At 55.5% G+C, this 57,671-nt stretch carries 45 protein-coding genes, 1 tRNA gene and 2 pseudogenes; 26 read left to right on the top strand and 22 right to left on the bottom strand.

Annotation, left to right across the window (positions count from 1 at the left end):
* Window positions 1-173 precede the first annotated feature (173 nt).
* Both ASB66_RS15020 and ASB66_RS15015 read left to right on the top strand, forming a co-directional pair.
* On the top strand, window positions 174-1,136 hold the full coding sequence (locus ASB66_RS15020; RefSeq protein ID WP_060718095.1) for a quinone oxidoreductase family protein: 963 nt from the start codon (window positions 174-176) through the stop codon (window positions 1,134-1,136).
* A 91-nt stretch (window positions 1,137-1,227) separates the two neighbouring features.
* Window positions 1,228-1,695, top strand: a complete 468-nt coding sequence (locus tag ASB66_RS15015) for a hypothetical protein (protein WP_060718094.1) — start codon at window positions 1,228-1,230, stop codon at window positions 1,693-1,695.
* Window positions 1,696-1,860: 165 nt separating this feature from the next.
* Here the strand turns inward: ASB66_RS15015 and ASB66_RS15010 are convergent, their stop codons facing one another.
* Complete coding sequence (locus tag ASB66_RS15010; RefSeq protein WP_060718093.1) at window positions 1,861-2,334, bottom strand: MarR family winged helix-turn-helix transcriptional regulator; 474 nt, start codon at window positions 2,332-2,334, stop codon at window positions 1,861-1,863.
* A 293-nt stretch (window positions 2,335-2,627) separates the two neighbouring features.
* Here ASB66_RS15010 and ASB66_RS15005 point away from each other — a divergent pair.
* Window positions 2,628-2,704: transfer RNA gene (locus tag ASB66_RS15005), tRNA-Arg, on the top strand.
* Here the strand turns inward: ASB66_RS15005 and ASB66_RS15000 are convergent.
* Together ASB66_RS15000 and ASB66_RS14995 are read right to left on the bottom strand one after the other, a co-directional pair.
* Complete coding sequence (locus ASB66_RS15000) at window positions 2,675-4,438, bottom strand: recombinase family protein (RefSeq protein ID WP_158544219.1); 1,764 nt, start codon at window positions 4,436-4,438, stop codon at window positions 2,675-2,677. The two genes, ASB66_RS15005 and ASB66_RS15000, sit on opposite strands and share 30 nt — an antisense overlap.
* A 61-nt stretch (window positions 4,439-4,499) precedes the next feature.
* On the bottom strand, window positions 4,500-4,775 hold the full coding sequence (locus ASB66_RS14995) for a hypothetical protein (RefSeq protein ID WP_060718092.1): 276 nt from the start codon (window positions 4,773-4,775) through the stop codon (window positions 4,500-4,502).
* Between the two features lie 892 nt (window positions 4,776-5,667).
* On the opposite strand from ASB66_RS14995, the gene ASB66_RS14990 reads away from it, so the two are divergent.
* Window positions 5,668-6,231, top strand: a complete 564-nt coding sequence (locus ASB66_RS14990; protein ID WP_147274046.1) for a hypothetical protein — start codon at window positions 5,668-5,670, stop codon at window positions 6,229-6,231.
* The gene (locus ASB66_RS14985; protein WP_060718090.1) at window positions 6,228-6,740 is read left to right on the top strand and encodes a hypothetical protein; all 513 of its coding nucleotides are present in this window, start codon (window positions 6,228-6,230) and stop codon (window positions 6,738-6,740) included. Before ASB66_RS14990 ends, ASB66_RS14985 begins: the two co-directional genes overlap by 4 nt.
* Window positions 6,741-6,849: 109 nt before the next feature.
* Here the strand turns inward: ASB66_RS14985 and ASB66_RS14980 are convergent, their stop codons facing one another.
* Both ASB66_RS14980 and ASB66_RS26250 read right to left on the bottom strand, forming a co-directional pair.
* Entirely contained in the window at window positions 6,850-9,141 is a 2,292-nt protein-coding gene (locus ASB66_RS14980) for a hypothetical protein (protein ID WP_060718089.1), read from the bottom strand.
* Window positions 9,138-9,305, bottom strand: a complete 168-nt coding sequence (locus ASB66_RS26250; RefSeq protein ID WP_156545256.1) for a hypothetical protein — start codon at window positions 9,303-9,305, stop codon at window positions 9,138-9,140. Before ASB66_RS26250 ends, ASB66_RS14980 begins: the two co-directional genes overlap by 4 nt.
* Before the next feature lie 142 nt (window positions 9,306-9,447).
* On the opposite strand from ASB66_RS26250, the gene ASB66_RS27140 reads away from it, so the two are divergent.
* Window positions 9,448-9,939, top strand: a complete 492-nt coding sequence (locus tag ASB66_RS27140; RefSeq protein ID WP_060718088.1) for a helix-turn-helix domain-containing protein — start codon at window positions 9,448-9,450, stop codon at window positions 9,937-9,939.
* Window positions 9,940-10,021: 82 nt separating this feature from the next.
* Here ASB66_RS27140 and ASB66_RS27135 read toward each other — a convergent pair whose 3' ends face one another.
* From ASB66_RS27135 to tssI, 6 genes are all read right to left on the bottom strand, one after another.
* Window positions 10,022-10,288, bottom strand: coding sequence for a helix-turn-helix domain-containing protein (locus ASB66_RS27135; RefSeq protein ID WP_081089039.1), 267 nt, complete (start codon window positions 10,286-10,288; stop codon window positions 10,022-10,024).
* 44 nt (window positions 10,289-10,332) lie between these two features.
* Complete coding sequence (locus ASB66_RS14965) at window positions 10,333-10,758, bottom strand: DUF4150 domain-containing protein (RefSeq protein WP_060718087.1); 426 nt, start codon at window positions 10,756-10,758, stop codon at window positions 10,333-10,335.
* Window positions 10,759-10,833: 75 nt separating this feature from the next.
* The gene (locus ASB66_RS14960; RefSeq protein WP_060718086.1) at window positions 10,834-11,883 is read right to left on the bottom strand and encodes a DUF2169 family type VI secretion system accessory protein; all 1,050 of its coding nucleotides are present in this window, start codon (window positions 11,881-11,883) and stop codon (window positions 10,834-10,836) included.
* Window positions 11,883-13,343, bottom strand: a complete 1,461-nt coding sequence (locus ASB66_RS14955) for a Tle-like phospholipase domain-containing protein (RefSeq protein WP_060718085.1) — start codon at window positions 13,341-13,343, stop codon at window positions 11,883-11,885. Before ASB66_RS14955 ends, ASB66_RS14960 begins: the two co-directional genes overlap by 1 nt.
* 22 nt (window positions 13,344-13,365) lie before the next feature.
* On the bottom strand, window positions 13,366-14,142 hold the full coding sequence (locus tag ASB66_RS14950) for a hypothetical protein (RefSeq protein ID WP_147274045.1): 777 nt from the start codon (window positions 14,140-14,142) through the stop codon (window positions 13,366-13,368).
* A 100-nt stretch (window positions 14,143-14,242) separates the two neighbouring features.
* Window positions 14,243-16,327: a type VI secretion system tip protein TssI/VgrG gene (gene tssI / locus ASB66_RS14945; RefSeq protein WP_060718083.1), complete on the bottom strand. Its 2,085-nt coding sequence runs from the start codon at window positions 16,325-16,327 to the stop codon at window positions 14,243-14,245.
* A 479-nt stretch (window positions 16,328-16,806) separates the two neighbouring features.
* Here tssI and ASB66_RS14940 point away from each other — a divergent pair.
* Window positions 16,807-17,934 (top strand): annotated as a pseudogene (locus ASB66_RS14940) (IS3 family transposase).
* Between the two features lie 576 nt (window positions 17,935-18,510).
* On the opposite strand, the gene ASB66_RS14935 reads toward ASB66_RS14940, so the two are convergent.
* Window positions 18,511-19,071 (bottom strand): GNAT family N-acetyltransferase, encoded by a 561-nt coding sequence (locus ASB66_RS14935; protein WP_060718081.1) that lies wholly within the window; start codon window positions 19,069-19,071, stop codon window positions 18,511-18,513.
* A 22-nt stretch (window positions 19,072-19,093) separates the two neighbouring features.
* Complete coding sequence (locus ASB66_RS14930; RefSeq protein WP_060718080.1) at window positions 19,094-21,451, bottom strand: Orn/Lys/Arg family decarboxylase; 2,358 nt, start codon at window positions 21,449-21,451, stop codon at window positions 19,094-19,096.
* 345 nt (window positions 21,452-21,796) lie between these two features.
* Between ASB66_RS14930 and ASB66_RS14925 the strand changes: the two genes are divergently transcribed.
* The gene (locus ASB66_RS14925; RefSeq protein WP_060718079.1) at window positions 21,797-22,777 is read left to right on the top strand and encodes a 3'-5' exonuclease; all 981 of its coding nucleotides are present in this window, start codon (window positions 21,797-21,799) and stop codon (window positions 22,775-22,777) included.
* A 164-nt stretch (window positions 22,778-22,941) separates the two neighbouring features.
* Window positions 22,942-23,088, top strand: coding sequence for a DUF1127 domain-containing protein (locus tag ASB66_RS14920; protein ID WP_070149052.1), 147 nt, complete (start codon window positions 22,942-22,944; stop codon window positions 23,086-23,088).
* Window positions 23,089-23,450: 362 nt separating this feature from the next.
* Here ASB66_RS14920 and dinB read toward each other — a convergent pair whose 3' ends face one another.
* The 3 genes from dinB to ASB66_RS14905 form a co-directional block, all read right to left on the bottom strand.
* Window positions 23,451-24,545, bottom strand: coding sequence for a DNA polymerase IV (gene dinB / locus ASB66_RS14915; protein ID WP_114386694.1), 1,095 nt, complete (start codon window positions 24,543-24,545; stop codon window positions 23,451-23,453).
* 589 nt (window positions 24,546-25,134) lie between these two features.
* Window positions 25,135-25,536 (bottom strand): ester cyclase, encoded by a 402-nt coding sequence (locus ASB66_RS14910; protein WP_060717770.1) that lies wholly within the window; start codon window positions 25,534-25,536, stop codon window positions 25,135-25,137.
* Between the two features lie 20 nt (window positions 25,537-25,556).
* The gene (locus ASB66_RS14905) at window positions 25,557-26,156 is read right to left on the bottom strand and encodes a nitroreductase family protein (protein WP_060717771.1); all 600 of its coding nucleotides are present in this window, start codon (window positions 26,154-26,156) and stop codon (window positions 25,557-25,559) included.
* A gap of 123 nt (window positions 26,157-26,279) precedes the next feature.
* Here ASB66_RS14905 and ASB66_RS14900 point away from each other — a divergent pair, with 123 nt between their 5' ends.
* The 3 genes from ASB66_RS14900 (at window position 26,280) to ASB66_RS14890 (ending at window position 30,661) form a co-directional block, all read left to right on the top strand.
* Window positions 26,280-26,636 (top strand): winged helix-turn-helix transcriptional regulator, encoded by a 357-nt coding sequence (locus tag ASB66_RS14900; protein ID WP_060717772.1) that lies wholly within the window; start codon window positions 26,280-26,282, stop codon window positions 26,634-26,636.
* Between the two features lie 469 nt (window positions 26,637-27,105).
* The gene (locus ASB66_RS14895; RefSeq protein WP_081089003.1) at window positions 27,106-28,281 is read left to right on the top strand and encodes an aminotransferase class V-fold PLP-dependent enzyme; all 1,176 of its coding nucleotides are present in this window, start codon (window positions 27,106-27,108) and stop codon (window positions 28,279-28,281) included.
* Between the two features lie 163 nt (window positions 28,282-28,444).
* On the top strand, window positions 28,445-30,661 hold the full coding sequence (locus ASB66_RS14890; RefSeq protein WP_060717774.1) for a GMC oxidoreductase: 2,217 nt from the start codon (window positions 28,445-28,447) through the stop codon (window positions 30,659-30,661).
* 190 nt (window positions 30,662-30,851) lie between these two features.
* On the opposite strand, the pseudogene ASB66_RS14885 reads toward ASB66_RS14890, so the two are convergent.
* Window positions 30,852-32,286: pseudogene (locus ASB66_RS14885) on the bottom strand (DEAD/DEAH box helicase); the annotation flags it as partial.
* A 310-nt stretch (window positions 32,287-32,596) separates the two neighbouring features.
* The gene (locus ASB66_RS14880; protein WP_015916828.1) at window positions 32,597-32,920 is read right to left on the bottom strand and encodes a hypothetical protein; all 324 of its coding nucleotides are present in this window, start codon (window positions 32,918-32,920) and stop codon (window positions 32,597-32,599) included.
* Between the two features lie 407 nt (window positions 32,921-33,327).
* On the opposite strand from ASB66_RS14880, the gene ASB66_RS14875 reads away from it, so the two are divergent.
* Complete coding sequence (locus tag ASB66_RS14875; RefSeq protein ID WP_158544217.1) at window positions 33,328-37,131, top strand: PAS-domain containing protein; 3,804 nt, start codon at window positions 33,328-33,330, stop codon at window positions 37,129-37,131.
* A gap of 36 nt (window positions 37,132-37,167) precedes the next feature.
* On the opposite strand, the gene mnmC2 is transcribed toward ASB66_RS14875, so the two are convergent.
* A complete protein-coding gene (mnmC2, locus tag ASB66_RS14870) occupies window positions 37,168-37,911 on the bottom strand; it encodes a tRNA (5-methylaminomethyl-2-thiouridine)(34)-methyltransferase MnmC2 (RefSeq protein ID WP_060717777.1) in 744 nt (247 codons plus the stop codon).
* Between mnmC2 and ASB66_RS14865 the strand changes: the two genes are divergently transcribed.
* From ASB66_RS14865 to puuE, 3 genes are all read left to right on the top strand, one after another.
* The gene (locus ASB66_RS14865; protein WP_171430933.1) at window positions 37,910-39,163 is read left to right on the top strand and encodes an NAD(P)/FAD-dependent oxidoreductase; all 1,254 of its coding nucleotides are present in this window, start codon (window positions 37,910-37,912) and stop codon (window positions 39,161-39,163) included. The two genes, mnmC2 and ASB66_RS14865, sit on opposite strands and share 2 nt — an antisense overlap.
* A gap of 378 nt (window positions 39,164-39,541) precedes the next feature.
* Window positions 39,542-40,249, top strand: coding sequence for a DUF1045 domain-containing protein (locus ASB66_RS14860; protein WP_060717778.1), 708 nt, complete (start codon window positions 39,542-39,544; stop codon window positions 40,247-40,249).
* 81 nt (window positions 40,250-40,330) lie between these two features.
* The gene (gene puuE / locus ASB66_RS14855; protein ID WP_060717779.1) at window positions 40,331-41,251 is read left to right on the top strand and encodes an allantoinase PuuE; all 921 of its coding nucleotides are present in this window, start codon (window positions 40,331-40,333) and stop codon (window positions 41,249-41,251) included.
* Between the two features lie 43 nt (window positions 41,252-41,294).
* Here puuE and ASB66_RS14850 read toward each other — a convergent pair whose 3' ends face one another.
* On the bottom strand, window positions 41,295-43,049 hold the full coding sequence (locus tag ASB66_RS14850) for a sensor domain-containing diguanylate cyclase (RefSeq protein WP_158544216.1): 1,755 nt from the start codon (window positions 43,047-43,049) through the stop codon (window positions 41,295-41,297).
* A 795-nt stretch (window positions 43,050-43,844) separates the two neighbouring features.
* On the opposite strand from ASB66_RS14850, the gene ASB66_RS14840 reads away from it, so the two are divergent.
* Both ASB66_RS14840 and ASB66_RS14835 read left to right on the top strand, forming a co-directional pair.
* A complete protein-coding gene (locus ASB66_RS14840; RefSeq protein ID WP_060717782.1) occupies window positions 43,845-44,012 on the top strand; it encodes a CsbD family protein in 168 nt (55 codons plus the stop codon).
* A gap of 194 nt (window positions 44,013-44,206) precedes the next feature.
* On the top strand, window positions 44,207-44,731 hold the full coding sequence (locus ASB66_RS14835; protein ID WP_060717783.1) for a DUF992 domain-containing protein: 525 nt from the start codon (window positions 44,207-44,209) through the stop codon (window positions 44,729-44,731).
* Window positions 44,732-44,801: 70 nt separating this feature from the next.
* On the opposite strand, the gene ASB66_RS14830 is transcribed toward ASB66_RS14835, so the two are convergent.
* Window positions 44,802-45,848, bottom strand: a complete 1,047-nt coding sequence (locus ASB66_RS14830; protein ID WP_060717834.1) for an NAD(P)-dependent alcohol dehydrogenase — start codon at window positions 45,846-45,848, stop codon at window positions 44,802-44,804.
* A gap of 225 nt (window positions 45,849-46,073) precedes the next feature.
* On the opposite strand from ASB66_RS14830, the gene uraD reads away from it, so the two are divergent.
* Window positions 46,074-46,583, top strand: a complete 510-nt coding sequence (gene uraD / locus ASB66_RS14825; protein ID WP_060717784.1) for a 2-oxo-4-hydroxy-4-carboxy-5-ureidoimidazoline decarboxylase — start codon at window positions 46,074-46,076, stop codon at window positions 46,581-46,583.
* Window positions 46,584-46,652: 69 nt separating this feature from the next.
* Here the strand turns inward: uraD and ASB66_RS14820 are convergent, their stop codons facing one another.
* Window positions 46,653-46,832: a DUF2735 domain-containing protein gene (locus tag ASB66_RS14820; protein WP_041698155.1), complete on the bottom strand. Its 180-nt coding sequence runs from the start codon at window positions 46,830-46,832 to the stop codon at window positions 46,653-46,655.
* Window positions 46,833-47,231: 399 nt separating this feature from the next.
* On the opposite strand from ASB66_RS14820, the gene ASB66_RS14815 reads away from it, so the two are divergent.
* The 7 genes from ASB66_RS14815 to ASB66_RS14780 form a co-directional block, all read left to right on the top strand.
* Window positions 47,232-48,266, top strand: a complete 1,035-nt coding sequence (locus ASB66_RS14815; RefSeq protein ID WP_015916816.1) for a glutamine synthetase beta-grasp domain-containing protein — start codon at window positions 47,232-47,234, stop codon at window positions 48,264-48,266.
* Between the two features lie 1,213 nt (window positions 48,267-49,479).
* Window positions 49,480-53,478, top strand: coding sequence for a non-ribosomal peptide synthetase (locus ASB66_RS14810; RefSeq protein ID WP_060717785.1), 3,999 nt, complete (start codon window positions 49,480-49,482; stop codon window positions 53,476-53,478).
* 612 nt (window positions 53,479-54,090) lie between these two features.
* Window positions 54,091-54,603, top strand: a complete 513-nt coding sequence (locus ASB66_RS14800; protein ID WP_060717787.1) for an ureidoglycolate lyase — start codon at window positions 54,091-54,093, stop codon at window positions 54,601-54,603.
* The gene (gene uraH, locus ASB66_RS14795; protein WP_060717788.1) at window positions 54,600-54,956 is read left to right on the top strand and encodes a hydroxyisourate hydrolase; all 357 of its coding nucleotides are present in this window, start codon (window positions 54,600-54,602) and stop codon (window positions 54,954-54,956) included. Before ASB66_RS14800 ends, uraH begins: the two co-directional genes overlap by 4 nt.
* A 3-nt stretch (window positions 54,957-54,959) precedes the next feature.
* Entirely contained in the window at window positions 54,960-55,706 is a 747-nt protein-coding gene (locus ASB66_RS14790; RefSeq protein ID WP_060717789.1) for a metallophosphoesterase family protein, read from the top strand.
* 99 nt (window positions 55,707-55,805) lie between these two features.
* A complete protein-coding gene (locus tag ASB66_RS14785) occupies window positions 55,806-56,471 on the top strand; it encodes a response regulator (RefSeq protein ID WP_060717790.1) in 666 nt (221 codons plus the stop codon).
* 16 nt (window positions 56,472-56,487) lie between these two features.
* The coding region (locus tag ASB66_RS14780) for a sensor histidine kinase (RefSeq protein ID WP_234823929.1) at window positions 56,488-57,671 on the top strand (1,184 nt) is incomplete at its 3' end.

The following is a 57,671-nucleotide window of genomic DNA, read 5'->3' as shown; positions in this document are numbered from 1 at the left end:
TCTCCACATCTACTGTGCGGAAATATGCACTATCGCACATGAGCCTGCCAGATGTACCAATGCAAAAAGATGCAAATGCACCTCGCCTTGAGATGTCTGAAAATGGAATACCAAAATGCTTGGCAAAAAGCCTTGGTATGACAGCGAGGCTGCGACACACAGGGAGTGAGCCGATGACTTTGGTCATGGAATTTAAATATCCTGGCGCAGCGGATGTTTTGCAGCCGGTTTCGCGTCACATAGTTGCTCTCAAGCCAGGTGAAATTCGCCTGCGGCAGACGGTGATTGGTGTCAATTATATCGACATCTATCACCGGAGCGGCGCCTATCCTTTGCCCTTGTCGGCGGTGCCGGGCGTTGAAGCCTTGGGCGTGGTTGAAGAGGTGGCCGATGACGTTGCCGATTTCCAGGTTGGCGACAGGGTGATCTATGCAGGATTGCCAGCCGGCAGCTATGCGGTTAGCAGGATCATTCCGGCCTTCATGGCGGTAAAGCCGCCTGCGGAGCTTGATGACGAGATTCTCGGTGGATCGTTTCTGCGTGGATTGACCGCGCATATGCTGCTTGAAACCGTTGGACACGTGTTGCCGGGGCAGCTGGTTCTGGTTCACGCCGCCGCAGGCGGGCTTGGCCTGATCCTGACGCAATGGGCGAAGAAGAAGGGCGCAAAAGTTATCGGCACTGTCGGGTCGCAGGCAAAGGCCGATCTCGCGACACAACACGGCCTCGACCATGCTGTCCTTTACAAACAAAGCGATTTTGTCGATGCGACATTGGGACTGACGAAGGGCCGGGGCGTTGATCTGGTCATCGATGGTGTGGGTGGCGACACCCTTGCCGGAAGCCTGCGCGCCGTGCGTGCTTTCGGACTGGTGGCATCTATCGGGCAAACTGCAGGCGCCTTGCCTCTCATCGATCCGATGAGCCTTGTCAATCGATCGCTCATTCGGGCGAGCATCATTTCTCTCCTTGCCGATCGGGATGCATACCGGCGAGCAGCCGAAGCGTGGTTCGAGATGCTGAAAACCGGCTTCAGCCTGCCGGACGGCGCGCGCTATTCCTTGGCGCAAGCGGCGCAGGCTCATGCCGACCTGGAGGAAGGACGAACCTCGGGCTCTGTCAGGCTGATCGTTTAGCTTTTAACCCTGTTGTCGCGCCGGCTTTTGGAAACTAATTCCGGTTTTGTCCGTTGTGCTGTAGAGTTCTTGGCAAATCAGGACAGGCGCGATGTTGTTTGGACAATCGATCTTTCAATCCGTCGTCGAGCGGCTTTCCAATGAAGAGGCGGAAAAGGCCGAACTTGAGGGTGAGGCCAATCACTACCGCGTCTCCGGATTGAACACCGGCTTCGTTCAGGAAAACAGCGACGTGCCACAAGCCGCCGCGGCGTGGGCGCAAGAGCAATATCTTGAGCTGATGCCCGATGAGCAACCTGTTTCCGAGGTGGATTTGGCCGAGGAAGAGGTGGCTCCCCCTGAAATGCCTGCTTACCTCGCACGTCTTGCGCCGGAGGAAGTCGCGGAGGATCTGGGTATTGCTGATAATGACAAGGCTTCAAGCTTGAAAGCCAAGCGGAGAGCGTTTGCACAGCTCAATCACCCGGATCTGGTTCATCCATTATTTGCGGAGGCTGCCCATACCCGGATGACCATTGCCAATCAATTGATAGATCAGGCGCTGAAGGCAAGATCTTGAAAATCCGGGTGTAGGAGAAAGATTTTGTTCGTCGGGCCGAACAGGCGATAGCCGCAATATTCATGCAAAAAATGAAACGGGCATTCCGAAAGATAGACGATTTCGTTGGATTTCACTGCGATAACTCAGGTCCGGATATAACTCCGGACCTGATGATGATCGATATTACTCAGAAATAGACTTCAGCAATTCAATCAGCTGATCGCGTTTTTCCGATCCGCCGAGGCGACCAACAAATTTTTCCTCGTGCTCACGCCACTTCGGCAAAAGCTCTTCGAGAAATGCCGAGCCCTTGGACGTCAGGTGAAGAAAATAGACGCGGCGGTCCGTATCCGAGCGACGGCGCTCGATAAGGCCCTTGTCTTCCAAGCCATCGACGATCGCCACGAAATTGGCCCGCTGGATTGCCAGCGTCGAGGCAACGTCGCTTTGCTTCATACCGGAATTACCGGCAATGATCGACAGAACGGAAAAATCAGCTGGCCGTATATCATGGCCGCCGAGAACATCCTGGAAGTCCTGAAGAATGGCCAGTTGCGCGCGCCTGACGCGAAAGCCGAGTGAATAGGCTAGCCCGGAATAATCGACAACCCCTTGTCGAACACCGGCGCCCTCACCAATAAAATGTTGATTGCTCATGCCCCTAGACTACAAACCTCCCGTGACCAATGCCCGATCCCACAATCCGGCATGTTCCGACTCTCAATGACAATTCATCTTTACCCTTCTTAACATATAGGTACAAGATAATTCTTCAATTGAATGATTTCCCCCTGAAACAATATAGGTATAAAACAGCTATATCCACAATCTCTTATTTTAGAGGCGCCTTTTCGGCAGGCAGGCTTCTGTGGATCGAACACAAATTCACCATTGATGCGGCCGTCAGACTAGGCTATGTACCGCTTCGCACCACAAGTGCTCATCTGAACGCACCCGTAGCTCAGCTGGATAGAGTGTTGGATTCCGATTCCAAAGGTCACAGGTTCGAATCCTGTCGGGTGCACCAATTGCGTTTATATCTGCGAACCGCGTTTTCGCTGCCTAATCCGACATTGATATTGGCTTCGCGGGTAATCTCACCTTTCAGATCAGATAGCCTGCCAGCGATGCTGATGTCGTCGCTGCCTACTTCTACGCGGGCAACTACTGCAGCAAGATAACTTTTCATGCTGGCTCGGTTCGATTTCCGCAGCCGCTTAATGATCAAATTCGAAAACCAGTTGATTTGCTGCTCGGTGATCGAGACATCGTTTCCCCCGCTCGCCATCAGCACTTTCAAACCGTTCCGGTGTCGAGTCAGGTCACGTTCTAATTCTGCCAGCTTGCTGAGCAAAATCGGTTCGCTTCCAAGGGATTCGGAACTGGCGACAGCAGCCAATAGGTTTCTATACGCGCGCTCTGAGGCTTCCAATTCAACTCGAATTTCATTCGCGCGCTCCTCACCGCGTCTCCCGGCTACCGCAATCTTTTCGTTCATCGAATCGAGAATGCCGCGCAGCCTATCTGGCACGAGCACATTCGCGATGACCGCCTCCACCACGAAGTCATCTAGTTGCTGTTCCGGCACGGTTGCCCCGTTACAAGTATTACGACCCTGTTTTGCAACGCGGGAGCAGTGATAGTATCTATAAATCGCTCCCGAGCGGCCCGTGCCTGTGCGGAGTGTCATCGTTGCCCCGCATTCACAGTGCACGAGCCCAGATAGCAAGAGCGGACTACTCACTGTCTTCGCTGCTCCCTTACGAGGATTTTTCGAGCGGAGCAGCTTCTGCAATTCGGCGAACTCATCAGGTGTGATGATTGGCGGCACCGGAATTTCTACAATCTCAGCGGCTACCGGCGTCCATCGTTTGGCCTTGGCGTTTTGGTTATATACTTTTCTTCCCATATAAATGGGGTTGGTCAGCATTGAATGTATGTTGTTGGTCGAGAATGGCGCGCCTGACCGAGTGCGGTAGCCCGCGCTATTGAGGTAGTTGACGATGGCTTTGATGCCGAGCGCAGGACCGTCGCCATTGCCATACAGAGCAAGCTGGAATATTTTCGCTGCTAGCGGCCTCTCATTCTCGTCGACTACGACGCGTTTTCGTCGCGGATTAAGCTCGTCAGCTTGCAACGTATAGCCTAGTGGCTGGACACCTCCGACGGCGTATCCTTCTTTTGCCATCGCCGTCATGGTTCTGGTTACATCGGTCGAAGTTCGCCTGGAATGATACTCGTCGAATACAGCTGTCGTTGTTTCTGCGATAAATCCACCCGTATCATTAGAAAATTGCTGCGTCAGACTGACGACTTCAACGCCATTTTCGTACAGTTGATTCGTAACGCGATTGTAGTCCTCGACGTTGCGAGCAAATCTGCTGATAGAGTGAACGATTATTTTTTGGACCGGCTTTGATGAATCCAGAGCCTCGGCAATCATCAACTGAAACTGAGGCCGATCCGCAGTTTTAGCAGAAACCCCCGCCTCGATAAACGTTTTACGAACCGTCCATCCGTTCTCAGCTGCGCGCGCTTTGGCCTGACGCTCCTGATCAGGTATGGAGAGATCGCTTTTAACACTCTTATTGTCGGAAACTCGGCAATAGATAAAAACGGCGGGATTGGTCGTGCTCTCGATAGAGGGTCGCGAGCTTGGCGCTTCGATTTGTTGTCGCCTCGCCTCTACCGAAAGGCGTTTTGAGGAACTGCTATCCGACGACGAATTTTCGCTTTGTCGAATACGTTTTTTTCTAGACATGCCAATCAACCTTTTGGTGAAGCGTGAAAACGGCGACCATCTCTGAGTGCTATTTCTGGGGTCATCCATCGCCTTTTAGACTAGGAAATATCGACCGAAGTTCATCGTGCAGGGCCGTCAGCAAGGCGGTGGTCTCCAGGTTGGAAAATGCCTCCGTGCTGGCAAAATGACAGAGTAGAGTCCGTTTGGCTTGCGGCTTAGCCTGCCGTATATTTTCTTTGCGAAATCTTTTCTTACCGGTTCTCGTCGGTGTTGAATCCCGGGCTATTGCCATATCGAGCCCAGCCGAATTGTTGCCGTCGCCACCAGCGTGGCGGTTATTTTGGTATTTTCTCATCTCAATGCTCCATCCTACCTACAGGCTACAAAGGGTAATGTGAGGCACTTTCAATTATTTGCGGTACATATCTGCATTCAATTGCGGGATGAAGGCTGTAATACTGTGCTTGTTTTGTAAATACCGTCGAGACCCATGTTTAGTTTTGATGCGAATCTTTAATGTCAACATTTCTGAATTAAATGTCGTATTTTTTATTTTTCTAGTATTATATTTTCAATGAACTTCTTCTTCAGAAGGAGTTGTTTAATACTTGATTTTCAACCTAATTCGTTGCCCGCTCCAAAACTCCTTGTGCTTTTCCGCGATCACATTTTCGTGAACGCAAGCAAGTCGTCTTTCATACAGGCTCTTGTGTGGTTCGGGCGCGGTGCAAACTGGTCGACATCGCGTCCGCTTCCTCGGCACAATGGCGCGGATCGGCGAATTCTATCGAATCTGACCCTACTCCCCACGGCTTGCCCAATTTCGAGGTCGTTCCAGCGGTTTCTGGCTGCTGTATTTGGAGTAGTAGCGGCGAGTCGCGGCGCGGAGCCATTTCGCCTGCGCAGCACCGCATCCCGTCGCAGGTCGACAGTCTGAGCTGAACATGCAGGTGTCGCCCCGCCGAGGCTCTAGAGTGGTTGGGGATGGTTGCAACCGTTGCGCCAGGTTGAAAGCGTTGATTGAGCTGTCTGCGCCGCTATGGTCGCTCTGCCACAGTGCGGGGCTGGGCCTGATTGGCATTTCTCATCCGTGACGGGAAGGCGAGAAACTTTTTGCCCTGTACTCTGACCGACGCAGAACAGCGGACATCGCCGTTCGACATTGCAGGCGTTCACGTTTCCGCATTGGCCGTTGCTCTTAATATGGCTATCTGTAGGATTGCCGTTGGTTTTGGGGGGCAAACATCGTGCGGTTACTATGCGTATTCTTTACAGCTGTCATGTTGATTGGTCATTCTGTTGATGCAGGAGCAGAAAACCCAACTCGTGAGAAATGTACCTGTAATCTTGATCCCGACGATCCACCTGCTGATGGTGCGTGGGTGAAAAACGCGACTGCTTGCTGGTCTACTGAGGTCAAGGACTTGAATTGGTGCGACATCGTCGTCGAAAGCTTACAGGGCTCTCAGGCCACGCAGACCACATCAATGGAACTTTTCGGGAATGCCTCCAACCCACCCGTGTTGGTAGATGTATTACACAGTAGGTTCGACAAATTCCTCCAAGTATCGGCCGTCGAGGGCGGCCCCGTCGACCTGAAACAAATAGCAGACATTGTGACCAGTCGATTGAAGGAGAATGCCGCGCTCATTGCCAATTGCGTGACTGCACTCGCCGACCGTAAGCGCGGGTTCGTGCAGGACGGCGATGGCGGTGTCGTTTGTCGTGTAAGTGAGGTTAGCGGATGGCTGAGGTTGGAAATCCCCGTTGAGGGGGCCCGTATTGTCTACATGGTTGCCCCAGCGGCATGAGAAGGACAACAGTTGCCGCGCTAGTGTTTATCGGCACTATTATTTTTTCCGAAGTTGTCGGATTTGGCGTCAGTACGCTCATCATGCGGGCGGTACGTGCATTTGGCGGGCCGCCCGCCGTAAAAATCGACCTGCAGTCAAAACTTGGATGCCCGAGTGGAAGCCTCGCCGACCTCAAGAGAAGGTTTTCTGATGACACTCTTAAGCTTGAGCGTGGCGCGGATTCATTGTTTATCTGCTCAGACAACTCGATCAACACGACGGTCGAAGATGCTCCGCGAGTGCTGGCACGGGAATTCCCCGGTTGCCTTAATTACATTACCGGCTCTCTCAGGATGCTTCGAGAAAGCGATGCGATTTGTGCCTTGCCGGATAACCGAGGTTACATCTGCGACGGCGTAAAAGGGACAGAGGGCCAAGGAATCGATGCCCTTGGCACTCAATCGAGCGTCGTCAGCCTTTGCACGCCTGAAACCCTCACAAAATTCGGCTTTGCGCTGGGCTTTTGATGCCTACGATCTCGCTTACCAATGTTGCGGGGGTGGTCTCAGTTGCGCAGAAATCGCAGTGACCGCAATCTCGGTAGTCGCCGGGGCAGTCAAAGGGTGTAACAGCGTATCAAGGCGCTTTTCTTCTGCGTGATTTACGAACTGGAATCGATCTCAGGGTCAGATCAATCCCAACTACCTTAACAGCTTCGATATCCAGGCGACTGGCTATCAATCCCTGCGCATACGCCTGCAGCGCCGCGCAAAGCTCGCTGAAATCCAGATTATCCCCACTAACTGGATGGCTCCATGAAGATTGTTCTCCATTACGCAACAATAAAAAAATGCCGTTCGATGATCGTTTGTCACGAAGGTAATCGTTGCACAGCTGGTTTTCCACGCGTTCAAACAGCTTGGGGCCAGACCAGCGGTCGGCAATTTTAACTTCGGTTGGCACAGGGCCATCAAAGCCGGTTGTCAAGAAACGAAGGTCCGGCCTCTTCGCATCAGCTAGTTCGTCCTCTTGTGGGACCACATAGCGGCTTTTGGCGCGGTCTCGAAGCCATCCACCTACAAAGTTGCGCAGTTGCGTTTCCTTGGTCGCGTTCACCAATATGTCGGCTATGCTTGTGTCACCATTTTCAAGGTCGTCCTTGAGATCAACAAGGCGCGAGCACGCGAGGTCGAATAATTGTCGGTGATCGGAAGGCAGGACTTCGGCTTCGCGCGAAAAATCTTTCACATCATTTGGCTGCCATGCGGACAAATCTGAGTCCTGGATAGCTCGTCCTACGGCATGGGTCATCATCCAAGCCCGAGTCTCGATTTCTGGATAGTTCTCCGCGATTTCTTTGAGTGCAAGGTAGGTCTCCTTACCTGGAATCTCACTCAGCAACTTGAAAACGGTATTCCTCGCGTCTTGGGCGTCGTCTCGGAGGCCTGGAGAATATACGCCTTTCCCTGCGCGCTCGATGTCATCCTTCCGTTTGATGTTCTCATGCAGGACAAAATAGAGCTGTCGCAAGTGCTGAGCATTTTTGTAATTTTCCCGAAACTTACCACCAGACCGTCTGCCACCCAAAAGCTGCACGGCAAAATTCATACAAAACTCCGTTCGCAATTCCTCATCGTCGAGATCGCGAAGGACGCCGTGAAGTCGCTCAATGCCTTGGTCAGGATTAACCGAGACCAAGAGCGCAACAAGGAAGGATTTGGTTTTGAAATCTGACGTCTTCTCCATCACGTCGGAAGCAAATATAGATATTTCGTTGTCCGTGATCATCTCATCACGAACAACAATAAGAAGAGCATTTTCTAGGCTACGGTAGTTCTTAGGCAGTCGACGTTGAAGTATGTCGATAATCGTCCGAGGGAGGCCGATTTGAAGGTCATGGCCATGCCATAGCAAATCCGACAACAGGTAATTGGGGTCTACCTCGTTGCTAGATGTAGTAATTTCCCATTCGATCTCCCCTGCAAATCGGTCATGAACGATCTCAGGAAACGCTTTGCTCAAACTCACCAGCCATGCCGGAAATCCATTCATTTCCCACAATGCGTACCGCACTGCTCGGTCTGCTTCCGCTTTCGTCAGCCCGGACGGCCAATCGATGGTTTCGCTGCTTTCAATGGCGATTCCACTGAGCCCCAGCACGATGGCATGCGGAACGCTGTTCGGATTTTCCAAGCCCTCAGACCGAAGTGTCGGCTGATACTCGCGCCAATAAGCCACCATGCTATCTCGAAACGATTGGGCTACAGCAGAACCGTAGGTCACTTCCAGGTCACGCCAATTGGAATAGGCCCATTTGTTCCTGTCCGGCGCAGACTTGCGCATTTCTGAATGAAGGTTCACCTGGCAACGCCAAACCGACCCTTTCGCCGCTTCTCGATTGTCTAGCATCTGGGTGTGGTTCTCGATGAGCCACTGCCGATTTTGCTCGTAGATTTCCGCATCCCTCTTTTCTCGGTCGCGGCGTCGGCGCTTGTATTCACTCTCCTGCTTTTTCCATTTCCGCTCCGCCTCGGAAAGTTTGGGAGGCCGAAGGCGTTCCTTCATCACAGCTTCCAGCTCCGAATATCCTTTGACCTTTCGGCGAAGGGCTCTCAATTCTACGGCTGGCCTTCCTGCCTGCACATAAAGGTGTAAGGCCATGGTCAATGCGACGAGCTTGTCATCCTGATCTTCACGCTCTTCTATCTGCTCGATGAAATATGGGAGGTCTTCAGCTCTGAATTCCCAGTAGTCCCTGAAAATCCGGGCATGCCACCAATCGGTCAGTCGCTCACCATTTTCAGCTAGTTTAAGCTTTCGGGCAGGACCGACGGAACTCAATTCATCTAGCGCGAAGGCCAGGTCTCGCAGCTTGTTGGCGAGATCAGTCAATTCGGTTTGAGTAGCCGCGTTGTCAGGTGGTGTCATTGCATTTCTCCCCCAGAAAGCGACAGCCGGGAAATTCTAGGTCGAACCTGGTCTATAGAGTCAGCCCAGTGGAACGCGAAAGCCAAATCAGATTGCTTGCTTTCACCATCCAGCGGAGCCTTCGAAGGAGTTCTGCGTTCAAACTTGAAAAGAATTTCGGTCATCGAATGTCCTCATGATTCGCTTGCCACGCGACCAAGAACACCGATTCAGGATCGAAATGCAAAGAAAAAGATCGAAAACTCACATGAAGGATCGAAAAACAGTCTATGTTGACATTTCAGCCTCCAGCGATTTTCTGAAGGAATGCAATCACTTCCGGCCCTTTTGCGAGCTGCTCGCTTTCTGCTTGGTTACAGCCAAAGCCACGTGGAGACGTCGTGCAAGCTAACTGGCCGATTTCTGATCACTTTGGAGAACGGTACGCGGCAACGCCTGCCAGGCGCGGCTTTGGCAGTGAAAGACTTTTACGAATTGCACGGAGTTGAATTTGTTGATCCGAGAGACGGACACGGTGCTGGAATTCGATGGAGGTCATCAGTCACGACAGACCCGTTTGAAGGGCAAGCCTTTCGCGCTGCGCGGGGGTTGGCCGACCTTTCCCAAGACAAATTGGCCGAGCAAGCTCAGGTCGGCCGAAAATTTATCGCGTTACTTGAACGGGGAGAATTGAAATCGATAAACTTGGAGACTTTGAAAAAAATCGAGCTTTGTCTTCGCGATCTAAATATCGAAGTCACGAGGGCAACGTCGTCTCACGGAGCAGGGACGCGCTGGATCAATAACCCGCTTCCGTAGCAGCTAAGTTACAGACAGACACAAGATTAAAGGCCTCAATGCTGTATTTAGGCTCCAATAGCAGAAGCCACCGACATCATCACTACGATCCTCCGCCCGTTCTGATGTACCGTTTCACGGTCGATAAAGACACATCTAGGGCCTCAGCTATCGACGCATGTGTGTGCCCGGCAGCCTTGAGCGCAACTGCTTTTCGTATTCGTGTGTCTTCGCTAAGTGATTGTTTATCAAAAGAAAAACTCCAGAATTGCTCGGGGTTCGCTTTTATGTCATTCTCGGTGCGCCAAAAAATCTCATTTTGAACGATTGTTCCGGAAATTTTACCGAAACAGCAAGTAGGAGTCAGCATTATCCGCTGAAGTTGAGATGGTTACTTTCAACTGGGCCTTCGTATCAGCCATCTCTCCCACGACCGTCCGTATCAACAAACATCAGCTTACCCAGGGTATTTGACGATCCATCCGGCCCCGAACAGTTCATCTCATAAAGACAATTGTCTTGAATCACCTGATGTCCGTTGACGAAAAAGCTTGTTTTGTTCGATTGCGGCCGGCACCAACCAGTATTGACGCCAGATTGAACACCGCCGCTCGTTCCGGCCTCGTTCCCTGTGACTGTTGAGGTTCTGCTGTTCATCGTAAAGGCTTCATCGCCGCCGAAAGAGACATTTTTGACGGTCCGCTCACTCGCTTCCAGCTTCGATAGGATCATATAAGGAACCGCCACATCCTTTGATCCACGCGGCGTCAGGCACACATCTGGAGAAAGGCAGACAATCGCGTTATTTTTATCCGTGTAACGGGCAGCACTGTGGCTCATGGTCGCTACTCCTTCAAAATTTTATCTTCACACACTTGCTGACGAGCAATTGTATCCACGATGTTTCGGGAACGGTTATGGCCTGCGTGCGAACAGTTCAATATCCCTGATGTCATCCGGTTCAGCCAATGTCAGACGCCAGGTCATACTAAGGGTATGTCGTTCCTGCACGCCGTCAGCGATATCGCAGTGAACCGTATCCAGATTCAACATGTGCTCGGTAATATCCTGAAGGCCTTCGCGTCTAATCTTGATGCCAAGTGCCATTCCCGGTAGCTGAAACACATAAGGCCTTGCATCATGCCGAAACCCTGTGAGCCTGATGGTTTCATCGCCAATCAGATAAGGGGCTGCCTGCATCGGCAGCGGTGCTGCATTCCAATAGGCGAAATCATAATCGAGAGGCATGCGCGGATGGCGCTCTCGAGCCCAGGCATCATCGAATGTGCCGGCGAGAGATAGCCGCGGCAACCAGGATTTTTGAATTGGCCCACAACCGCAGACCGTCATAGATTCAGTTGGGCGCTCAGCGGCAAATTCGCCGACAAGCGCAATCTGCGGGGCGGCAACCTCCCGGTTCATCTCCAGTAGATAATCGGAAACCAGGCCGCGTCCTATGGGATTATAAGCGTGCGTAGTATGCTCTTCATCCGACATAGGTGCGACGCCACCATAAGCTCGTTCATAGGTCAAAGGTATGGACGTTGTCGGCTTTACCGGCGAGAGTTGCCACTTTCGCTTCGCCGCTCGAATCTGCGGTTCCCAAAACCGCTCCCCAAAAACGTGGAAGCCGTGGGACAACCGTCCATCGACAGCAATCGACACGGGCCAACTATCGATTTCCTTCTCTTCAGGCGAGCGAGCAACGGCATTGAATGTCAGGTCTGTCCTAGGCTTGAATGGAGCCAGATCGCTCTCCTGCCGAAGCGCTGAACGGTTCACCTCTCCATGAAACAAATCGCTGAGCAGAATGTCGGGTTGAGGAGACAGTAGGTTTTCTGCGATGCCGCCATCTGAAATGCGCAACCCAGCCTTTACAATCAGAACGGCCATTTCGCGATCATCGCGGCCCCAATGGCGAAAATAGAGATGCTGGAAAGGGAGTTTTGTTTTGAGATGCATCATCAAGGCTTACCGAATGTCTTGTCATATGTCGCGATCACATAATCCATTCCGTGATAGCTTGCAGAAGCCTCGAAGATCTTCATCAAAGCATCGATCTCGGGTTGGAGATCAGCTACGTAACGCTTTCCCATTTCGACATATAAGCTATCAATTCTATAAACGCCCAAGCCCATCCATGAATTTTCTGTGAGTGTCTTGTCGGCACCTGAACGGTAGGTTTCATTCAAATATTTTGCAGCTTCCGTAGCAAAAAGAGATACAGAGGGAGATGCATTCAGCATCGTGTCAAGCTTGTTTATTGCTGGAAACCCTCCTTTCTTTGGGAACGGAACCAGTGTCTGCTGATTGATTGGAAACAAAACAGGCAGATGGCTACCCTTCGGTGGGACCGACCAAGTTTCATCGTATTTCCCTGGACTTGTTCCGGGCATTTGCATCATGATTCCAAGATGATCGGGCATGCCGTCCTGTTTGATCGTGCGTTTAGCAAGACGAAAAACTGAACCAATCACGGGAAGCAGGTTGCGGTGGCTCTGAACCGTTGTCAGAAATTCATCCTTAACGGAGAAAACATTAATCTTGCCATCTGCTGCCGTTGCCGGTCTGATCGTATTAGGGTGAACCCCAGATGGGTTGAAAACAATGGCATGAATATAAATACTAGGAAACAAACGGTTTAATACACAGCAAACTGCGCTAGCCAATCCACCACCCAAAGAATGTCCTGTAATTTCTAGTCTTTTGTCGTTGGAAGGACGTATTTTTTCGACTATTTGCCTTGTGCCATATGTAGTTGCATTTCTGTATTGAGCACTTCCCTTTCCTAATCCTTGTTGAATGTTATTTGACCAATCACCATTTTCTTTTGAGAAAATCTCCAGGCTCACAGAACAAGGAAGACTCAAATAACTTCCGCTTGTTGCACCTTCGACGACAGGCCAACCATCCTCTGTATATATAAGTGTTGACTTCCAACCAAGGGCAACGAGCTGTTCCTTTGTCGTGTTGCTGTCGATTGTCTTGTCCAAAATGGTGGGTTTGTTATAAAAGGTATGGCCTAACACCTTAACAGTCGGAACAACGGCGAGGTTACGCATATCATCGAAATCTGTCCCACGAAAAACGAGACACGGAGGGCAGACATCGGTCTTCGAGTTAGGATCATACCCCTTGACCTTGAAGAGACGGGCAACAAGGCCAGACGCGCCTTGCTGAACCAATTCATCCCATTTCTCCCAGTAGCGTTCAACTTCAGCTATCTTTTCGGGAAACTGTGTGTGGAAGCCTCCCGCAGGTGCCGGATCTTTATAGATGTATTTTGCGAGATAGCAGGCATGGCGCCAGCAAGTTTTCCATTTTGCATCACCACGCACCTCTGTTGCGTTGCTAGAATTTTCTGCAATTTTAGGTGCCGTAACAGTTATCGTTTCCAGCACAGTCGCGCCGTTTTCTAACGCCATCGTCGCTCATCCCCTAAGCGTTTCAACGTGACTGCTTGACTTTTTCCCAAGGAATTGAGCCTTGGAATAGCAGATTAGTAGCATCGTCAGGCGGATAGTTGGGATTACGTTTAAGGACACGAAGCGCAATTTCTTGATTGGCTTTACTGATCTCATCACCACGTTGCTCATAGGCTGATAAGAACTTCATGAATTCTTGAAGTTTCTCGAGAGGGACGTTATCGAAATACCCTCTGTCAATTAATTTCTCGAGCTCAGCTTGAGAAACGGCATCCGCGGCGAGACGAACCATTGCACTGTCGTTTCGAACATCCGCAGCCCAAGGGTCGGCCTTAGCATCTAGAAGTATTTCCATTCCCGCGTAATTTTGGATCAAGGCGACATCCGAAATAAGAGGTACTCGGTTTGCGTCTTGAGTTCGATGGTTAGGGTCTCCTCCATGTTTCAAATAAAGTTTGATCAACTGATTGATGAAGGGAAAGCCGAGATTTGGATCAGTTGGGTGCCCGGGCAGCGTCAAATAATAAGCGAAGTCCCTTGTCGAGCCTTGCGATGGCCGATCGATCATATATGGATCAGCGCCTGCCCCTAGCAGCGTATCGATCGCCTCGATATTGCGCGATCCCACTGCGAGGAACAGCAGAGTGATTTCGTCACCGTATCGCGTATTGACCCCACCTGGTACGTCCTTCACCTCACTTTCGGTGATAGACTGTCCTCGTTCAATTTTCTGCGCGAGATGATAAGCAGCGCTGTTGTAGGGCTTGAACAGCCGGTCCGCCTGGTAGGTAGGCTCCATAAAATACTCCGATATTGCACGATAGGCCCACCCGCCAACGGCAACAATGCAAACGGCGAGGATGAGAAATATAACTTGCCTGCGTCGCATGGGCAGAAACTCAATTAACTTTAACAATATCTGAGACCATGCTGATCAAATCACTGACGCTGTGATTCAACTGCTTTCCGTTTATTTGAATAGATCCATCTGAGTTCAGCAGGATAACACTTTGACCGCATTTGATGACGATGCGCTTTCCGGCTGTAATGATGAATTCATCCCCAACATCGACATAATAGTTCTCGTGAACACTAACGCTTTTGCTTTTTTGAATTAGCTGTGAGTGATTATTGCCGATACTCTCAATTTTATTTTTCTCGACGCTGATCTGCATCGTACCCGCCCCCTTGGCGGCTTGGCCATCTTTGCCAAGGCCGTAGGCGACGCCGCCAATGCCCTCTTTGAGGTCTGATGCGTTTTGCGGGGTGAACTTTCCTTTTTGGGTCGGGCCAACAGAAATTTCCATATCACCGCCGACCACCTCATAGTGGTTGTTGGTGACCTCAATGGCCTTGTTATGTCCCACGCTCTCCACTTTATTAGTGTTGATGCGCTTCGAATAATTGTTCTCGACCTTTATATTTTGGTCCTTTTGCGCATGGACATATACCTCCTCGCGGTCTTTCTCGTCCTCGAAGGTCAGTTCGTTGTAGCCTTTGCCCTTATGCGTGTTCGTCCGAAACACGCTCTTCGTCTTATTCGTTGGCAGATCATAAGGCACAGCGTTTTTGGGGTTGGGCACGACGCCGGTCACCAGCGGCCGATCCGGGTCGCCGTCGATAAAGGCGACCATCACCTCCATGCCGATGCGCGGGATGATCTGGCCACCCCATTGCCCGCCAGCCCAGTTCTGGGCAACCCGCACCCAGCAGGTATCACTGCCGTCCTTCTGCGCCTTGCGATCCCAGGGATACCAGAGCTTGATGCGTCCATACTTGTCGGTGTGGATTTCTTCACCCGATGGCCCGGCAACAATCGCCACCTGCGCACCCTCGATGCGCGGGCGCTTGGTCTCGCGGTGCGGCGTTAGCGGAACGCGTGATGGGATCGCCTCAAACGCGTTGGAATATTCCATCTCGTTGCTGGCCGTCTCATAGGAGCGGTCCACCACCCGATGCATGATGCGGCTAATCACATGCTCTTCGTATTTATGCTCCGGATGCGGCTCCTCATAGGGCGTGAACCGTCGCCCGGCTTCCAGGAAGCGGACATTGGACTGGTCCGTCACCCGCTCATGATCGGCTTCCGTCGCTTGCGTTCGAAACGTTTCCGCCTGTTCGGCTTCTTTGATATCGGAGATGCGGGCCGGATATTCGTAAAGCTCGCGCTGCTTGGCGCCTGGCATCTGGATCAGTGACGGCGTGACGTTCAGTGGCACAGTGCTCGGCGTCTCAAAATTCCAGTCCGCACCGGCACGCTGGCCAGAGACATAGGAGAATTGCCGCATCCATTCGTTGATATGGTTGCGGTCCGATGAGCCCTGCGCTAATCTGACTTTGTCGACGCCTTCTGCCGCAGCCGATGGCTTGCTCCAGGCCACCTTGCTGTCGCTGACCTTCAGGCGGTGAACGCCGGTCTCATGTTCGAACCAATAGAACAACCCGTCCTGCTCGAAGCGACGCAGCAGGTAATCGAGATCCGTTTCATTCCATTGGACAGAATATTCACGCGATGGCGGTGTTTTGTGCAGAGGGGCAGATGCGGCGGCTGGAATGCCATGCTCGGAAAACAGCGTTTCCATCACCTGCATCGAGGTCATATTCTGCCAGATCCGGCAATCGGAACGGCGCGACAACAGCCACAGTTGCGGACGGATGGTCAGAGTATAGGAGCGAAGCTCACGGGTCACCGGCGGTCCCTCGGACAGATTGGTCACCAGCCCGTTGAACGGCCGGCGTACGCCCTCTCCATCCAATTCGCCCTGACGGATTTCCAGGGAGACATCGACCAGTTTGCCGATCAGCTCTTCAGGCTTGACTGCCTCGCGCTTGGCGCGCACCGACACAGTGATCTCGAACAGCCGATTGACGCCTTCATCCACCATCATGCTTTCCGGCAGCAACTGGTCTTCACCCAAGGGCGACGAGACCTTCAGCACACGGCTCGCTTGAATGAAATCGGTGGATGACAAAACGTCGTCCATGGAAAGCCCCCCATATAACGTCATCAAAAATCGTCAAAACAGCCCAGTGGCGCGAGCCCAATGTTTCAATCACGCCATACATGACGAGAATAGGCCAGCCTTCCAAAAGGTCAATGTCTCGAGAGTGGTTTTTGTTGATGCAGCGCGTATGGGTTGAATATCTACCGATAGGTGTGGGTCAGACTGGAGACCGGATTCCGGATAATTTCCCAAGGATCAATCCGCCTGGCTCGATCTGTCGGCTCCGGAAGTGTTATTAATACGGTTCTCGAAATGGCAAGTGGCGTCGGCTTAGGCGCCCGAGGAGGCAGAGTGGTTTATGTTGCATGTGTCAAATGCGAAGCGCCTGTTCCTGTCTGCGTTATATGCCCGCGGTGCGGTGCAAAGCAGTCGGAACCTGCTCTGATCCCCAAAAACTGGACCAGTTCATAACTGGAGTTTTCCGCGGTAATTTCCCGGCTGGGAAAAGGAGCGGAAGTATGAAGGCATCGAAGTTCTCGGACGCCCAGAAGGCGTTTATTTTGAAGCAGGCCGATGACGGTGTTCCGGTGGCAGAGATCTGCCGGAAGGCGGAGATCAGCCAGGCGACATATTTCAATTGGCGCAAGAAGTACGCGGGTCTGCTGCCCGACGAGATGCGCCGACTAAAGGCTCTGGAGGATGAGAATTCCAGGCTGAAGAAGATCGTCGCCGATCTGACGCTGGACCGCGAGATGTTGCAGGACGTCATCCGCCGAAAGCTCTGAGGCCTGTCCGGCAGCGCAAGCTGATCGACGGGATGCTGGTGGATTGGGGCATATCGATCCGACGGGCCTGCAAGGTCCTGAGGTTCGATACATCGACCTACCACTACAAGTCCCGCCGCACCGGACAGGCCCCACTCGAAAGACGCATCAAGGAGATTTGCGAGACACGTGTGCGGTATGGCTACCGACGTGTCCATGTTCACTTGCGCCGTGATGGATGGAAGATCAACATGAAGAAGACACGCAGGATTTACAGCGAGTTAGGCCTTCAGCTGCGCAACAAGCATCCGAAGCGCCGGGTGAAGGCAAAGCTCAGAGAAGATCGCCAGGAGGCTGTCGGGCCGACCGACGTCTGGGCGATGGACTTCGTTCACGACCAGCTCGCGACAGGCAAGACGCTGCGCATCCTCGCGACAAACGCTTTGCGTTTGCGCTGACGTGGTCGACACGCACTCGCGCTTCTGCCCGGCCGCCGACGCACGCTTCACCTGCAGAGGCGAGGATGTCGTCCAGACACTGGAGGGCATCTGCCGTAAGACCGGCTATCCGAAGACGATCAGGGTGGACAATGGTAGCGAGTTCATCTCCCGAGACCTCGACCTGTGGGCCTATGCCAACAATGTCACTCTGGACTTCTCGCGGCCCGGCAAGCCGACCGATAACGGCTTCATCGAGGCGTTCAACAGCAAGCTCAGATCGGAATGCCTGAACGCCCACTGGTTCCTGACCCTTGCGGATTCGCGCGAAAAGTTGGAGACTTGGCGTCGATACTACAATGAGGAACGCCCTCACTCGGCGATCGGATATAACGTCCCGATCGCTCTGCATAATCCCGGTGGCGCAACCAGCCAGCCATCGTGATCAGAGCCGGAAAACTCTAATTCCCGGCGGTCCAAGGTTTGGTCCCAGAGCACCCTCCTCGACAGTGTCGGAAAATCGGACTGAGCTAAAGCTCTGGGGAAATCTGGCGCAGTTCCAGCGCAGTCTAAAATCGATGCTATAAATACCATATAGTTAGAACGAACATCTTCCAATTCCGAAAGGAAAGGTCGCAGGTTCGAATTCCATCAAGGCGAACGACGTCGATAAGACCTTCGTCAAGGTGTTCTTATCAAGGTGTTTGGAAACCTTGAACCTGCACACTTGAGCTGCAAACGCTGCATCTCTGCTCCTTCAAATAACAGGAAGCCAGGCGGATGATCTGACAAATTGCCCGACCCCGTAAGCCCCGGATCTACTATTGGTCTTCCAACAGGCTGCATGGCGGTGTCGAGCTCCACCAGGCAGCCTGTTGCAGTGGTCGCGCTGCTCTGAGTTTTGTTTACGCATCGGATTTATCCGAAAACCGGTTCCCACTTTTCGGTCCGATGCGCTTTGAATGCGTGCGCAGGTCAGCAGGTCTGTGGTCCTACCACCGCATAAAGCCGCAGTGGAGCGTCAGCGTGTGGATAACGGCGGCGGGGGAGGTGGCGTGGTTGCGCCCGTCCCCAGCGAACGTTGCACCATGACGCTATCGGCCCAGCGGCCGTAGCGGTATGCGACGGCCGGCAACAGGCCGACGCGCACGAAATTGAAACGATCGTGCAGGGCAAGCGAAGCCGCATTGTCGGCGTCGATGTAGCCGATGATTTGCCGGAATCCCGCTGCAGCACAGGCGTCGATCAGACCGCGCAGCAACTGGCTTCCGACCCGCTTGCCGATATGGTCGTGATGCACATAGATCGAGTGTTTGACCGTGTAGCGATAGGCCGGTCGCTTCCGAAACAGAACCACATAGGCGTAGCCCACGACCGTGCCGTCGATGGTTGCGACGAGATGGGGAAAGCGTTTGCTCTTGAGGTTCTTGCGCCGCTCCCGCAGGTCGTCCGGCTCGGGCGTGTCGCCTTCGTCCACGCCCTCATCGAGGCCTCGGCGGATATGCCGGCGATAAATCGCCAGCATCGCCTCCACGTCTGCGTCGCGTGACGGCCGGATGACGATCCGGTTTTCCTGCTCCATCATTTGTTCCGACATGTCCAGGCTACTCCGCAACGACGTAGGTGTAGAGCCGCACGCGCCCGGAGGCATCCGTTTCGCGATAGACGCCCTGGATTTCCACTTCGAACCCGGGGAAGGTGTTGAAGCAGGATTCGAACATCTTGAGATAGTCGATCATTGGCTGCGCCCGATCGGTGAGGCGCTCACCCGGAACGATGGTGGCGATACCAGGCGGATAGACCACGAAAGGTGTCGTCGCGATGCGTCCAGTGATCTCGTCGATCGGCAGGTAATCGACGTCGTTGCGCACCAGGCTGCGTGCCGCGTCATGCGGAGACATGGCCATTGGTGGTAGGTGCGCAGCAGAAAACTGCTTTGCCTGCAACGCGCTGACGTTGGCATCCCGAAAGAAGCGGTGCAGATCGCCGCAGAGATCGCGCAGGCGCACGCCAGCATAGCGGCCCGGGCGCCGACGGTAGAATTCCGGGATCACGTCTTCCAGCAATGCATTGTCGTCATGCAGCTTTTTGAAGGCCACGAGGCCGCTTATCAGGGTGCCGGCCTTGCTTGCCTCGACCCCGGGCGTCAGCAGGAAGAGCAAGGAGTTGAGATCGTTCTTCTCGGCAACAATGCGGTTTTCGCGAAGATATTGCGCTACGATCGGGGCAGGAATGCCATGTTCGGCATAGAGACCGGTCTTGCGGTCGAAGCCTGGCGTCAGCACCGTCAACTTGTTGGGGTCCGTCATGGCGAACCCCTGTTCCATGCCGCTAAAACCATGCCAGGATGCATCGGGGGTGAGGTGCCAGAAAGCCGGGTTTGTCGCCAGCTGGTCGGTGGCAATACTCTCCCATGGCACGTCGTGCGAGGCGCCGGGGCTGGCAACATCAGGGATCAAGACGCGATCCGGCACGAAGGGCTCGAAGAACCAACGGCGCTCTGCACGTGGCTCCTTGTCCTCGAATTCCCTGCGCACGGCGCGCATCTTTTTTCTGAGCTCGATGCCGAGGCGGATCGTATCGTCCCACAGCACCTCGCCGGAACGACCCTTCATCATCTGCGCGCCGACGTCGAGCGAGGCGAAGAGGGGATAAAAGGGCGACGTGGAGGCATGTTGCATGAAGCTTTCATTGAAGCGCCGGTGCTCCACGCGCCGCTTCTGGCCGGTAATATGGCGATCCTTCATATGGATCTGTGACGCCTGCGAAAAGCTGGCGAGCTGCTTGTGCGTGGACTGGGTGGCGATGATGCCGGGAGAGTCAGGACCGAGATCGGCAAGCCCCATGGCGAACCGCCCCGCATAGAGCGGATGAAACTTCATGAACCCGGCCCAGGCCTCGTCGAAGAGGATATAGTCACAGAGATGACCGATCGATTTCAGGATCATCTCGGCATTGTGGATCGTGCCGTCATAGGTGCACTGCTCGACGACGGCAACACGGAATGGCCGCGGTTTCTGCCAGGCGTCAGGATCCTTCACCAGGGGATTGGCGCGAATGCGGGCGCGCAGGGCGGTCTCGTCCAGCGATGCGTAGTCGATCGGACCGATGAGACCATACGCGTTGCGCGTGGTCGGGAGGTAGATGGGAATGCCACCCGATATCATCAGGGCTCCGTGGTGCGCAGCCTTGTGATTGTTGCGGTCGAACAGCACGAGGTCGCCATCTGTGACAAGGGCGGAAAGCGCGACCTTGTTGGAGGTCGATGTTCCGTTCAACACGAAGTAGGTCTTCTCGGCTCCGAAGATCTTTGCCGCTTCCTTCTGTGCCGCAAGCGCCGGTCCCTCATGGGTCAGGAGGTCGCCGAGGTCGAGCACGGAATTGTCGAGGTCGTCGCGGAAGACCGCTTCGCCGAGGTGTTCCATGAACACGCGGCCGATCGGGCTGCGGCTGTAGAAGACGCCGCCATTGTGCCCGGGGCAAGTCCAGAGATGGTTACCTTCCTCTGCGTAATCCACGAGCGCGCCGAAGAACGGCGTTTTCAGCGTTTCGGCATATTGCTTCAGACGGCTAATCAGATTCTTCGCGATGAAGGCGGGCGTTTCCTCCGACAGGAAAACATAACCGTCGATGAAGTCGAGCACCTCGACCGGCACGTCCTCGAAACGCTTTCCACGGATCAGGAGGATGATGGGAAAATCCAGCCCACGGCGGCGCATCAGGTTTATGAGGTGAGAGGTCTTGCCTTCGAGCCCCTTTTTGCCCCAATCGACCATCATACAGCCTATGGCGGCATCGGTCTGAACAACGATCTCTGCGTCGTCCAGATTGCGGGCACGCACCACTTCAAAACCGGAACGCTCGATCTCCTGGATGATCTGTTTGTAACGAACACCCTCCAAGTCCTCGCTGTCGAACGAGGGTGTTGCGAACAAGAAGTTGAAGCGTCTAAAATAATCCATGCCAGCATCCAAAGTTGATCGAGCGAAAGCTGTCGCTTTATTTTATGACGAGGCTGTGACAACGGCGATGCGCACCCATTGGCGTTCGTCCAAAAGGTCAATGGAGAGCAAAAGCCTGAACGCGGGAATGCATGAATAATCTGCCGAGAGGGCTGCTGGATCTCACCAAGACCGGAGACTGATCAGGCCGTCGTAGCAGGGAAGGGAGGACTCTGCCGCGATCGGCATGGAGTTGAACGTTAGGCACTCTTAATTTAACGACCCAAAATGCTCCATTATGATTGAACTGCCGGTCCCACCGTGTTTGAAAGACGGCAACGGGCGGCAGAATGATGGCGACAGACAATGGCAGAACAGTTTGACATGTTTTCGGGAGAGGTTTCGCGCGATCGGCTCGTTGTTCGTGCCAAATCAAAACCCGTGAAGCCGGAGCAACTGGTCGCTTCTATGAGTGAAGAGGAGATGGTTCGCCATCTGTCGGAGACGGGTCGATATCGTATCCTCACAAAACTCGTGCCGCGGGAAGTCGTGCCGTTCCCGCGCCCGGAATTCCCGCTCAAAGGCATCATTCTTGACACCGAGACCACGGGCTTGAATTGGCGCAAGGATCAGATCATCGAGATTGGTTTGATCGCGTTTACCTTCGATGCCACAGGAAACATCGGCGACGTGACCGGGATCTACGGCGGACTTCAGCAGCCAAGCGTGTCCATTCCCGCTGACATCACGAGGCTCACCGGCATCACCGATGAGATGGTCGCCGGTCAATCGATCGACATGGAAGCCGTCCGGGCGCTGATCGAACCTGCCGATTTGGTGATTGCCCACAATGCCGGTTTCGACCGTCCATTCTGCGAGATGTTGTCTCCGATGTTTGCGGGCAAGGCCTGGGCCTGCTCGAATGCTGAGGTCGATTGGTCGTCACGGGGATATGAAGGCACCAAGCTTGGCTATCTGATCGGGCAGGCGGGCTTCTTCCACGAGGGTCACCGCGCCGTCGACGACTGTTTCGCGCTCCTGGAGGTTCTCGCAAGGGACAATGATGGAACGGCCTCCACCGCGTTTGCTGAACTCTATCAAGCAAGCCTAGGATCGCGTGTCCGGATCCTTGCCGAGAATAGCCCTTTTGACATGAAGGACCACCTGAAAGCGAGAGGCTATCGCTGGTCTGACGGAAGCGACGGCCGTCCGAAATCCTGGTGGATCGAAGTCGATGAGCAGGCGCTAGACGAGGAGCTCTCTTACCTCCGTTCCGAAATCTACCGCTATCCGGATGCCGACCCTCCGATCAAGCGGTTGACGGCCTTCGATCGGTTCCGAGGCTGAAGGCTGGTCGCCCACTTGCATTACCCATGCTCTGAGTGCATGGCAGGCGTCATGCCTTGTGTCTTATCGATCGGGTGCCAAGAGCCTATATTCCAATCATTGAAACGACGTTGGAACCGAAGCAAGGTTGCTGGCGTCAAGAGACCTCACGAAAGGGGATCATCATGAACGTAGCACGCTCTTTCAACAATTGGCGCAAGTATCGTCAGACCGTTACCGAACTGGGTCGCATGAGCACACGTGAGCTGCAGGATCTGGGCATCAATCGCGCTGACATCCACAGCGTTGCCCGCCAGTCGGTCGCCCGCTAATACGCTTTCTTCATAACACCCCTAAACCATTTACGCCCGCTGATGACGCGGGCGTTTCTGTGTCTGGAGCACAAGAGGCTGTTTTGCAGGATCTATTTCTTCTAACGCTGAGGAATTGCATTTTTCGCATAGCTGCACTGCAGCAATGTCTGTTTCGTGTGCAGCGGAAACTGGTATCTTAATTTTCATCGAAGCGATGCACCTCCTCCCGCAGAGCTTCGAATTCAGGCGGCCCACTCCTCCTCCCAGGGCACGTCTGTCGGAACAGCAGCATTCCTCCTCCCAGCCGTTGTTCGGTTCTTTTCGGAAAGCCTGCCGCACCTCCTCCCGCGGCAGGCTTTTTCGTTTTCAGGGCCGTCGTATCAGAGTTCGAGCGCGAGCTGCGGTGTCTGCTCGCTTTCTTCGGTGTTCAGCGATGACAGGGTGATCCCAAGCAGCCGCACCGGATGTTTGAACGGGAATACTGAAGTGAGCAGGGGCTCCGCTATCCCCAGGATCATGTCCATGTCCGACACGTATGCTGCCACGGTCCTGCTGCGTGTCGCCTGGCTGAAATCTGAATATTTTATTTTGACGGTTACCGTCTTTCCTTTGATGTCGTGCGCCTCGCAATAGCGCCAGACTTTTTCGGCCAGGGGCCGCAACTCGGCCTTGGCCTGATCGAGATCATCGATGTCCTCAACAAACGTATCCTCGGCGCCGACAGATTTCCGGATGCGATCTGCTCTGACCTGCCGGTCGTCGATGCCTCGCGCGATGCCATAGAAGTAAGATCCGGACTTGCCAAAATGCGTCTGAAGAAACTGAAGCGACTTCGATTTCAGATCGAGCCCGGTTTCGATGCCATGGCGTTGCATGCGCTCAGCGGTGGCGGGTCCCACGCCATGGAATTTCTTGACGGGGAGGGCCTCGACAAACCCCGGTCCGTTTTTGGGGGTGATCACAGCCTGGCCATTCGGCTTATTCAGGTCGCTCGCCATCTTTGCCAGAAACTTGTTGTAGGAAATGCCGGCTGAGGCGTTGAGACCCGTGGCTGCCTTAATCTTTGCCCGGATTTCCAGCGCGATCTCAGTGGCGACCTCCATACCCTTCAGATTTTCTGTGACATCGAGATAGGCTTCGTCCAATGACAACGGCTCGATCAGCGGCGTGTATTCAGCGAAGATTTCGCGGATCTGGTGGGAGACCTGCCGGTAGACGTCGAAGCGGGGTGGTACGAAGATTAAATCCGGGCACTTGCGCTTGGCGGTCACGGAGGGCATCGCCGAGTGAACACCAAAGGCCCGCGCCTCATAACTTGCAGCCGCCACAACGCCACGGGCCGCGGACCCGCCAACGGCGATGGGTTTACCGCGCAGCTGCGGATTGTCGCGCTGTTCAACAGAGGCATAAAAGGCGTCCATGTCGACATGGATGATCTTGCGCACAGAGACGATGGCCGAACGATCGAGGCTCATGGCCGTCTCAGGCCCATCCGAACTCGTCATGGCGTGATCCCTAGGATGTGTTTTATCGCGCATGAATAAAACTGCCTGACATCCAGACTGCCGCATAAAAGCGCCTGGAACAAATAATGAACATAACATCAGCGAAGAGAGCTGCAAAGCCCTGAAAGGAGTAGTTCATGAACCGCCCGAGATTGCCGTGAATCCCGTCATGCGGGAAAGCTTGTTGTCGTCGGCCAACGCCATGAAAGAAACAAGGAAGAACGCCGCGTTTTGTTCTCTACATATGGTTTCTGGAAACGCCTTAGCGTGCACGCGTGCCCGGCGGCGCGCGGCTAATATTTATCCCTGTTATTCAATAGATTTCAGTCGTAAGGAGTCCATTTTCTGTTAAATCTGCGAATCCCTTGGGCGATTTAAAGACTTATATTTGCTGAATAACTCCTTGAGTCGATTTTGGTTTGAGGAATTATGCGGAAAGGTGGCGACAAAGATTTGGAACATTCCGGTTTCGATAACATGGTACTGACGATGTCTTCAGCCTCCTCGACCCAACAGGTGCAGACGCGCAGATAATCCCGCGCGCCAGCTATTTCTTGGGTCAGCTTATCTGCGCGACGATCTTCATGAGGTTCAGAATGCCCCAATGCGCGGTAATGAACTCGCCTTCGACCTTCAGCACATCGATAACGTCGAATGTTATGCGCCGTCCGGTTGGCGAGAGGCCGTTAAAGGAGCCGGAATGGGTAACGGAATAGACCTTGCGGGTGGTGACGAGGTCGCCTTCGGCGGTCTGGAAATCGATTTCGCAGACCGGTTCGGAGAAGGAGGTGCGGAAAGCACGGTAGAATGACCGCACGCTGTCGCGATCCGGTGCGAAGCCGGGCGTGGGCGTGTGGTCGATGAAATCTGGATGTATCAGGGCATCGAAGACGGCGTAATTGCCGCCGACCTGAACCTCCTCAATGAGTTTTCTGACAATCGCCTTTTTATGGTCGTTCATAATTTTTGTCTCTGTTCAGTTCAAAGGGGAAATGTGCCGTGGAAAGCGGAGGCGTCGACAGGGCGGCGCGGGCTTGGTGTTTCGCGTCCGCGTAGCGCCTCAGAAAGCTGGTCGGCGCTTGCGCGTCGTCCGATCGCGATGACCACCTGCATGGCATATCCCTCGGGCATATTGACCGCTTCGGCGGTCTTTACCGGGTCGATGCCGCCCATGGCATGGGTGGACCAGCCCTTCAGATGGGCCTGGAGAGCCAGATAGCCCCAGGCTGTTCCCGCGTCGAAGCTGTGGCCGGGATTGGGTACCTCCGCATCGCTACCCGGCGGAATGAGAGTTGTCTTTGTGGTGATGACGATCAGCGCTGCCGCATGTTGCGCCCAGACCCGGTTTCCTTCCCAGAGCGCCGTGATGACCTCATCAAATTGCGATTCTCCGCGAAAGCTGTAAATAAAGCGCCAGGGCTGGGCGTTCAGGCCGGAGGGTGCCCAGCGCGCCGCCTCCAGCACGCCAAGCAGATCCTGTTCGGAAATCGTCTCTTCGGTGAAGGCGCGGGGAGACCAGCGATCCACGAAGAAATCTTCGATTGGGTGATCCGCTGTGCGGGAGACTGTCTTTACATCCATTATTGAACCTGCTCTCATCTAGTTACCAGTCGCGTCAGGCTATGGCGCGGCGGTAGGCGGCGCAAGAAAGGGAGCGAGAAATTACCTGGTAACCCTGAGGTAACCAGGCAATCGTTTAACGTGATGGAAACTCTGGAAAACAACCTGGAAAATTGCCCCATACGCGATGTGCTTCATCGCGTCTCCGACCGCTGGAGCATGCTGATCGCTCTGCACCTCGAAGGGGGAACGCTGCGGTTTTCAGAGCTGAAGCGATGCATTCCCGATATTTCGCAGCGGATGTTGTCGCAGACGCTTCGGCGGCTGGAGCTGGATGGCCTTGTTGAGCGCCGGGTCTATCCGGTTGTCCCGCAGCGGGTTGAATATGACCTCACTCCGCTTGGGCGTTCCTTGTTGGTACCGTTTCACCTGATGAAAAGTTGGGCCGAGGCCAATCATGCAACGATCCGCAAATCCAGATCCTTGGGGCGTGATCGTTAAAAAGCATCGGCTTTTGGCGAATAGATCGACTAAGCGATGGGTTGCCGTTCTCTAGGATTCATGCGCCTTATGACATATTGAAAATGCCGCTAAAAGCTTGGGACCATCGCTCATCAAAGGCTGCTCGGTATGGGCGCGTTTGGAGCGGAAGCCAATTGCGAAAACGGGTCGATTGCGGTGCGGAGCCTCGTGCTGCCTTGCCGCCTGCTGTAGCCGCTTCTTCTAAGAAATCACATAACATATTGTTCTTGCTTATGTATCACCAAGGCTAACTCTTGGAGATCATGAAGCTGGCTCCGCGTGCGTCGGCAAGATCCTGTCGTCTCCGTCCTTACGGCCCCGAATGACTTTTTTTGGGTTGAAAAAAACAATCAAAAATTACAGTTACAATTTAGGGTAGTTTTAAAATTTACTGACTGCTAATTCTCGCACGCAGTCCTTAAACCTCCCAGGATTAACGAGGCGAATTATGAATGAAATTGTAAAACTTATTAGCAAGCATAATGATGTGAGAACGGGTGCTATTAACCTGATCGTCAGTGAAAACCGTATGTCTCCGGCGGCTTTGGCCGCTCTGAGTTCCGACCTTGCGTCCCGCTATGCGGCGCCATTTTATGCCGGTACCGATATTTCGCAGGAAATCGTCTCGATCACCGAGCAGAAGGCCAAAAAGCTTTTCAACGCCGAGTATGTGAATATTTCTCCGATTTCCGGTAGTGCGAGCCTGATGGCGGTTGTGTTCGCGCTGACCTCGCCGGGCGACAAGGTGGGGCGCGTGCCGCCTTTCTTTCCAGGTGGCGGCTATCCCTTCAATTATGAGGTGTTTGACCGCGTCTCCTTGCCGCTTCCTTTCGATGATGAGGAGTGGCAGCTCGATCTCGAAGCTACTCTTGAGCTGCTGGAACGGGAAAAGCCGAAGCTGGTCATTCTTGGTGCGTCGATCTTCACCGTTCCCATGCCGGTGCGCGAAGTGGCCGATCTTGTGCATAGCTATGGCGGCATCGTTGCCTATGATGGTTCGCACAGCCTCGGTCTGATTGTTGGCAAGCAGTATCAGGACCCGCTCAACGAGGGCGCGGATATTCTGTTTGGTTCGACCCACAAAACATTCCCCGGTCCGCAGGGCGGCATTATCGTCACCAACAGCAAAGAATTGAACGATCGCATCGACATCGTCTCCAATTTCACGCCGTTGAACGGGCCGACGATGATTTGCAATCCGCATCTGGCGCGCATCGCTTCGCTGGGCATCGTCATCGATGAAGTGCCGTGGGAGCGTTATGCCGAGCAGGTGGTGAAGAATTCGCGCGCCTTCGCCAACACGCTGCAAGCCAAGGGCTATGAGATGCGGGGCCAGTCCACCAAGAAATTCTCGGAATTATCCTATTGCCACCAGGTGCTGCCGAAGCTCGACCGGCAGATGGGCCAGGGATATCGCGATAAGCTGAAGCAGCATAACATTCATGTGGATGGCTTCATGCGGGTCGGCACGGCGGAAATCACCCGTCTTGGCTATGTCGAAGCCGATTGCACGCGCATTTCTGAAATCATGGCAGAGATTGTCTCCAGCAATCAGGATGTCATTCCATCGCTTCGCCGTGAAGTCGTCGAGATGAATGCCAACCACCAGCACATTGTCATGTGAGTTCGATTTTCCCCTCCTGTTGAACGGAGGGGAAGCCAACTTCCCAAAAAGACAAGCAAAACCAGGAGAATGAACAGGCCTGTCCGGTGCGATCCGGACCGGACAGGCCTGCTTTGAACCTCGTATTCCTTTCGAACCCAATATTTCCTAGGGGGTCTTTATCGTGTCTTCGAAAAACATTTCGGCGCCAGCCGAGAAAATCGTCAATCCCGGAAGCGTCAGCCAGACTGTTTATGATACGATCATCATTGGCTCAGGCTTCGGCGGCAGCGTCGCCGCGCTCAGGCTATGCGAGGCCTTTCAGAAGGTTGATCGTCCCAAGGATGCCGGCAAGCCCGTGCTGCTTTTGGAGCGCGGCAAGGACTGGTGGGGCAATCTGACAGGCCAGCCCACCACTGCGCCGCCGTTTAGTAACTATCGCCAGCCGGATGGCCGCGCTGGCTGGATGATGAAATTCGAGCCGTTCGGCACGCCGCAATCCCCACCGGATACCTATGGCCAGCCTGAGAATTTGGGTAATGCGACCGCTAACTTCAATACGGTCACCACGTATGCGCAGCGTCCGATTCCGATCTATCCCGGGCTGGTGGAAATGATCGTTGCCTATCCGCCGCCGCCGCCGGTACCACTGCTGGACGCCCCCGACCCGACACCAAGCATGACCACTATTGTCGGTGCTGCCCTCGGCGGCACCTCGCATGTCTACAATACTTTCTTCCAGAAGCCTTCGCAACTGGCCTTCACCCTTGCCTTCCGCGATCCAGAGCATCTGGATTCCTATCAGCATGTGCTTCTGTCCTATGGCGAACTGGCGAAACATTACGACACCGTCGAGAAAATGATGGGGCCGAAAACCATCGATGCCGAGGAAAACAAGGTCACCGTAACGGTTCCGGTGAGCGATAGCTCGAACCTGACCGTCTCCTACCCGCTCAAGGACAGCCCACCCTATCTCTCCACCCGCAGCTTCAGGCAACAGGTCGAGAAGATCGACGCGGTCGTCAAGTCCGGCAAGGCGAAGGACATACCGATCCAGCAGGTGCAGCTTGAATATACCAAGCTCGCCCTCGACTGGGACGTGGTGTGCAAGGAAGTCGATGCGGAAATGCTGCCCTCCGCCATCATCGGCGAGATGTGGTATGGCATGAACAGCTATTCCGTCTCGACCAAGCCCTCGGGTGAAGACGAATTGCTCGGCGTCAAGAAGGCGCTGGATCAGAACTATCTCAAAAAGGCCAAGCACACCGGCCAGCTTGATATCCAATGCCTCAGCAATGTCACCAATGTTTATCAGGTTCCGAACGCCAGTGGCGTCGGCACGATCTATGCCGTTACGGTCGATCAGATTTCGCTAACCAAGGTCGACAAGCTGACATCGGTGACCTATTTTGCAAAGAACGTGATCTTCTCGGCCGGCTCCATGCACACGGCACCTATGTTGCTGGAATATTCCAACAATCCCCCTCCGGCCGTGACTGGCGCCACCAGCTTGCCGAAGCTTAGTCCCTATGTCGGCAAATTCTGGGGCCAGAACGGCGATGTCACCGGCACCCAGGACCTGAGCATCAAGACACGGCCTTCGGATGGCGGCCCCGGCTCGATCGATGCCTCCTTCTATTTTGTCAAGGACGACACCTTGAATGGCATCGCCCTTCCTGACAGTGAGCTGGAGACGGCCTTCAACGAGTCCATAGCGTTCATGAAGGCCAAGAATTCGGCGTCCTTCATCCGCCTCATGCTCTATCCGGCCTGGTATGACGAAGCCGACAATCTGCAGAACACTTACAATATGTCGGTCTGCTACCAGCCAGCCCCTGGCTTCTTTGACAAGAATTCGGCCTCGACCAGTGCTTCTGGTCGCACGGTCTACAGTCTCTATTATCCGATGACGCCGGATGCGGGCTCGGCCCCGTCCACGGATGGCGATACCAATGTCGGCGTGCTCGATTCGATCAACGCATTGACCAAAGTGTTGACCACCTGGGGTAAAATCAACGCCAGCAAGAAGGGCGAGAGCCTGATCCGGCGCAATGGACCGCTGACCTATCGCGGCCCGCTGCCAGCGCTGCAATCGACCAAGGTGATTCACGCCAAGAGCTTGAAAGCTTGGGAAGCCAACCGCACGCCCGAGCAATTTGTGGCGGCCTATGGCGTCACGGCGCATCCGCTCGGCGGCTGCGTGCTGGGCAAGGCCTGCAACAAACACGGCCAGGTCTTGGCGGCCGACGAGAAAACGGTGGTACCAGGCCTCTATGTGGTTGATGGTTCTCTGATTCCCGGCTCCACCGGTGCCGCTACCCCGGCCTGGACCATTGCCGCCGTGGCCGAATATTGCATGACGAAAATCACCGAGGAAATCGTTGGACCCACGCAGCATTGAGCTGCTCCGTCACCATTGAAAGCTGACGGGTAAGCAATCCTGATACATGATAAAGGGCCGTGTGTTTCATCAAACACACGGCCCTTTTCCATTTTCGGCCGTGTTTCATTTCTTCTGGCCAAAGAAAAAGGCCGGAAAAACCGGCCTTTCGCAAAATCATAGTTGAAGCTTAACGCTCGCGGCGCTGGCCGCCTGCACCGGCGCGGGCCGGGCCGTCCTGACGCGGACGGTCTGGGCGGCGGGCCGGGCGACCGTTGGCTGGCTTGTTGCGGTTGGCCGGGCGGGCCGAACGCTGTTCGCCACCATCGCCTTCTTCGCGCGGGCCACGGCCCTGCGGACGACCATCCTTGCGGGCCGGGTTGCCATGGTTGCGGTTTCCGGCACCTGCGCCTGCACCACCGCCACCAGCACGACGAGTCGGACGGGCAGGGCGGCCACGGTCAGCCGGAGCTTCCCCGCTGGCGACAGAGATTTCAATACCCATCAGCCGCTCGATGTCGCGCAGCAGACGAGCTTCGTCGGGACCGCAGAAGGCGATGGCAATGCCGTCGCGGCCAGCACGGGCGGTACGACCGATGCGGTGGACATAGGCATCCGGCACTTCCGGCAGGTCATAGTTGAACACATGGCTGACAGCCGGGATGTCGATGCCGCGGGCGGCAACGTCGGTGGCGATCAGCGTGCGGATCGAGCCATCGCGGAAACCCTTCAAGGCGCGCTCGCGCTGGCCCTGGCTCTTGTTGCCGTGAATGGAGGCAACCGAGAAGCCGGTGATTTCCAGATGCTTCATCAGCTTTTCCGCGCCATGCTTGGTGCGCAGGAAAACGATGGAGCGGCCATCGGGATGATCGGCAAGGGTCTTCTTCAGCAGCTCGGTCTTGTGGTTCTGGCCGTTGACGAAGTGAACATACTGTTCGACCTTGTCGGCGGCCTTGCCCGGAGGCGACACTTCGACGGTGACCGGGTTGTTGAGGAAGCTACCGGCCAGATCGGCAATTGCCTTCGGCATGGTGGCCGAAAACAGCAGGGTCTGGCGCTTGGCCGGAACCATCTTGGCAATCTTGCGCAGATCGTGGATGAAGCCCAGGTCGAGCATCTGGTCGGCTTCGTCCAGCACCAGATGGGTGACGGCACGCAGCGAAATCGCATTGCGGGAAATCAGGTCCAGCAACCGGCCCGGCGTGGCGACGAGAATGTCGGTGCCGCGTTCCAGCTGAAGCTGCTGCTTGTTGATCGATGCGCCACCAACCACCTGGTTGATCTTGATCGGGGTCTTGCGAATGAAGGACCGCAGATTGTCGCCGATCTGGTTGACGAGTTCGCGGGTCGGGGCAAGAATCAGCGTGCGGGTGGTGCGATTGTCGGGACGGCGTTCGTCCTTCATCAGCAACTCAATGATCGGCAGGCCAAAGGCCGCGGTCTTGCCGGTGCCGGTCTGGGCAAGGCCGATCAGGTCGCGACCTGCCATGACAACGGGAATGCCCTGTGCCTGGATGGGGGTAGGGGTCTCGAAGCCAAGCTGGGTCAGCGTGGCGACAACAGTCGGCGAGAGGCCAAGTTCGTTAAAACTGGTCAATTCATAAACCTTTCGGGGCGCCAAGACGAGCGAGCCACGATCGCCTCATTGCGATCATAGCGGTCTTTGGCGTCAAGAACCCCGCGTGAATTGGGAACTTGTAAGTTGGAAACGACTTTCGGTGCGTTTGACCGCTGATGCGGTCATATATGAAGCACCCATACCTTTTTTGCATGACAGTGCCGAAATAGGCAAAGCCGGAATGCAGTGGCGCGCTCACGCGGCGGCCGGAAGGCTGAAAGCTTGCGCCGCTTTTGCGCGTTTTGCGGCTAAATGTCAAGCGCCCGCCCATCATGAGACGGGCGGGCGCTTGAATATTTATAGGACACCCCGCGTTTGGGTAACGGGTGGTAGATCAGTTACCGAGGGCAGACCTGAACGCGGTAGCTGTCACCCCATTCATCGTAGCGCCGCTCGAAGTGGCAGGGCGCTGCATAGACCGGACGATAATAGGTCCGATAAACCGGTGGGGGCGGTGGTGGTGGGTCGTAGGAGCGGTAATAGCGCGGTCCCCCATCCATTCCGTTGACGATGGCGCTGCCGACGATGCCACCGACGGCACCGGCTGCGACGCCACCCCAGAACGGGTCATGGGCCTCTGCGGCAGGGGCCGTCGCCATCAGCGAGGCACCTACGAGAGTGGCGACAAGGCCCGCAGACATACTCATGCGAAATACGGACATGGTTTGATCCTTTCAGAACTTTTTCTCCGAAGAGAATGGTATGAAGATGATCCTGAAAACGGGCAGATTGATGATGGAATTGTGGAGCCAAGATTAAATTATCGTCATTTAAAGCGACGGACGCCACAAGAGTAAATGCCATAAGATATTGAAATTAAAAAATAATTTATAAGATTGCCGGTTGGTGTGCCGCGCCTCCGCCACAAAGACTGGGCGTTCGGCCCTGTCTTGCGCAGGGTGCTGCCCCTGCTGGTAAAAAGCTTTGTTAAACAGGAGATTGACAGGTTTTTTTCAGTCAGGCGCTTTGTTTTGTGTTTTGCCTGATGATAGGGTCGTTTCAACGGCGGAAAAGGGCACAGAGAGGTTCATCCGTGATGCAGGCGGCTCGGGCAATAAAGGGGATACCATTGCCGATAGAAGGCGGATTGCTCACCATAGCGTGCGAGAAAATCGCCAGGCTTGATGTGCCCGCTTTCATCAAGGATAGCGAGCTTCGTTTCGTTGCCGTCAATCCCGCTTTTGTCGCATTTTTCGGAGCGGATCTCGAAGACCTTCTCGGACATCGCGCAGGAGAACTGACGGACCGCCCGGAAGATCTGGCCTGGGAGGATGTCGAGCGCCGGGCGCTGGTGTTTGCCGAAGAACATCTGGCCCTGTGCTTCGATCATAGCGGTCGCCAGCATTGCCGGGTGCAGATCGAGCGCTTCATCACCGAAGATGAAATGCCCTATGTGTTCGGGGTGTTTCGCGAGCGGCCTGGCCGGGTCAAGAGCCGGGGCTGGAAGAAAGAGCCACCGCCGTCAGGCACGCAGATGCCTTCTGCCATGGCTGAAATCTCCAGAGAGGTCACTTCTCAAGGTGGGAGCGCTGGCATTGGTAATGGCGCGTCTGGTGCCTGCCTGCCCGCCGATTATGCCATGCTTCTCGATCTCATTCCGCTTGGCGTGCTGCTTCTCGATTCGCAGCTCGATATTGTCTATTTCAACACCAGTTTCTCCAGGATGTTCGGAGAGACAACGGTTGAGCTGAAGACCGGCATGAATTTTCAGGCGGTTCTCGATGTTATCGGACGTGCGGGCGGCGATGGGAGCGGTGAGGATTTATCCGGGCCATTTCTTGCTGCATCGATAGACGAACCAGAGCCATGCCAGATCGCCATGCCGAACGGACGGGTGATTTCGGCTCGGGGCAATCGGTTGGAAAATGGCCAGTTTCTGCTGCTGTATACCGATGTTACCGAGGCGCAGACCTATGAGCGCGAAGGCACTCTTTACCGTGCAGCGCTGGAAAATGTGCCGGAGCCGGTTTTTCTACGTGATGGCGACCGGCGGCTGGTGTTTGCCAATGCCGCCTATGAACAAATGCTGGGTGGCGACCGGACCCGCTTCTATGGCTTGCGCGAAGACGAGATGTTTCCGGCCGAAGGCGATGCCCTGCGCCAGGAGAATATCGAGATCCTGGAAACGGGCTGCGCGACCGAGCGCGAACAGCTGATCATCATGCCCAACGGCGATACCGTGCCCTTGCTGACCAGCCTGAAGCGGATCGAGACGAAGGATGGCGCGCCTTATATCGTCGGAACCTTGGCGGATGTTTCGCTGCTGAAGATTGGCGAGCGACAATTGCGCGAAGCCAAGGCCCATGCCGAAAAGCTCTATGACGATATAGAGGCGATCCTGCGCACCATGCCGGTCGGAGTGATCATCCTCGATGCGGATCAAACCTTGAGTTTTTCCAACCTCATGGCGCGCAATATGGTGAGCTGGCCTGAGGACAGGGCGATGACCGGCACAAGTTTAGCGGATTATCTGCGCCACGCCCATGCCAATGGATGGCCACTCAAGATCGGTGATGACGGCGACAACGATACGGAAAGCCGAATTGCCGCCTATAGTCTCGAATTGCAAGCCTTGACGGAAGCACGGCAAATCGAACTGACGCTGGCGGATCGCCGGCATATCGTGGTGACGATATCGCCGCTGGACGATGGTCAGGTGATGCTGACTTTTTCTGACTATACCGAGCAGCGCTTGCGCGAGCGCGAGATAGACGAGGCCCGTGCCCGGTTGCAGGATGTCGGCAAGCTGCTGGAAGAGGCGACCCAACACATGGCTCAGGGGCTCTGTGTTATCCAGAAGGACCATATCCTTTACCGCAACGATAAATTGGCGGAATTATTGAACGTGTCGCCGGACCTGGTGCGCACGGGGGCGGATTGGCGCCAGCTTTTCGATTACTGCGCCGAACGGGGCGATTTCGGCGACAACCCAAAGGGGTTCCTCGACCGGATGCGATCAAGGATGTCCGCTGACACCTCCGCCAGCGTCGTGGTGCAACGGCGCGATGGTGCCTGGCGCAGTATTGAGGCGATTGTCAGCGCCGAGGACCGCTGGCTGTTCGTGATCAGCGATGCCAGCGAGGCCAAGCAGCGTGAGGCGGAACTGACCACGCTTGCGGCGCAGGCCGAGGCGGCGGATAAGGCCAAATCTCGGTTCCTGGCCAATATGAGCCATGAAATCCGCACGCCGATGAGCGGCGTGCTGGGTATGACGGAATTGCTGCTGTCGTCCAATCTCGATGCCCGGCAAAAGACCTTCGTCGATGTGATCGTCAAATCCGGGCGCTCGCTGCTGACCATTATCAATGACATCATCGATTTCTCGAAGATCGATGACGGGAGCCTGTCCTTGCGGTCGGCCCCTTTCGATCCACTGGCGGCGGTGGAGGATGTAGTGACCTTGATGGCCGGGCGTGCTGCGGAAAAGGATGTGGACATCCTGGTGCGCGGTCAGGGCAGGCTGACCCATATGCTGGCGGGCGATGCGGGTCGGTTCCGCCAGATTCTCACCAATCTGTTGGGGGAGGCAATCCGCGCCACCGACAGAGGCCATGTGCTGGTCGATCTCGGGTTGCGTCAGGAAGAGCCGGATCTGGACATCACGGTTCAGGGCTCCCGAGACCCCAGGAGCGGAGATCCCATTACGGAGGCGAGTACCGGCGGACGTGCATGGTTGGTTCTGCGGATCGAGGATACCGGCCATGGCATGACGCCGGAGCAATGCCTGTTGGCCTTTACCAAGTTTTCGCAGATGAATGACGGAGCCTTGCATCATCGGGATGGGGCGGGGCTCGGGTTTTCGATTGCCGGTGGGCTTGTCGATCTGTTCGGCGGCACGATCGGGGTGGAGAGCGTACCCGGCCACGGTGCGACTGTGACCGTCAATCTGCCGTTTGCAATGGCGGCTGAAAAACTACCGAGCCTTGCCGGCTTTCATCTGCGCGGTGCCCGGGTCTTGGGTTTTGAAAGCAATGATATTAGCTGCGGTATTCTCAACGATCAGCTTTGCCGCTGGGGCTTCGATGGCGTGGCGGTCAACGATCCGGTGTTGGCGCTGGCTGTGCTGGAGCAGGCCGAGAGCCAGAATAGCCCTATTGAGGTTGTGGTGATCGATTGCTGCCGGCGTAGCGGCGGCGGGCTGGATCTGGTGCGCAAGATCCGCAGTGACCGGCGGTTCGATCCGCTGTCGATCATCCTTTTGGCGGCGGATGCGCCCTTCAATCTCGACAAAATGGCCGATGGGTTGAATATTCAGGCGCAGCTTACCAAGCCGGTGGGCGAAAACCTGCTGCGCAATGTTGTCATCGACGTGTTGCGCGGCACGCGGCGCGGCGCTGCCTCCGGGTTCAGGGCGGAACCGGAGGCTGAGGCGCCCCTGATCTCGGATGGAGAGCAACCGGATCTGATGCTGTCGGGCGTGATTGAGCAAGAGCAGATCGATCTGCTGGTGCTGGATGCCGGTGAAGCGGAGCGTCATTTTTTCCATCAGGCCTTGCAGGCGCTGGGGGTCGGCCATGCCTGCGTAGAGGGGGGAAACGAGGCGCTTACCCTCTGGCGCCAATGGCAGCCGGGCATGATGCTGATCGATCTCGTTGAGGATCGGGCGCGGGTGCTCGATATGGTCAGGCAGATCCGTGCCGAGGAAAGCCAACAGCCACAGACCGCGCCGACCGTACTGATCGGTCTTGCGGGCGATCTTTCCACCTATGACAAGGCGGCCTGCCATAAAGCCGGTCTCGATGATCTCGTGCTCAAGCCTGTCAGCCCCGACCGCCTTCAGGACTGCATTGCCTATTGGTTAGGGGGTGCCGCAGCGGTGACGCAGCCACAGGCCCTGGCAGAGGACCTCGGGGCGAGGCAGACGGCACTGTGACCGTGGGGCCGATCCGGTCGATGACAACGTATCTGATCACGACGGCTCGATTCTCGACCCGCAGAGCATTTCTCGTTTGCCGGCAAAGCCCGGGCGACGTTCCACGGTAAAGCCTGCGGCGGTAAGGTTGCGGCGTACGAAACCGGCGGCGGCATAGGTGGCGAAGCGGCCACCGGGTGTTGTCAGCTCATAGAGCCGCGTCATCAGATCCAGCGACCACATGGCACTGTTGCGGGACGGGGCGAAACCATCGAGATACCAGGCGTCGAAGGGGTCGTCCCAGGCTTGCAGCGAGGCCAGCGCGTCACCGCAAACCACGATCAACCGGGTCTGGGCGTCGAGGTCGAGGCGGACTTGACCTTGCGGATCATCCGGCCACAGCGCCAGCAAGCCTTGCCGCTCTGCATCGATTTGCGGCCAGCGCGACAGGGCGCGGTCGATATCGGGACGCGCCATTGGATAAAGCTCGAAGGATATGAAGGTCAGATGTCCGCTCGCCGTGCGCGTCGCCTGCCACTGGCGCCAGGTTTCCATGGCGTTCAGCCCGGTGCCGAAACCCAGTTCGCCGATGCGGAAAGAAGAAGTGTCGGTCCAGCGCTGCGGTAACCCATTGCCTGCGAGGAAAACATGACCGCATTCCAGGCGGCCATCGGTCTGGCAGTAAAAATGGTCGCCAAAGGCGGTGGAATAGGGCATATCGCCGTCCTGCCAGCTGAGCGGCTGGGTGTGTGCCGTTTCGGCGTCAGGCATCGGATCGGGATTGGAAGTGGAGTGGGTCATGAAGACAGGCGATAGGACGGCTTCGGTCTCCGGTCAACTCTTGTCCCTCAAAGGCGCGTCCCATAGCCTCGCGGCAGATCTGCTGGTGGTCGGCGGCGGCATCATGGGCCTGTGGGCGGCGCGCTTTGCGGTTCTGGCCGGGCTGGATGTGATTCTGGTTGATGGCGGTCGGGTGGCGGGTGGTGCCAGTGGCGGGCTGCTGGGCGCGCTCATGCCCTATATGCCGGATAAATGGGATCGCAAGAAGCAGTTTCAGTTCGATGCGCTGCTGGCACTGGAAACGGAAGCGGCACAGCTTGAGGCAGAGACCGGGATTGGTGTGGGCTACCGCCGGTCCGGACGGCTGATGCCCTTGCCCAAACCGCATTTGCGGGTGATTGCCCAGCGGCACGAAAAAGACGCCGAAACCGCCTGGAAAACCGCAGATCGGCAATTTGCCTGGAAGGTTATCGACAACTCCCCGGCTGGTGATGGCTGGCCGGATAGTTCTGTCACGCAAGCCGGTCTGGTGCATGACACGCTGGCGGCGCGGGTGTCGCCGCGCGGCTTGACGGCGGCGCTGAAGGCGGCCCTTGCTGCATCGCCGCGCTGCCGGATCATCGAGGGTTCGGCCGTCAGGGCCATTGATCCCACCCAACAATGGGCAGAGTTGGCGGACGCAAGCCGGATTGCCTTCGGCCATGTGATTGTTTCAGCCGGTGTGGGCAGTTTTCCACTGCTGGATGGTTTCAGCCCGACTGAAACACTGCCGCTCGGCATGGCGGTCAAAGGGCAGGCGGCATTGCTGAAGGCCGATGTCGATCCTGCCTTGCCGCTGGTCTATCTGGACGGCATTTATGCCGTGCCGCATGAAGGTGGGCATGTGGCGATTGGCAGCACCAGCGAAAACCGTTGGGATGCACCCTTGACCACCGACGACCAGTTGGAAACCCTGATTGCCAAGGCCCGCCGGCTGGTGCCGATGCTGGGTGACGCCCCGGTGGTGGAGCGCTGGGCCGGGCTGCGGCCCAAGTCGATAGACCGTGATCCCATGGTTGGACCGCATCCCGACCATCCCAGGCTGATTGCACTGACCGGCGGTTTCAAGATCAGTTTCGGGCTGGCGCATAGCCTGGCGCAGCAGGCATTACGGCCGATTTTCGGTGGAGAGCTTGATATGCCGGATGGTTTTACGCTTGCCCATCATCTGCAGATCGCCTCCCGTATCCCTGATAAGGCCGTGGAACCGTCGTTGGAAAACCCGGTCGGTTGATAACCGGCCTTAATAGTCGAGCCTTGCGTATTGCGAGGCCGTTTCCCATCACCCTCCTGTGATCTCGCGTAAAAAGTGAACCTGATGCTCGGTCACTTTCGTCATAGTGTCATGCAAATCCCCTATCTGACTGCGCATGCGGGCTGTCGATCATGGTCGATTCGATTGGTTTGCATGACAGCGCCATGCGTTTGGCAGAATGCAGGCAAGGCGTTGTATCGATTTGAATGTGTTGCATAAATCCATAAATCCGTTGGGGTTAAGGGCGCGTGCGACAGGATCAGTTTGGTCCAGCATGCCGTAATGCAGAACTTAAGAAGATTTGCAGCGTTCCTGGCGCGTCTTTGCAGACGCCCGTCGCTGCCGGAGGCCACCCGCATGCGATATTCGATTTGCTATACACCGTCTGCGCGTGACCCTCTGTCGCTTGCAGCCGCCAGCTGGCTGGGACGCAATGTCTATTCCGATGAGCCGGTCGAACATCCGGGGTTGGCAGGGCTTGGCCTGCACGAAATTGCCTTTCATACGGCCTTGCCGCGCCGAAATGGGTTCAATGGCTGCCTGAAAGCGCCGTTTGCGCTGCATCCGGAGGTCAGTGAAGCCCAGTTGTTGCGTGAGTTGATGCATTTTGCCGGTATTGTCGAGCCTTTCACGCTGCCGGGATTGGAAGTGGCAAAGCTCGGTGATTTCTGTGGCCTGACTTTGACCTATCCGTCCAACCAGTTGGACCGCGTGGCCGCGCTGGTGGTGCAGAATTTCGACCGGTTCCGCGCCCCACTCAGCGACGCCGAAATCGAACGGATGGCACCTGAGCGCCTCAGCGCGCCGCAATTTGCCAATCTTTACCGCTGGGGCGATCCGCATGTGCTGGACGAATACCGTTTCTACATGCCGCTGACCGGGCCTTTGCCACTCAGCCACCGGGACCGTATTCACCAGGCGGCGACGCAGTATTTCGCACCTCTGCTGCAAAACCCTGTCGTGTTTGCCAATCTGGCGCTGTTTATCGAGCGTGAGCCCGGAGCACCGCTGGTGGTGCATTCGCTGCATCCGATGGGGCGGGTCTCGGCACGCAAGATCGCCTGATCTCACGATGCTGTATGCCCTCTCGACAAAAAGGGCAGGTTTGCTTACCGTTTCTCGTCACAAGACCAGAAGGTAACGGCTATGCAGAGTGAACCCTATCCCCGCGATCTCATCGGTTATGGTCGCCGCACCCCCGATCCCCGCTGGCCGGGAGAGGCGCGTGTCGCGGTGCAGTTCGTCATCAATTATGAGGAGGGGGGCGAAAGCTGTATTCTCGACGGTGACCCGGCCTCCGAAAACCTGCTGTCGGAAATCGTTGGTGCGGCGGCCTGGCCTGGTCAGCGCAACCTGAACATGGAATCCATCTATGAATACGGGTCGCGTGCTGGCTTCTGGCGTCTGCACCGGATGTTCACGGCCCTCAATATACCGGTGACGGTGTATGGCGTCACGCTGGCCATGGCCCGCAACCCGGAGGCCGTGGCGGCGATGAAAGAGGCGGGCTGGGAAATCGCCAGCCATGGCTATCGCTGGCTGGAATATAAGGATTTCCCTGAGGAGATTGAACGCCAGCACATTCTCGAAGCGGTGCGCCTGCATACCGAGGTGGCGGGGGAGCGGCCCTATGGCATGTATCAGGGCAAGCCTTCCGACAACACGCTACGGCTGGTGATGGAGGAGGGCGGCTTTCTCTATTCCTCCGACAATTATTCCGATGACCTGCCTTTCTGGGTGCCGGATCTGAACGGCAAACCGTTTCTGATCATTCCCTATACGCTAGAAACCAATGACATGCGGTTTGCCACGCCGCAGGGCTTCAACTCCGGCGACCAGTTTTTTACCTATCTGAAGGATGCCTTCGACACGCTCTACCAGGAAGGCGCAGAGGGTGCGCCGAAAATGATGTCCGTTGGTCTGCATTGCCGGTTGGTTGGCCGTCCGGGTCGGGCAGCGGCGCTGAAGCGCTTTCTGGATTACGTGCTATCCCATGACAAGGTCTGGACGCCGACCCGCCTTGATATTGCCAAGCACTGGCACGCCCATCACAAACCAGCATGGTAATAGGAAGAGTCTTTGAAAAAGACTTTCCGTCGTCGCGACGGTCTCAAGCCGCCGCGGCTGACATAGTCTCATCAAAAGAGACGACTTTATTGCGACCGGAGTTTTTGGCCGTGTAGAGGCATTGATCGGCTTTCACAAACAGTGCTTCATCTGTTTTATCATGCTCGGGTGATTGCTGCGCAACGCCGATGCTGACGGTCACATGCCCCCAAGGCAGGTTTTTCTGGTGGATTATTCCGAGCGCGGCAATCCGTTGGCGGATCTCCTCGCCCACTTGGTGTGCCTGGCCTGCGGTTTTGCCCGGCAGCAGGATGACGATTTCCTCTCCGCCGTAGCGCGCGGCAAGATCCGTTCCGGGACGGATTGCGGCGGCGATTTCGGTCGAAATTTTCCGCAGACAATCATCGCCTGGCAGATGGCCATAGGTATCGTTGAACAGCTTGAATTTATCGACATCAACGACAAGCAGTGAAAGGGGAGTGCCCACCATCCGTGCCTCGACGGAAAGACTTTTCAGCTGCCTGTTGAAGTGACGTTTGTTGGAAAGCTGTGTCAATTCATCTGTGTTGGCAAGCCGATCCAGCTCTTCCTGCAAAAGCCTTTGACTTGTAACGTCCCTGGTTACGGCAACCATGCCGCTGCTGACATCGAAGCTGCGAACCCGGGTTATCACGGTTTCCAGCCAGGCGATCTCACCGGTTTTTTTAATCCTCGGGAATACAAGCCGTTCGATTGATGAACCGGCGGCAATGTTGGCCAGCGCCTCTGACCAGTATTGCCGGGCCTCGGCATCGTATTCGTCCAACACGCTGCGTCCGACGATCGTGTCGGCCTCCACGCCGAGAACAGATTGGGCGGCTGCGGAAACATATTCGCGGATACCGTTGTCATCCAGTTTTTCGATCAAGTCGGATGAGGCATTTGCAATCAGGCGAAATTCCGCTTCCCGTGCGGCAATAATCATCTCGTCGCGGCGCTTCAATGCCCATTGCCGTCTCAAGCGGATGCCCAACGCGCATGCGACCATCAATGCGACGATAAAGCAGATCCATCTGGGTTTGCTGATGTCTATCCAATACCAAAGAATAGCTTTTTTGGAGACAGCCACAAGCACGGTGATCTGTGTATTGCTGCTTCTATAATATCCAGAGGTTCTCAATATGCCGTCAAATCGCGATGTATATTGAAAATTTCCAATGTTGCTTGTCGAAATAGCGTTTCGGTACAAAGCCGAATTGGCGATGCTGGTGCCCATGGCCGTCGCATCCAGGGGCGCACGGACCAGAACCCGCCCGGTGCCATCCATCATCGCGAAGGCACCGTTGTCCAGCATGTTGAAGCTGCGGAAAAACCGGACGAAGCTTTCGACATCAATGGTCGCCACCATGACGCCCGCAAATTGTCCCCGATCATCATTCATTCGCTGGGACAGGGTGATGAACCAGTCGTTGGCCAACGGACTTTGATAGGGTCCATCGACAAGCGGTTGCAGTTCATCGGAGGTTTGATGAATTTTGAAATACGTGCGACTGGAAAGATCGAGACCCGATGAAAACGGATCGGAGGTCGACTCAATCAGCCGACCATCCGGACCGATATAAGCCAAGCTGCGCAAATAGGATGACGTCTTGATAAGCTCACGCATCCTGCGAACCAGGTCCAGGCTCTGCAAAACGCTTTTGCTGTTGTTTTCCTGCACTTCGAAGACCAGCCCGGCCAAAGGCTGCTTGGCGACCTCAATGACGTCGTCCGTATGCTGGGCAATCGCTCTTGCTGTTTGCGCAAGATAGGAATTCATCCGAGACACCTGGGCCGTCCAGTTTGCAACCTCGGACCAGATCGTCAATGCCAAAAATATTGCAAGTCCCCCCGCGATAACCAGATGTTGGGCGGGACTTTTCGATGCGATATGCATGACATTCATGGTCTAGTTTTCTCTTGCGATAGATCAGTATTATATTAGATGAGCAATCATTAAAAAAATATTCGCATTTTATTGAGTGTATAAAAGGAGATAATAAAAAAATTACACTTGGAAAACTTTCTGCAAACGCAGATTTTAAAACAAGCGCAATCAATTCATGCCGGGTGTGACTTTCTGCGCGCACAGCGCCTTGAGGTTTGGAAAACACCAAAAGGAGCTTTTCGAAGTCTCGATTTATACCAAAGTAGCGAAGATGCTAACGCATCCTCGCTTTGAATAGATTCCGAATATCTCAAATGTATCAATGGCTTGAGGTATTCCCGGATGGTTTTAAAGATCGGTCCATTCTGGCATAACAGATTATGCAGGTAGCAAGCGCTTTGGACATGATGATGAATTCACCCCTTGGGATTTGATCGGTAATCCTTCTGTCGTTATTCAAGATAAAATCCGAAAAGGATTGTAATTTCCCTATGTTTATCTCTAGCTCATCTTTCATAAGACGTGGTGAAACTGCATCCAGTGGTAGGATCTGCAATATTTTCTCGCCTTTAACGCGCCAAGCCATGACAATTTCTTTTCATGACTGCTGAACAATTTTTCCGAACGAACGTTTCCTTGCTGGAACACCAAAACGGTCTTCCTTAATTAAGAGAAGGACGAAACCCAATGGATAAGAATCGCATCGAAGGTGCCGCCAAGGAAGCCAAGGGCAGCATCAAGGAAGTTGCTGGCAAAGTGACCGGCAACAAGAACCTGGAAGCCGAAGGCAAGATGGATAAGGCAGCTGGCAAAGTCCAGTCGACCGTCGGCAAGGTGAAAGACGCCTTCAAGTAACTCAGATATCGTTTTCGCTAAGGTCCTTGAGGCTTGAAAATGCACTGCATTTTCGCCTCGATCTCGAAACAGTATGACCCTATACCACCAGCCCCGACATGGGGCTGGTGGTTGAAACCATTCGGTCGAGGCAGATGAATGCCTCGCGAACGGGGACCGGTAACGGTCTTGTAACAGCGGAAAAGGAATGTTCGATGAGAACAGTTTTTGCTTTGGTTGCCGTAGCGGCAATGGGCGCAGCATCTGCTGCCAATGCGGCAAACACCCATCACAATAGCACGCGCCACCCTGCCTCCCAGATGACGGCGACACAGCCGAAGGAGCGTCTGGGCACCTTGTCCTGCGAGGTTGCAGGCGGCATCGGCATGTTGATTGGCTCCAGCCGAACCGTGACCTGTGATTTCCAGCAGCGGTCAGGCAAGGTTGAGCGCTACAGCGGCTCTATCGGCAAGCTGGGTCTGGATGTCGGTATTACCGGCAAGAGCTACATCCGCTGGATCGTTTACAACATCAATCCGACCACGACACGCCAGGGCGCGCTGGCAGGCACCTATGTTGGCGCATCGGCAAGGGCCTCAGTCGGTATTGGCCTTGGCGCCAATGCTCTGGTTGGCGGTAGCAACAAGAATTTTGGTTTGCAGCCGCTCAGCGCGGAAGCCGGAACAGGCCTGAACGTCGCAGCAGGGATTTCCCGCCTGCAACTGAAGCCGGCTCGGTGATCTGATATTTCATTTGATGTAAGGTTTTATGCATCCCCCGGTCTTGGCCGGGGGATGTTTTTTGGAAGTTTTAAGCGGTCAGCGTCGCCATATCGATGACGAAGCGGTAGCGCACGTCGCTTTTCAACACCCGCTCATAGGCCGTGTTAATGTCCTTGATGTCGATCAGCTCGATATCGGAGGTGATGCCATGCTTGCCGCAGAAATCCAGCATGTCCTGGGTTTCCTTGATCGACCCAATCATCGAGCCGGCCAGATTTCGGCGGGCTGGGATGAGCGAGAAGGCATGGACCGGAACCGGCTTTTCTGGCACGCCGAGCAGAACCATGGTGCCATCGACCTTCAGCAGGTTAAGATAGGCGTTCCAATCGATATCGGCGCTGACGGTGCAGATGATCAGGTCAAAGGAGCCGGCCAGCGTCTCGAAGGTCTTGGCGTCGCTGGTCGCATAATAATGGTTGGCGCCGAGGCGCAGGCCATCCTCTTTCTTCGACAGGGTCTGGCTGAGCACGGTGATCTCTGCGCCCATGGCCGCGCCGATCTTGACGCCCATATGGCCGAGACCGCCCATGCCGACGATCGCCACCTTCTTGCCCGGGCCAGCCTTCCAGTGGGCCAGCGGCGAATAGAGCGTGATACCGGCGCACAGTAGCGGGGCAGCCTTGTCGAGTGGCAGATTGTCCGGGATCGACAGGACATAGCCTTCCTTAACGACGATCGTGTCGGAATAGCCGCCCTGGGTTGGCGTCTTACCGTCGCGGTCTACGCCGTTATAGGTCTGGACGAGGCCGGGCAGATATTGCTCGATATCCTCATCGCGTTCCTGGCAATGGACGCAGGAATCGACGAAACAGCCAACGCCGACATGATCGCCGACCTTGAATTTGGATACGTTTGCGCCGACAGCGGTGACAACACCGGCAATCTCGTGACCGGGCACCATGGGGAATGCGGAATTGCCCCATTCATTGCGAGCCTGGTGGATGTCGGAATGGCAGACACCACAATATTTGATGGAGATTACCACGTCGTCGTCATTGGGTTCGCGACGTTCAAACGTGAAGGGTTCCAGCGGCTTGCTGGCGTCGGTTGCGGCATAACCTCTTGCGATTGGCATGCGGCGCTCCTTTTTTGTCATGGGGAGGAATGTGTACAGAACAGGTTTTGTAATTGGGAAGGGCATGGAAACGCCGTTGGGAGCGGCAGCCCGCCCTTTAGATAGGTCTCTGGCGGGTGTGTTCAACATCTACCGTGAATATTCGGCAGGGCCTTCCGAAAATCCGGCTCTTTCCAACCCGGTGCATATTGTCTATCGATTGCAAATCAAACCAGGGGTGAGCCGATGCAGCGACAGGATTTCATTGAGCAATTCGGCGGGATATTCGAGCATTCGCCGTTCATTGCCGAGCGCGCTTTCGATGCCGGTTTTATTGACGAGCCCCTGACCGCCCTTGGCGTTCATGATGGAATGAGCGCGATGTTTCGCACAGCAAGCCAAGCCGAGCGGCTCGGCGTGCTGCGGGCGCATCCGGATCTGGCAGGCAAATTGGCCATTGCAGGCGAATTGACAGAGGAAAGCCGCAGCGAACAGGCTGGTGCCGGGCTCGATCGCCTGTCGGAGGCTGAACACCAGCGTTTTACAGCGCTCAATAGTGCTTATATGGAAAAATTCGGCTTTCCGTTCATCATTGCCGTGAAAGGCCTGACGAAAGACGACATCCTGGCCGCATTCGAGGCCCGGATCGACAATAGTGTCGAGACGGAGTTCGCAACGGCCTGCCTTCAAGTCGAAAAAATCGCCCGCCTCAGGCTCGAAGCACTGCTGCCAGATGGGCGTAGCAATCAGGAATAGTTAGGCCGCGCGTCAAGGCGCGCAGCCGAAACAGGGCCATGTGTAGCCATGATCCTGTTATTGTCAGCGCTATTGCTTGAGCGCGTCTTCCGCCTCGCGGATCGCTGCCTCGTGATACCAGCTGGCGGCTCCGCTTTCGAGGATCACCTGCTTGTGGAGATTGCGCTCACGCATTTCACGTAGTCTCTGCGTATTATGTACTGGGAATTCGTAGATTTTTGCCGATTCCCGACCAAGGCCCGTTGTCATCGCTACTGCCCTTCGTTGTTCCTCGAGCTCCTCCGCCCGGATGAATTTCATAGCATTTTTTCAGCTAAAATGCACATAGAAAGTGCAATTTGCCCAAAAATAAATCATTTCAGGCTGCTTTTTCACGTCATTGCTGCTATCCACCGGGCATTGCTGCCTTTTATTTTGCAAATGCGCATTGAGAAGGCGGTGGCATGCCGGCCAATCTGACACAAAACCGTTAAAAACCCGTGGCTTTTAAGGTGTTTTGAATATGGCTCGCGCTTTTTCTGCCGGTCGTAAGGTGGTTTTTACGGGTTTGGCATGGTTCCTGCTTGTTATTTATCGACTCCCGGACCGCCGGAGAATCACCCCCAGGGTGCGCCCGATGCGAGGCGCTGGACTTATGAGAGATCGACAATGACCAAGTACAAGCTCGAGTATATCTGGTTGGACGGCTATACGCCGGTCCCGAACCTGCGTGGCAAGACGCAGATCAAGGAATTTGCTGAATTTCCGACCCTCGAACAGCTCCCCCTCTGGGGCTTCGACGGTAGCTCCACCCAGCAGGCCGAAGGCCATAGCTCGGATTGCGTGCTGAAGCCGGTTGCTGTTTACCCCGATCCAGCCCGCACCAATGGTGCATTGGTGATGTGCGAAGTGATGATGCCCGATGGCGTCACCCCGCATAGCTCCAACAGCCGCGCTACCATTCTGGAAGACGAAGGCACATGGTTCGGCTTCGAGCAGGAATATTTCCTCTATCAGGACGGTCGTCCGCTTGGCTTCCCGGAAAATGGCTATCCTGCGCCGCAGGGTCCTTACTACACCGGCGTCGGCTTCAAGAATGTCGGCGATGTCGCGCGTGAAATCGTTGAAGAGCATCTGGATCTCTGCCTGGCTGCTGGCATCAACCACGAAGGCATCAACGCTGAAGTGGCCAAGGGTCAGTGGGAATTCCAGGTTTTCGGTAAGGGCTCCAAGAAAGCCGCCGACGAAATCTGGCTGGCTCGCTACCTGCTGCTGCGTCTGTGCGAAAAATACGGCGTCGATGTCGAGTTTCATTGCAAGCCGCTCGGCGATACCGACTGGAACGGTTCGGGCATGCACTGCAACTTCTCGACCAAGTTCATGCGCGAAGTGGGTGGCAAGGACTATTTCGAAGCGCTTATGGCTGCTTTCGCCAAGAACTGGAAAGAGCATATCGACGTTTACGGTCCCGACAACCACCTGCGTTTGACCGGCAAGCACGAAACAGCTCCGTGGAACAAGTTCTCCTACGGCGTTGCTGACCGTGGTGCATCGATCCGCGTTCCGCACTCCTTCGTCAACAATGGCTATCGTGGCTATCTGGAAGACCGTCGCCCCAATTCGCAGGGCTGCCCTTACCAGATCGCTTCCCAGGTCTTGAAGACGATTGCCGAAGTTCCGGCTGCGAAGTCTGAAGCCGCCTGATCCTCTCTGCTTGCGCCCAGACTTAATCCGGGTTGATCCATCGGATCTTACCCTTGGATCTGGGCGCAAGCGCTCTTGATATCGTGTACCAGGGCATCGAAGGCACCGATGCTTCCTTGTCTTGAAGATGGTGTGAATATTTCAAGCCATTGATGTTTTTGAATTTTTCTGAAGGGAAGGATGCGGCAGCGTCTTCGAACCTTCGCAGCGCTGAAGATCGGCTGTGGTCTTCTATGGCCCTTGATCATTCAGTCAAAACGTCGTGATATGCTGTAAGCAGTATTCAAGAGTGAAGTGAATACGGTCGGGTGATTTTAAAATGAAGACTGCTTCAGTCCCCGTTCCCGAGCAGATTTAAGCCCATTTGTACCCACTGTACACTATAGCGTCGTCGTGGAATGGGGCGTTTACCCTGCATTTTTAAGGCTTCGGCCTCTGTCGATGCATTGATAATATCAATCCTGTCTATGTTATTTGCGTATCGATCCAATTCTCCAGATTTTTTCTATTTTAAAATATTGTAATTTGATATATGTTAATAACACGCCATGTCGATTTTATAAAAATTTGGACAATGCAATTGTTTTACTCTTTAATATGAGGGGTTTTTGCGTATAAAAACGACCTCGCGTCAAAAAAAATATATACTCACTCATTTTAATTTTCGCTATGTTTATTTGTGTATAGTTTTTATTATTTATCCCTGTTTGGGGCAATATATCTATCCGTAAGGGTGTCAAAATTGTTTCATCTTCGGTCTGTATACTTAATTGGATAGAAATAGAAATTTAAACGCGCATTTTGGAAATTTTCTACTTTTAGGCGATTAATCCGGTATTAAGTGCAAAGTTCATCCCCGTTCTGTTTCGTTGATTTTTACGGGTTATTGCAAGTCGGACACTTTACAAACGTGCCGTGTGCTGTTTTCATTGTCTCACGTTTTCAGGCTTGTGCGTCTGATTTGTATATAGTTTGTGAAATTTATAGCAAAGTCTGTGTTCTTTTTATTCGTGATTGTATCGTTTCGCGACAAATAGGTTTTTTATTTTCTATTTAATTACTTCTAATTTTTACTGAGCAGTTGAATTCATGACATGCTGATGCGTTTTATTTTGAGTGGTAGTTTTTGCGTTTCTTAGTGGTGCAATTGTTTGATTGCGCTTGCTTTTAGATTGTTTTCTGGTTTTGGCCGATATTTCAGTGAGGTATTTCAATGTCTTTTGTAGGCAGACATGAGCAGGTTTTTCCGGTTTCTCTTGCGCAGGCTGGCTTGTGGGTCAAACAAAAGGTAGCTCCAGCCGATCTGAGTTTTGTTCTTGCTGAATCCATCGAAATTCACGGTCCCGTTCATCCAGGACTGTTCTGCCAGGCGCTGCGCCGCTTGTCAGATGATTTTGCTGTTACACGGTCTCGGATCAAGGAGATCGAAGGACAGCCGCATCAGGTTGTCATGGCGGCCTATTGCGGCGTCTTTGACGTGATTGATTTCAGTACTGCTGAAAATCCTGGCGCAAGTGCCACGGAGTGGATGCAAAAGCACATGTGCAAGCCTCTCGATCTTGCCAATGACAATCTCTGGGGCTCCTCGCTTCTGAAGCTCGGAACCACGGAATGGGTCTGGTACCATTGGGCCCATCATATCATCATGGATGGGTTCTCCGGTGGCCTGCTGGCGCGGCGGCTGGCCGATATTTATTCGGCACTGGCCCAGGGCAACCAGCCGGAGCCCTATGATTGCGGTTCTCCGCAGGAATTGCTGGAGCTTGAGCGTACCTACCGCGATTCGGTGCATTTCCAGCGTGACAAGGCCTATTGGTCGGAGCAGATGAAGGGTCTGCCGGAGCCGGTGACCCTGATGAAGAAGAAAGGCGAGCCATCCGGTGGCCTGCTGCGCCATACGACGGTCATCGACCGCCAGACGGTCAAGGGGCTTGCAGAGATTAGCCGCGGCTTTGGCGCCAGCGTGCCGCAGGCGTTGATTGCCTTGGTTGCGGCCTATTATGCCAAGGCGACCAATTGTGAAGAGCTGACCATGGTTACCATGGTCACGGCCCGGATCAGCCAGACGATGCGCCGCATTCCAGGCATGACCGCCAATGCGGTTCCGCTGCGGTTTTCAATGACGCCGGATCTGTCCTGGCGTGAGTTGACCGGTCAGGTTTCCCAGCAGATGAGCCGGGCGCTGCGCTATCAGCGCTATCGCTATGAGGATATTCGCCGCGATCTCGGCATGGTCCGGCAGGATGCTCAGATTGCCTGGCTGGGCGTCAATATCGAGCCTTTCGATTACGACCTGCGCTTTGATGGCCATCCGACCACCGTACACAATATGTCAAACGGCACGATGACGGATTTCACCATCTTTGCTTATGACCGAGGCGACAATGGCGACCTGCGCATCGATTTCGATGCCAATCCGGCGCTCTATACGCTGGAGGAGCTGGCCGATCACGAGGCACGGTTTACCCGGATGCTGAGAGAGATCCTGGCCATGCCGGAAAAGCCGTTACGTGACGTCAGCCTGCTGTCAACGTGGGAGCGTCAGGAAATCCTGACCGACTGGAATGACACGGCCCACAAATTGCCCGACCAGACCTGGCCGGAATTGTTCCGGGCGCAGGCAGCCCGCACGCCGGATACGGTAGCGCTATCCTTTGGCGGACGTCAGATGACCTATGGCGAGCTGGATGCAGCTTCCGATCACTTGGCTGGTTATCTGATGGAAAAGGGTGCAGTGCCCGGCGCCCTGGTGGCTGTTGCCGTGCCGCGTTCTGAAAACATGGTTGTGGCATTGCTGGCTGTGCTCAAAAGCGGTGCCGCCTATCTGCCTCTTGATCCTGCTGATCCCGCCTCGCGGGTGGCGATGATCCTGGAGGATGCGCAGCCAGCCTGCGTTATCACCACTGAGGAAGTGGCGGGTAACCTGCCGGATGCCACAGACAACCTGATCTTCCTCGACAAGCCCCTGGAGCGGCAGGGACGCGACTTGCCGAAGGGGCCATCGCTGACCGACACGGCCTATATCATCTTTACGTCCGGCTCGACCGGTCGGCCCAAGGGTGTGGAAATTCCGCATCTCGGCCTGATGAACTTCCTGCTGTCGATGCAGGACCTGCTGAAACTGGACAGCGAAGACCGCTTGCTGGCCGTGACGACGATTTCCTTCGATATTGCAGCCCTTGAGCTTTATCTGCCGTTGCTGGCAGGCGCGCGCACGGTGATCGCGCTGCGCTCCGAAGTACGCGACCCGGCGGTGCTGCATGGGTTGATCCGCAGTGCGGGCATTACCATCATGCAGGCGACGCCGTCCTTGTGGCGGGCCCTGCTGGCCGATCATCATGAGGGACTGACGGGCTTGCGCAGTCTGGTGGGTGGCGAGGCGCTTCCTGCCGACCTCGCCCATAAAATGGCGCGGCTCGGTCATCCCGTTCTCAATGTCTACGGACCGACGGAAACCACGATCTGGTCCACCAACATGCCGCTTTTGGGTAGCGATCTCGACAGCGCGCCGATTGGCCGGCCAATCTGGAACACCCGCGTTTATGTCCTCGACCGGCATCTTCAGCCAGTCCCGCCAGGCTTCATCGGTGAACTGTATATCGGTGGTGCAGGCGTGGCGAAGGGTTACCTGAACCGCCCGGACCTGACTGCAGAAAAATTCATGGCCGATCCTTTCGCAGGCGAAGGCGAGCGGATCTACCGGACCGGCGACCTGGTGCGTTGGCGGCGCGATGGTGTGCTGGACTATCTCGGCCGCAATGACCACCAGATCAAGATTCGTGGTTTCCGGGTGGAGCCGGGCGAAATCGAGGCGGCGCTTTCCGCCCTGCCGCAGGTGCGCGAAGCCGTGGTTATTCTGCGCGATGATCCGGGCCGCGAAAAGCGGTTGGTTGCCTATGTGGTTCCCAGGGAGGGTGCTGTAGGCGAGGGTGCCTCGTTGGATGCGGCGGATCTTTCGGAGCGGCTGGGCAAGGTTCTGCCCGTCCATATGATCCCGGCGGCCTATGTGGTGCTGGAGGCAATTCCGCTGAACTCGAATGGCAAGACCGACCGCCATGCGCTGCCGGTGCCGCAATGGACGGTGACGGAAGGCATAGCCCTGCCGGGGACCGATGCCGAAAAGCGGCTTGCTGCCTTGTGGTGTGAGATTCTCGGTCTGGAGCAGATCGGCATTCACGACAGTTTCTTCGTGCTTGGCGGCGATTCGTTGGCTGCTGCCGGGATGATTTCCGCCGTTCGTAGCCGATTGAAGGGCGAAATTCCCCTCGGTGCCGTGTTCGAAACGCCAACCATTGCCGCCTTGGCCGTGCATCTGGATGAGGCCAGTGCGGGTTCACCGCTGATCGAGCCTGTCCTGGCCATCCGCGCCAAGGGTGAGCGTCCGCCGCTGTTCTGCATCCATCCGGTGCTGGGTCTGGGCTGGAGCTTCTTCTCGCTCGCGCAGCATTTGAGTGAAGATGTGCCGGTTTATGCCCTGCAATCGGATGGCTTGCATGATCTCGCTGCCCTGCCGCGCTCTATCGAGGACATGGCTGCGCTCTATGTGCAGAGGATTCGCAAGATCCAGCCGCAGGGTCCCTATCATCTGCTGGGCTGGTCGCTGGGTGGGTTGATTGCCCATGAAATGACCCGGCAATTGCAGGCGGAAGGTCAGACTATTGCCTTCCTGGGCATGATGGACAGCTACCATTTCAAGCCTGCTGCCCAATTGCAGGACGATGCGACGCTGGCGCGGGCAGCCCTCGGCTTCCTCGGCTTTGACGAGAAGGCGGCTGGCGACAAGCCATCGCTGGCTGAACTTGGCGATTTCGTGTTGAAAATGTTCGATACGGACAACCATGTCCTGTTGGAACAGGTTCACCAGTTCGATCCGGAGTTCGTCGAACGCGCTAAAGCGACCATCTTGCACAATCTGGAGATTGCCCAGCGATTTACACCGGGCAAGATCGATGCCGACGTGCATTTCTTCCGCGCCGAACCAAGCGCTGGCAGCGAGGCGCTGAACACCATCCTCAACTATGACGCGGAAACCTGGTTGCCGCATGTGGAGGGCAGGGTTTACCTGCGCGACATGACCTGCAACCACCACGACATGCTGAATATGGAACCGGCATCCCATATCAGCGCGGTCGTTCAGGCCGAGCTGCTACGTGAATTTCTGGTTCTGCGCCGGCCGAAACCGGTCAAGGAGCTTGAGATGAAGGTGGGCTGAGGCTTGGAATACACCTGATCCGTCTACGTTGGATGTTCGAAAATTTGAACGACAGAAGCGCCGCGTATCGGATACGATATGCGGCGCTTCTGATTTTGATGGGGGAACGCAGAGTGGCTGGATCTTTCGGCAGCCTTGTCAGGCTAACGGAATATGGGCTTTGTTTATCTTTGAGGAGGAATACGTGAAACGAAGAACATCTCTTATCTGCCTAGGAGGTTTTTGTGCTTCGCTCTCAGTTTTGATGCTAGCCTCTATCTTTTACAGATTTGAACATTATGAGGTTCTGAAGTATATTTACGCTGTCACCGTTGTATTATCGTTCTTATTCTTCTTATCCGGCGTAGTGACATGCATGATGACGGCCGGATATCTAGTTTTCAAGACGATGTATAACGAGAAGGAGATGGCTGTTATCAGGCTACTCGTCTGGGACGAGTGTAAGTGATCTCGCCGGGGTGAGGCCGAGTGGGCGCCGGATCCCGCATTTTGTGAGATAGTGCGAGCCTGACAGCAAAGGTGACCTTAAAGAGGCGGCCTTCAGTGCTCTTCCGCTCCTCTCAGATTTTGCCTATGCAGGAGAGGCGTTTAAACTCCAAGCCGGACCCTGTCATGACCTCATCTTCCGCCCTTATCCTTCCTGTGCGTCCGCTGACCGCAGAAGCCTTCGCTCCCTTCGGAGATGTCATCGAGGCTGATCCCGCCCGGATGCGGTTGATCAATGGCGGCACGACTGAGCGGTTTCATGCTTTGGCGAGCCCCGATGTGGCGGGTGAGGGCGCGCGCGTGGTCCTCAATATCTTTCGCGGTCAGCCACGCCGTTTTCCCTATGGGATTGGCATGATGGAACGGCATCCGCTTGGCAGTCAGAGCTTTACGCCACTATCCGGACGCCCGTTCCTGCTGGCAGTCTCGCTGGACGAGGGAGATCGCCCGGGCGTGCCGCAGGTCTTTCTGGCCGCGCCGCATCAGGGTGTGAACTACCACCGCAATGTCTGGCACCATCCTTTGATGGCAATCGGTGAGGTCAGCGATTTTCTGGTTGCGGATCGCGACGGGCCGGGAAACAATCTGGAGGAGTTCTTCTTCGACCAGCCCTACTTGATTCTGGAGCCACGCCCATGACCGGCCTGACCACCCATGTTCTCGATACCGCCTTGGGCCGCCCAGCGTCCGGCCTGCGCATCCAACTGATGCGGATGAAGGGTGAGGAGGCGGAGCTGATCAAGACCGTGTTCACCAATGCCGATGGCCGGGTGGATGGCGGGCCAATCCTGGCTGGCGAGGACTTTCGCATCGGCCAATATGAATTGCTGTTTCATGCTGGTGACTATCTCAAAAGCCAAGCGGCGGAACTGACCGATCCGCCATTTCTGGATGTCATCCCCATTCGCTTCGGCATTGCCGATCCGCAGGCGCATTACCATGTGCCGTTGCTGCTTTCGCCTTACGGCTATTCCACCTATCGCGGGAGCTGACCCATGCGTTTTGCTGCCATCGCCGATATTCACGGCAATTGTCTGGCTCTGGAAGCGGTGCTGGCCGATATTGCCGCTCAGGGCATTGGCTATGACCATGTGGTCAATCTCGGCGATTGTTTTTCCGGGCCGCTGGAGGCGGGGCGCACCGGCGATCTGCTGCTGTTGCTGGATCTCGTCACCGTCAGGGGCAATCACGACCGCTATTTGATTGAGCAGGACAGGGCAGCGATGCATTCCTCCGATGCGGTTGCTTATGACCAGCTTTCGCCCCGGCATTTGCAATGGCTGCAACGCCTGCCCGTCACCACGGTCTGGCGCGAAGAGGTGTTTCTCTGCCACGCCACGCCTGACATTGACGATCTCTACTGGCTGGAAAGCGTCAGCCCCGAAGGCCTGGTGCATCTGAAAGCCCGCGCCGAGATTGAAGCACTGGCCGAGGGCGTCGGGCAGGAGCTGATCCTCTGCGCCCATTCGCATCTGCCGCGTGCGGTGCGGCTTACCGATGGGCGGCTGATCGTCAATCCCGGCAGCGTCGGCTGCCCGGCCTATGATGATGACGTGCCGTTTTATCATCGGGTGGAAGCCGGAACGCCGCTCGCCTCCTATGCCATTCTGGAAAAGGGTGAGACAGGCTGGACGGTGACGTTCCGGCAGGTGCCTTACCGTCATCTCGAAATGGCCAGGTTGGCGGCGGACCGGGGCCGTGACGATTGGGCAAGCGGGCTGGAAAGCGGCTGGCTCGCCTGACGGTCAATGCCAAAATTAATCTGTTGCAACACTCTTTCCGCGACCTTTTTGATCGGCGGCGCTGTATGATAGGTACGGGAAGAGGATGAATGAACCATCATGCGATTGCTGATCGTTGAAGACAATCATGAATTGGCCGATTGGCTGGCGAAGGCGCTGACCCAGGCGCATTACACCGTGGATGCCGCCCATGATGGTGAGGAGGCCGAGGATTTTTTGAACCTCGCCGATTATGCCGCTGTGATCCTCGATCTGTCCCTGCCGAAAATCGATGGAATGACCCTGCTGAAGCGCATTCGCCGCAGTGGCCGTAAGGTTCCGGTGATTATCCTGACTGCCAATGCCTCGCTGGACGGACGGGTGGCGGGGCTGGATTCCGGTGCCGACGACTATCTCGCCAAGCCTTTCGAAATGGCCGAGCTGGAAGCCCGGCTGCGGGCGCTGATCCGGCGCGGGCATGATCTGGCCAGCCCTGAGATTGCCGTGGCAGATCTGGTGTTGAATAGCGCGACCCGGCAATTTTCCCTGAAGGGCGAGGTGTTGTCGCTGACGCCACGCGAACATTCGGTGCTGGAATATCTGATACTGAAGGCAGGCAGCACCGTGACCAAGGCGGCGCTGTCGCAAAGCGTGTTCGGCTTCGATGCCGAGACCGATCCGAGTGCCATTGAGATTTACGTGCATCGGGTCCGCAAAAAGCTGGAAGGCGGGGCGGTGCAGATCGCCACCCTGCGTGGCCTTGGCTATATGCTGCGGGCCGCGTGATATGGGCGGGCGCGGCATGAATTTTGGTCGTGTCCGGCCCTTGCTGCGGCTGCGCCACAGCCTGAGGGCGCAGCTTCTGGCCTGGGTGATGGTGACGCTGGTCGGCGTGATCGGCTTTAATCTGTATTTCGGGCTGGTCATGGCCCGCAGCACCGCCAATCTGGTGACGGATAATATGCTGCTCGGCTCGGCGCGGATGATTGCCGAGGCGGTGCGGGTCGATCAGGGCGGCAATGTCGAGGTGGATATTCCACCCGCGGCACTCGAAATCTTCGATACCGGCTTCGGCGACCGGGTCTATTACCGGGTCACGACCGCCTGGGGCAATCTGGTGTCCGGCTATGCCGACCTGCAAACCCCGGCCCGCGAGCGCCAGGGGGAGGACATGGTGTTTCGCAATCTCAATGTCCGTGCCTTGATGCTGAACCATCCGGTGGTCGGTTTTGATTCTGGCGCAGGGACGGATGGCGCTGGCGTCACCGTGACGGTGGCGGTGACACGCTATAGCCAACAGGCGATGCGCACCCATTTGTGGTTTTCGAATTTTAACGGGCAAGTTCTGCTGGTTCTGGTCGCTGGCCTGGTCACAGTGCTGGGGCTCCAGCGCGGCCTTGCCCCCGTCTTGCGGCTGCGCGATGCGGTGCGCGCCCGCCGCCGTGACCAGTTGGAACCTTTTGATGAGACAATTGTCCATACCGAGCTTCGTCCGCTGGTGCGGGCGCTGAATGATTACATGAACCGCGTGCAGCGCCAGATGGCGGCGCAAAAACGCTTCGTTGCCAATGCCGCTCATCAATTGCGCACGCCGCTGACGCTGATTTCCACGCAGGCCAGCTTTGCCGCCCGCGAAACAGACCCGGTCCGGCGCGAAGAAGCGCTGCACGCGCTGATCCGCAGCACACGGCAAGTCACCCGGCTGGCCGAACAGTTGTTGACCCTGACCCGCGCCGAACCCGGCAGTCGCGCCCCCCGTGCTGACCGCGTCGATATGGCCGACATCGCCAGACAGGTGCTGGAAGCCCAGGCCGAAGACGCCTTGCGGCGCGGCATCGATCTCGGTCTGGAGGCGGAAGGGGCGGCCCCCGTTACCGGCGACGCCACCATGCTGCGCGAAATGACCGTCAACCTGGTCGATAACGCTCTGCGCTACACACCGTCCCCCGGCGTTGTGACGGTAACCGTGGAGACGCTTGCAGACAT

The sequence above is a fragment of the Gillisella vitis genome (assembly GCF_001541345.2).
GTDB lineage: Bacteria > Pseudomonadota > Alphaproteobacteria > Rhizobiales > Rhizobiaceae > Allorhizobium > Allorhizobium vitis.
The sequence above is the reverse complement of the archived record's forward strand: the minus strand, read 5'-3'. Positions and strand labels throughout refer to the sequence as shown.

Bases quoted from the DNA above. Each gene is read 5' to 3' on its own strand.
- ASB66_RS14900 (WP_060717772.1), top strand. From the start codon at position 26,280: ATGGAAACTCTGGAAAACAACCTGGAAAATTGCCCCATACGCGATGTG.
- ASB66_RS14995 (WP_060718092.1), bottom strand. From the start codon at position 4,775: ATGAGAAAATACCAAAATAACCGCCACGCTGGTGGCGACGGCAACAAT.
- ASB66_RS14895 (WP_081089003.1), top strand. From the start codon at position 27,106: ATGAATGAAATTGTAAAACTTATTAGCAAGCATAATGATGTGAGAACG.
- ASB66_RS26250 (WP_156545256.1), bottom strand. From the start codon at position 9,305: ATGACCGAAATTCTTTTCAAGTTTGAACGCAGAACTCCTTCGAAGGCT.
- ASB66_RS14850 (WP_158544216.1), bottom strand. From the start codon at position 43,049: ATGAATTCCTATCTTGCGCAAACAGCAAGAGCGATTGCCCAGCATACG.
- ASB66_RS14920 (WP_070149052.1), top strand. From the start codon at position 22,942: ATGAACGTAGCACGCTCTTTCAACAATTGGCGCAAGTATCGTCAGACC.
- ASB66_RS14860 (WP_060717778.1), top strand. From the start codon at position 39,542: ATGCGATATTCGATTTGCTATACACCGTCTGCGCGTGACCCTCTGTCG.
- ASB66_RS14785 (WP_060717790.1), top strand. From the start codon at position 55,806: ATGCGATTGCTGATCGTTGAAGACAATCATGAATTGGCCGATTGGCTG.
- puuE (WP_060717779.1), top strand. From the start codon at position 40,331: ATGCAGAGTGAACCCTATCCCCGCGATCTCATCGGTTATGGTCGCCGC.
- ASB66_RS14960 (WP_060718086.1), bottom strand. From the start codon at position 11,883: ATGATGCATCTCAAAACAAAACTCCCTTTCCAGCATCTCTATTTTCGC.
- uraH (WP_060717788.1), top strand. From the start codon at position 54,600: ATGACCGGCCTGACCACCCATGTTCTCGATACCGCCTTGGGCCGCCCA.
- ASB66_RS14810 (WP_060717785.1), top strand. From the start codon at position 49,480: ATGTCTTTTGTAGGCAGACATGAGCAGGTTTTTCCGGTTTCTCTTGCG.
- ASB66_RS15015 (WP_060718094.1), top strand. From the start codon at position 1,228: ATGTTGTTTGGACAATCGATCTTTCAATCCGTCGTCGAGCGGCTTTCC.
- ASB66_RS15020 (WP_060718095.1), top strand. From the start codon at position 174: ATGACTTTGGTCATGGAATTTAAATATCCTGGCGCAGCGGATGTTTTG.
- ASB66_RS14880 (WP_015916828.1), bottom strand. From the start codon at position 32,920: ATGTCCGTATTTCGCATGAGTATGTCTGCGGGCCTTGTCGCCACTCTC.
- uraD (WP_060717784.1), top strand. From the start codon at position 46,074: ATGCAGCGACAGGATTTCATTGAGCAATTCGGCGGGATATTCGAGCAT.
- ASB66_RS14950 (WP_147274045.1), bottom strand. From the start codon at position 14,142: ATGGAGCCTACCTACCAGGCGGACCGGCTGTTCAAGCCCTACAACAGC.
- ASB66_RS14790 (WP_060717789.1), top strand. From the start codon at position 54,960: ATGCGTTTTGCTGCCATCGCCGATATTCACGGCAATTGTCTGGCTCTG.
- ASB66_RS14955 (WP_060718085.1), bottom strand. From the start codon at position 13,343: ATGGCGTTAGAAAACGGCGCGACTGTGCTGGAAACGATAACTGTTACG.
- ASB66_RS14820 (WP_041698155.1), bottom strand. From the start codon at position 46,832: ATGACAACGGGCCTTGGTCGGGAATCGGCAAAAATCTACGAATTCCCA.
- dinB (WP_114386694.1), bottom strand. From the start codon at position 24,545: ATGAGCCTCGATCGTTCGGCCATCGTCTCTGTGCGCAAGATCATCCAT.
- ASB66_RS14980 (WP_060718089.1), bottom strand. From the start codon at position 9,141: ATGACACCACCTGACAACGCGGCTACTCAAACCGAATTGACTGATCTC.
- ASB66_RS14830 (WP_060717834.1), bottom strand. From the start codon at position 45,848: ATGCCAATCGCAAGAGGTTATGCCGCAACCGACGCCAGCAAGCCGCTG.
- ASB66_RS14935 (WP_060718081.1), bottom strand. From the start codon at position 19,071: ATGGAGCAGGAAAACCGGATCGTCATCCGGCCGTCACGCGACGCAGAC.
- ASB66_RS15000 (WP_158544219.1), bottom strand. From the start codon at position 4,438: ATGTCTAGAAAAAAACGTATTCGACAAAGCGAAAATTCGTCGTCGGAT.
- ASB66_RS14800 (WP_060717787.1), top strand. From the start codon at position 54,091: ATGACCTCATCTTCCGCCCTTATCCTTCCTGTGCGTCCGCTGACCGCA.
- ASB66_RS14840 (WP_060717782.1), top strand. From the start codon at position 43,845: ATGGATAAGAATCGCATCGAAGGTGCCGCCAAGGAAGCCAAGGGCAGC.
- ASB66_RS14835 (WP_060717783.1), top strand. From the start codon at position 44,207: ATGAGAACAGTTTTTGCTTTGGTTGCCGTAGCGGCAATGGGCGCAGCA.
- ASB66_RS15010 (WP_060718093.1), bottom strand. From the start codon at position 2,334: ATGAGCAATCAACATTTTATTGGTGAGGGCGCCGGTGTTCGACAAGGG.
- ASB66_RS27140 (WP_060718088.1), top strand. From the start codon at position 9,448: ATGCAATCACTTCCGGCCCTTTTGCGAGCTGCTCGCTTTCTGCTTGGT.
- ASB66_RS27135 (WP_081089039.1), bottom strand. From the start codon at position 10,288: ATGCTGACTCCTACTTGCTGTTTCGGTAAAATTTCCGGAACAATCGTT.
- ASB66_RS14925 (WP_060718079.1), top strand. From the start codon at position 21,797: ATGGCAGAACAGTTTGACATGTTTTCGGGAGAGGTTTCGCGCGATCGG.
- ASB66_RS14865 (WP_171430933.1), top strand. From the start codon at position 37,910: ATGAAGACAGGCGATAGGACGGCTTCGGTCTCCGGTCAACTCTTGTCC.
- ASB66_RS14930 (WP_060718080.1), bottom strand. From the start codon at position 21,451: ATGGATTATTTTAGACGCTTCAACTTCTTGTTCGCAACACCCTCGTTC.
- ASB66_RS14905 (WP_060717771.1), bottom strand. From the start codon at position 26,156: ATGGATGTAAAGACAGTCTCCCGCACAGCGGATCACCCAATCGAAGAT.
- ASB66_RS14985 (WP_060718090.1), top strand. From the start codon at position 6,228: ATGAGAAGGACAACAGTTGCCGCGCTAGTGTTTATCGGCACTATTATT.
- tssI (WP_060718083.1), bottom strand. From the start codon at position 16,327: ATGGACGACGTTTTGTCATCCACCGATTTCATTCAAGCGAGCCGTGTG.
- ASB66_RS14910 (WP_060717770.1), bottom strand. From the start codon at position 25,536: ATGAACGACCATAAAAAGGCGATTGTCAGAAAACTCATTGAGGAGGTT.
- ASB66_RS14965 (WP_060718087.1), bottom strand. From the start codon at position 10,758: ATGAGCCACAGTGCTGCCCGTTACACGGATAAAAATAACGCGATTGTC.
- ASB66_RS14815 (WP_015916816.1), top strand. From the start codon at position 47,232: ATGACCAAGTACAAGCTCGAGTATATCTGGTTGGACGGCTATACGCCG.
- mnmC2 (WP_060717777.1), bottom strand. From the start codon at position 37,911: ATGACCCACTCCACTTCCAATCCCGATCCGATGCCTGACGCCGAAACG.